Raw genomic sequence first — 57,671 nt, forward strand, 5'->3', positions numbered from 1 at the left:
CTCATTAAGCACTGTCAGGCCATGGCGGTGCTGCATCCAGAGTTTGCGCCGCTGTTGAAATCCCTGGCCAAAGCCGCTCGCTCTGGCGCTGATGCCGATGTGCGCATCAGAAACCTCATGCGCCGTCCTAGCGCCGGCGAGTTAGTTTGGATCGATCCGCTGTTCGGTGCTTCTTATCTGCCAGATGAGCAAAGCCTCGAAAGATTGATGTCAATTCGCCGGTCTCTTGGCATGATCCAAACCGAGCATTGAACAATCAGGTCTTGAACAAAGGGAAGTGTTCCGATGAATACCAATGTACCTGCAATCAACCCCTTCAAGGCCTGGCTAAGCGAGCTACTGCTCAATCGCGAACTCTTCAAGGGGCCGAACGGTAGGCCGCTATACAGCTATCAGCTCACCGAGAGTGAATACGCCTCGTTGCGTGATTTGCTTAAGCTACATTTGCAGCGCAGCGACAACCCTGCGCATTTGCAGCATTTGAGCGCCTGCTTTTGCCTATTTGTCAGTGAGCAGTATCGGCGCAACTACAACCGCTCTTGGTCTTGGGCTGGCGCCGAGGCAGAGCTTGGAGTCCTGCTCAGTCCAGCCGACCACGCCACGCTGACCCAAAAAGGCCTCGACTATTGGCAGCGTCCCGTTCGGCGGCGGGAAAATGGGCGCGACTGGCTGGGTACCCTGTTTGCCGAAGGCGGGCTGCCCTGGCCGCTGGTGCAGGATGACAAGCACGGCTTTGGCCGAGCGGTTAAGCGCGGAATCAAGCACTTCTTCCGTACTGAAGGTAACCGCCGAACCACCTCGGACTTGATGGCGGACTTCGAGGAGGATCTACCGCTAGCGTTCCGCACCCTGGAAACACGTCAGCTGTTGGCTGGGATCGTCGACCAACTGATGTACCTGGTTGAGCACTATCCACTGAAGGACCAACAGGACCCGGCCAGCTATCTGGATATGGTCGCTCCCTATTGGTCCGGAGAGTTCCCTATCCCGCTCGACGAAACTAACGCACGCAGCCTGATCAACGACTGGCTGCGTGATGCAGGGCAGAAACGTCAGGAACGCAAGGAGGTCCTCGAAAGGGCGCGTGAGTTTACCTGTGAACATGTACTGCAAGGCGTGCTTCCCGCGTGGGCGATTCGCACCGAACTGATCTTGCCACATCACGCCACATTCAAAATCGACCTTACCCAGCTCAGTAGCACTCGGTTGGATATCGCCTATTACGAAGGCGAGCACATACTGGCCCGAGGGGGTGCCGTTTACGGACAACTAAGCGGCGATAATCTGCAGGTTCGCTTCAGCAATACGCAGGTCACCCTGGAGCGCCGCCACGTGTCGGAGCCAGTGACGCTACGCCTGCTCGACAATGGGCGAGTGGTCCACCGCTTCCAGTTCGAGGACAGCGCGCTAGACTTCCAGTACTCGCCGCTGGTTTTCGAGCGCCGCGCAGAGCGTTGGCAGCTGGCAGGCACATCCTCTTGCAGTCTGTCAGGCAACAAGGCGCTGATTCGCTTGCCTTCAGGATTTGAGCTGAACGCCGAACTGGACTCACCAACCGATATTGGCCTCGACAGGGACGCCGGTCATTGGGTCGAAGTGACTGCAGATATTTCGTTGCACTTCAAGGATGACGTCTATCGTATCGAACTCAATCAGGCGCAGGAGGAGGCGCTGAAACCAGCACTTATTGGCAATCAGGCTCAGTACGACAGCAATCCCTCGACCATTTTCCTCGGCTGGCCCAGTCTCGACTTGCCGGAAGGCTTTACTTACGGCCGCGACGAGTTGGTCGAGTTTGCCAATGGCCAGCCATTGGACGCGCTAAGACGTTCGGGCTTTTATGGCCTGGTTCGTTACAGTCTGCGTTGCAAGAGCGGGAAAACCCTGCTGCAACGTCGATTTGCTGTGCTTCCCAGGGAGTTCAGCCTGGGATTATCTCCCGGCATTCAAGGGCAACCGGCACGGATCACGCTCAAGAGCGCGCAGCAGCTGGACTGCCGAATCGTTAGTGACAGCCTGAAATGCCAGCGGCTGTCCGATGTGCAAGAAAAGGTTTTTTTTCTGCAGCACGACAGCCAGAGGCCACCCGCTAGCTTTGTTCTGGAGCTTGGCACTGGAGGTAATCAGCAGACTATACAGTTGCGTCTGCAATACCCCTACCAGGGGGTCCGCCTGCTAGATGCCGATCTACAGCCTACCAGCAGCCGTGAGCTCAGCCTAAGTGAGCTGCTCGGCCATCGTGTTGCTCTGGCCTCAGGCCAGCCGCAGGGTCAGAGCTTTTTTCTGGTACTGGAGCTGGTAAGCGAATCAGCGTTGCGCCCTCAGCGGGTGTATGAGGTTAGGGTCGGTCAAGATCCCGTCCAGCTGAGTCTTTACAGCTATCAAAACGACATCCTACAGATGCTGGGGGCGGTGGACGAACAGGACGCCTTCATCAAACTCCATGTGGAAACCGAGCAACGCCTGCTCACCCTGAACATCCGGCGCTACAACGGGCGCCTAGCCTGGCAAGGGCGGGATATCTTTGCCATCTGCGATATCGGCTCCTCCAATGTACTCGACGCTGCGCAAGTCGAGGCCATGCTGATGTCCGACCCCAAGCAAGCTCCGCTGGTACTGGTGGAGAGGACAAGCCAGGACGTTGGCACGGGCTTGTTTGAGATACCAAATGCCTTGCAGCGCAGGGGCCCCTGGCTGATTTATCCAGCCCAGGACAGCAGCGTTCAGTTCCGCCCGGCGCTATACGTATCGAATACTCAGGATATCGACATGGCGGGTGAGGTCTGCTCGCTGCATCGGGCGACAGAGGTGTTCCATCCCGAGCGCAACCCGGAAGTGATTAATCAGCAGATCGCTGCGATGGCCGAAGACTTCGGTCACAGTGGCTGGCAGTACCTGGCCGACCTGAAACAGCACTTCGCGCATCTACCCTTGTCGTCGTTCGAAAGCTGGAAGGCGCTTTCACGTCATCCACGTGCCATGGCCTTGGCTGTGCTGCGCCTGGAAATGGACGAGGCATTCTGCAATCGGGTGCGCGATGAGCTGGCGGTGATCTGGGAGGCAACGTCATTGCGCCTCTGGGCGGAGGTGTATCAGTACTTCCTGCGCAGCCTTCATGACTTGGGCTTGCCGCAGGTATTGATCCGCAACCTTGAGGAGAATCGGGCTTCTGTGCTGCGTGCAGTCGTATCCGGTTTTGACCATGTCGACGACTATCTGCATACCGGTAAGTGCGCTTCGCTGACCAAGGTGCCGCCTGAAGCAGCTCTACCCATCTGGTGCGGGCAACTGCGCCAGGTGCATGGCTCAAACAGGCGCTGGCCGACGGAGCTGAGCTCCGAGCTCGGCACCTGGATCTCTCGGCAGGAGCTGCCGGCGCAGCTTAAGACGCTCTCGGCAGTGGGTTATGCCAATGCGGTGATCTATTTACCGATCTTCATGGCCTTTGTGACGGCTGAAAAGGCCAGGCTGAACGATCTGGGCGTGCCATTGCCCTATCTGAAATTTGCCGTCCGCCTGCTCGCCGACTTTGACAGGCAAAACTGGTTCAATCCGGCTCATGCACTGATGGTGTCCTATCTACTGGCCACGCAGAGCGAGGCATAAGGGTTTTCAATGCGTTACTTCAGAGACTTGATCGAGCAGAGCCTCAACCGTACGCGTGAGGCAACACTGGGTGTGCTGGGCATCAACCATGCGGGACTGCGTCACCACCTTAGCGAGAGCATGGTGGATGAGTTGGGGGCTGACGGCTGCTTTCTGGCGCCACCAGTGTTTGAGCACACTTTTGGCTGGCAAGAGTCCGACAAACGCTTGCAGGATTTATCGCCCAGCCTGCTCTCTGAGAGTCTGCTGGGCACCCTGCAGAATGCCCACGCCTATCAATTCCCGAAAAGCGCGAAGCCCTACGTCCACCAGCTTCATGCCTGGAGCATGCTTCTAGCTGACAAACCGAGATCGGTGGTGATTACTAGCGGCACCGGCTCGGGCAAGACGGAATGCTTCATGGTGCCGATCCTCGAGGATCTCATTCGTGAGCGTGAGCGGAACAAGGCGCCTTTGGTTGGGGTAAGGGCACTATTCCTCTATCCATTGAATGCGCTAATCAATTCCCAGCAAGAGCGCTTGGATGCCTGGACGCGGGCTTATGGCCAGGACATTCGATTCTGTCTCTATAACGGCAAGACCGAAGAGACGGAGGGCTTTGTACGTAAAGAGCAGGCCCTGAAGCCTAACCAGATCCTTTCCCGCCAACTGCTGCGCAAGGAGCCTGCCCCCATCCTGATGACCAATGCCACCATGCTGGAGTACATGCTGGTACGTCAGGTGGACAATCCAATCTTGGAAATTTCCAGACAACAGCAATCTCTCCGCTGGATCGTCCTCGATGAGGCGCACACATACATCGGCTCACAGGCTGCTGAGATGTCGCTGTTACTGCGGCGCGTGGTTCAGGCATTCGGCAAGCATCCCGAACAGATTCGCTTTGTGGCCACGTCCGCCACTATTGCGGGCGCCGATGCCGAAGAGCGCTTGAAGCATTATCTGGCCAATCTCGCAGGCGTAAGGCTTGAACAGGTCGAAGTCATCAGTGGCTCGCGAGTCTGGCCCGATCTGCAGTTTCACAAACCGCAGTACACACTCACCTTGGAAGATATCCAGGCTGTTGAGTCTGATACTGAGGCATCCATTGCTCGCTTTGAAGCACTGTGTCAGCACCCCATCGCCCAAACTCTCCGCCACACCGTTGTCAGCTCACCCAAGCCGCTGGATCTCAACGACCTGATTCGTTCCGTCAGTGACCTGTTGCAGGGCAACACCATACTGGCCCGACAGCAGGAGGTTCTGGACTGGCTAGATGTACTCACCGGCACTCGGCCGGCCCCCTCGGAGCCTCCTTTCTTGAAGCTGCGTGCCCACTTCTTCCAGCGCATGCTGAATGGTCTATGGGCCTGCGTTGATCCGAATTGCAGCGTGAAGTCCCAGCACCTGTTGGACTGGCCATTTGGCAATGTCTACGTCAATCAACGCGCCCGCTGTGAATGCCAGGCCCCAGTCTACGAGTTGGGTTTCTGTGATGACTGCAAGACGCCACATTTGATTGCGGAAGATCGCAGTGGCGAGCTGCACCAGCTCAGCCCCTACACCGGCGATGAGTTCTCCCTGAGCTACGAGCACGGAGAAGAGGATTCACCTTCAGGTAGTGCAGTTACGGGCCCCAGCCACAAGACGCCCGTTCAACGCCTTGTCATTGCCGGCTTACCTGCGGCTCATGAACCCTATCAATCTGATCGGATCGATCTTGAAACCCTGAAGGTCGGCAGTCTGGTGGGGCAGAAGCCTCTTCATATTGTTTTTGCTGAAGAAAAACGGGCCTGCTGCAGTGAATGCGAGCATGCGTTTCCAGATGGCCGAAGCTTCCTGAGAAAAGCCTATTTGGGGGCGCCATTTTACGTGGCGAATGCGGTTCCAACCGTATTGGAATTCTGCCCTGATCCCGATAAGGAAGACTGTGATGGCCGATCCCCAGAGGAGCTACCAGGACGCGGACGCAAGCTGATCACCTTTACCGATAGCCGCCAGGGTACTGCGCGCATGGCTGTACGCATGCAGCAGGAAGCAGAGCGCTCTCGTCTTCGTGGTTTGGTATTCGAGACGCTGCGTAATGCACAGGCCAAAATCGATAGCCAGCCGCAGGATGTGCCTACTGGCGATTACGATGCACTTATTATCCAGGCGGCCAACCTGGAGAAGCTCGGTATGGCGAGTATGGCGAGCGATCTTCGTACCCAAGCAGAAGCTATGCGCTCAGGAAGCCTGGCGCAGGATCGTGTTGCCGCAGTTGACTGGGAGCAAATGGTTCGAGAGCTGGCAGCCACGAAGGATATTGAGCAATCCATCCTTGAGTACAACCGCTATGCCAATCCGGCCCTGTTCGATGGCAGTCAAGGCGGCACAACCATGGCGCGGTTGTTGTTGGCCAGGGAGTTTGCCCGTCGCCCGAAGAGCCAGAACAGCACGGAAACGCTGGGTCTGGTTCGTGTTAGCTACAAAGGCTTGGAAACGATCAACAGTTGCCCATCGCTCTGGGAGCAGACCACTGCGATATCATCGACAGGCGACCCCGGCAGCAAATCTAAGCTGACGCTCCAGGACTGGCAGGACTTTCTAAAGGTTGCACTGGACTTTTATGTGCGGGAAAACACCTTCGTACGCTTGAGCCGAGACATGCAGCTTTGGATGGGCAGTCGATTTACGCCTAAGTCTCTTTTCCCGCCGAAGAGTGACATTGACGAAAGCCACGTGATCAAGAAGTGGCCACAAGTCAGAACTGGCAATCCCACGAGGCTGGTGAAACTCCTCGAGATGGCCACGGGTCTGAACCGAACTCAGAGCACCGATGCCGATAAAATCAACGGCTGGCTCGATGCCGCTTGGCACGCGCTGGTAAAGGCCACCATTCTGGAATCTACGGATGCTGGCCATAACCTCAGGCTAGAGTCCCTAACGTTTTCGTTGCCGGTCACAGGCTGGGTATGCCCCCTCACGCACCGCATTTTTGAGACAACGTTTAGAGGCCTTACGCCTTATCTCCCTATCAAGCAGCTACCGCGAGACTATCGGTGTCAACCAGTTCAGCTAGCACCTCTTAGTCGCCTGCAAGTGGATGGAAGTGCGACCGCTAAGCTAACTCAGATCAGAGCGCGTGTCGGTCAGGATCCGGTAATTGAAAAACTGCGATATGAAAGCCTCTGGTCAAATCTGAGCGACAGAACGGTTGAAGGTGGTTTCTATTATCGAACCGCAGAGCATTCTGCTCAGCAGTCTGCTCAAAAACTGGATACCTACGTAGAGCTGTTCAAAAAGGGCAGGATCAATGTACTGAACTGCTCCACCACTATGGAGATGGGCGTCGACATCGGCGGTATTTCTGCCGTGGTGATGAACAACGTACCACCACACCCAGCTAACTATCTTCAGCGCGCCGGGCGGGCAGGCCGCCGGAGTGAGGCTCGCGCCATTGCCTACACCCTGTGCAAGGCCGATCCGCACAATCAAAGGGCATTCGCTCAGCCCAAGTGGCCATTCATCACCGCCATTCCCGCACCGAGCATCACTCTGAGTTCGGACAGGATTGTGCAGCGACATGTGAATTCGCTGCTGCTTGCCATATTCCTGCGCACTCAGACTCAAAGCGATGGTGACCGCACCAAGCTGACCTTGCACTGGTTCTTTGGCGCGGATGAATCTCCCTGCCGGCAGTTCATCAGTTGGTTGGGCAGTTGCCCAGACGAGTATGCCGAACCGGTGCGCATGCTGGTTTCCGGAACGTGTCTGCAGGGGCGAGTAGTTCTGTCCATCACCGCGGATACCCGAGACGCCATTCAGGAAATTGAGAGCTGCTGGCTGGAGGAGTTGCGCAAGCTCAATCACAAGCAGCTGACTGCCAAGGACGAGCCTTACAAGAAAGCTCTCGAACTGGAAAAGAAACGGCACTGTGATGAGTACCTGCTCCGAGACCTTGCCGCCCGCGCCTTCTTGCCGGGGTATGGCTTTCCCACCGATGTGGTGACACTTAATACCTACAATATCGAGGACTTCAAGCATAAGCGCGAGCGGAAGAGCAGTCGTGAAGACAGCGTCTTCAACAACAAGGAGCTGCCGTCACGCGGGCTGAACATCGCCATTCGTGAGTATGCTCCAGGATCGCAGGTGGTCATCGATGGTCGGGTCTATCGGTCGGCTGGCGTGAGCCTGCAGTGGCATGCCTCTGGGCAGGTGAACGAGGCGCAAAAATTTGATATTGCCTGGCGTTGCTCACACTGTGGAGCCGCAGGCGTAAAAGAAAACGCCTATACGAACAGCGCGGAGTTGACCTGTACGCATTGTGCATCCCACATTCCGTTCTCCGAGCAGCGCAAGGTCCTGCGCCCAGGTGGGTTTGTCACTGACTTCTATGAGTCAACAAGTAACGATATCTCGTCGCAAAAATTTATCCGGGTCGAGCGCCCGCGTATCCAGGTGGCCGGTTCCAACATTGCTCTACCCGACCCTAGCTGCGGTTTCGTACGCTTTGGCCATGGAGGCAGCGTTTTCCATCATTCCTCCGGTGAGCATGAAAAAGGCTATGCCGTTTGCATGATCTGTGGCCGCGCTGAGTCGATGCTGGCATCAGGTGATATTCCGAAAACACTTCTTCCGGATCAATCGCATCGCCCGGTGGGCGGTATTACGGGTAGTCACAAGGAGCACGATTGCCCAGGCTCATCCGTACAAACCAGTATTTTTCTTGGCTACCAGATTCACACTGACGTGTTGGAAGTGTTCTTGAGAAGCCCTCTCACAGGCCACTGGCTGGGAGCCAGCACTAAAGAGCAAGCTATCGCCATGACACTGGCAGTCGCTATGCGTGATGTGATTGCGGATCAGCTCGGTATAGCTACTACAGAGATGGGGTTTGGTTTCCGCCTGGACAAGGATCTGGAAAGCGGCCAGGCCCGCAGTGTGATTCAGTTGTTCGACGAAGTCAGTGGCGGTGCTGGTTTCGTCCTGTCTGGATTAGAAGATCTGTCGAGTTTGCTGGAGAAAGCCCGAGCGAAGCTCGAGTGCCCTGTTAGCTGCGAGAATGTCTGTTCTCATTGCTTGGCAGGGCAAGACAGCCGGGTTGAGCGGGAGGAACTGGACCGCAGAATGACGCTGAAGTGGATCCAGCAATCCGGTTTGATTGAGCATCTGAAACTGCCAGGCGATCTTTCAAGGGTTCCTGGGGCGCGTTACTGTTCAGTTGGACCGCTGCGCTACCTGAACGCTGCTATCAACAAAATCGACCGGAGTGTTGGTGGCAACTCGATAACAGTGCTATTGCAGGGCGAAGCAGATGATTGGGAGATCGATCACCCTGAATTCCGCGAGCGTCTCTTAACCTGGCAGCTCGCAGACAAATTGCCAGTCAGAATTGCACTACCTGCAGGCGTCGCACTCAGTAGCGAGCTGAAGAACAGCCTGTCGGTACTGGCTCACCTAGGGGTGACGGTGCTCGAGGTCATCAGAGGGGTTCTTCCCGACGGCCTCTTCCTGGCGACTCAAATCACCTCTGGAGATATTTGCAAAAGTTTGCTTTGTAACGATCCGGCTCCAGTCATGCCCGGTGCTCAATGGCTGGAGGGTAACGGCAGTGCTGTCTGGGTCAGTACACAGCAATTACCCGGCCTCGAGGGCAAGGCCATCGACACGAGTGGCTGGCGTCGGCAAGAGCAGGACGCCAGGGTCATCCAGGTCACCACTGAGCTGAATGGGCCTGTGCGAGATCTGGGTAAACGGCTGCAAGCACTGATCGGTAAGCAGGCTCCAGAGGTTGCTGAACTGCTAGCGAATGACAGAGCTGTAAGCCTTAGCTATTCAGATCGATACCTGAAGTCGCCTTGGTCGTTGATGCTCCTCAGCGGTTTCCTAGATATATTCAAAAATCCTGAGCTCAAGAACCTTAGCATCCAGACACTCGCTGCCAGCCCTGGGCAGATGAGCTCGCTGACATCGCATGACTGGTTAGATGCAGCGGATCAAGAGGCCGTGCTTAGCCTATGGCTGGGTAGCCAATTCTCCCTGGAGCCTAAGATCGACATCAAAGAGCACGCCCGGGATCTACAGCACAGCAGGGAGATTTCCGTGATTTGGGCCTCAGGAAAGCGCTGCAAGATATTTCTTGATCAAGGAATGGGCTATTGGCGTGGCCGCATGCCTCAGCGTGATCAAATGGGCTTCGACTTCTACAGCGATTGCAAGGGGCAGGCGATGCAGATGCTGGCGAAGTACAAAGATGCCAGCATGGTCTCAGGAGGGGAGTGGCCGACTTGTATTAGTGTTCTTGTGGGCTGACCCATTGCAGGAGAGGACGCACAGTTGGTGATGCCTCAGGCGAAGGTGTTGTGCGAGGCCGGATGTAGGGCTGCGCCTACTTAGATAGCTGTTTGGTTTTAGAGCTAGCCATGCATGGCATCGAAAGACCAGCCAGCCATTCACCTGCAGCGAATGAAACAAGCTGATTTTTGACAACAAAGCCTGTCGCTGCGCGATGGCAGTTGGGCATTTTTCCACTCCGCTCGGCTTGCTTCACATTCGTTTCGCAAACCATGGCTACGTGGAAAAACACCCAACTGCCCCATACTTGAAGGCTTCAAGTATGGGGGGAGGGGACGTACTTGAAGATGCGCCTGGACGGCTGCCTCAAGTACGCCCCCTCCCTAACGTTTGTTGTCAAAGCTTAGCCAGCCCGGCATGCCGGGCTGAAAAGGCGGCGTTGCCGGTGGTGCGGTGTATTAGCTGCTCATGCCGTTTGCGATCAAGTTCAAAAAGTAGCCAGCGCACGAGGCGCTGAAGTGACGAACTCGGCGCCAGTAAACGTGTCATGGCCCATGCAGAAAAGCTGCATTCAAAAATGCTAGCCATGCGGTGGCGATTTGGTTATGAAAAAAGTCACCGAAGTCAGTGTTTACAAGGGTTGCAGCGATAATATAACCAAAAAAAGGAGTGCCAGTTTTGGCACGTTTCGCGCCACTTGAGACCAGTGCGGTGTCATTTTCGGCTTCCTCCAGTGCCACTACAGGCACTCAAACTGCCTCTAGTGGCACGATCCAGGTGTCGCAAACCGCGTGTGCGGCACGCATGGTGTATCGCAATAACTTAGTGCGATATGGTTGGAGTGTCGCAATGCGAGCGTGCGACAGACCGAGAGTGTCGTATTGATGTTCTGCGATACACCCTGAATATCGCAGGCCAGACCGTGCGACACGAAGGTTGTGTCGCAAATCTGCGATCACACTGCGGATGCTGCTTGAAGCACCGTATGGGGGGCGTAAACCGCATGTGCGATATGCTGGGTGTGTCGCAGACCGTTCATGCGACAAGGGGAGCGTATCGCAGCGTGAGAGTGCGACAGCCCAGGTGTGTCGCATCAAGGTGTCTCTGATACACAGTAAGTCCCGGTATGCCGGCACATGTAGTGGCCTGTTGCTAGTCTAAAGCTGGGGTCGTAGCCGTATGTGATGACCCAGTGCCGGTGGCATTTTGGTCGCATCAGCGCTCTGCGGCAGGTTAGTAATATCGCTGATGCCTAGATGCTTTCTAATAATGCAAAAAGGCCGCACTTACGGCGGCCCTTATTGATCCCTCATCGCATCATCTCCAGCTGATAATGGTTCCCTTCTTTAAGAAGGGGCTAGTGCAACGTCTTCCTCGCTCTCCGGCCACGTTTGCTGCGTCCTGCCTGGCTGCTCATCAAATGCTTGAAATGCTCCCAGTTTATGTCGCCTAAGGGCAGGTTGTAGCTTAGGTGGCGCTCCAGAGTATCCAGCAAAAGCACGGATTGCGGCTTGTCTAGGTAGTGCTCTTGGGTGACTTCGAGCTTGCCGTCAGAATGGCCCAGCAGATGTGCAATGGTAGTTGCCGGTACATTCGACTTCTCAAGCCGGACTGCAAACGTGCGGCGGAAGCTTTTAAAATTAAAGCCGCCATCCAATGCCACGGGGCAATGCTGACCTATAAATCCGGCGCCTGTTTCGGGACCGCAGAAGAAGCGGCTCGCGGCGCGCGAGTAGAGGTGTTTCTCGTCAAAGCGCAGCTCTGAAAAAAGTAGAGCATCCGGACCTTCGGCCTGACGGCGCTCCGTCACGAAGTCGAGAAAGCCCATTGTGATCAGCTTCGAGGAAATTGGGATCTCGCGTCTCGATTGCTCATTTTTCAGCGACTTATTGAAGCCGTTGTCGTTGATGCTGATCAGGGGCACGCCATGGGCGTCTTCGATCACATCGTGGGCGCGTAGCTGGCAGAGCTCGTTGAGTCTGGCTCCAGTGAAGAGTCCAAGCGGCATCAGCCAAAAACAATAGCTCTGCGCATCTTGGAGAACTGGCGCTGCAGGTGTGCTCGAATCGTATGCCTGATAGGGCCAGCTATTGAAGAGGCTTACTAGGTTTGAGTCGAGGAACGACTTGGTGATCTTCGATTTGGTGGTCTGGCAGCCTTTGATCTTGAGGTCTTCATCAATCCAGTGATCATTGGTTGCTTGATCCAGCATGCGATTAAACAGCCGGTAGTAGGCTTGTAAGGTATCGCCCTGGTTGCTCGATGCGTTGTTCTGCCTGAGCAGCTTTGGGAGCTCATCCTTCAGCGTTTGGATATCGCGATTGCTTAGGCTGGCTACTCGGCGCAAGGGATCATCTTGAGTAAGCACGGTCTTGATTTTGGCCATTCTGGCGCTGAGTTGGTATGCCGACTTTGCGTTGCGAGGGTTCTCTCGAAGGAAGCGACTCAGCACGTTATCCATGAACTCGGCCAGCAGCGGCGAGTTGTGGTGACGATAAATCGATTCAGAAATCTTGGCGAGGTGTGGCATCGCCAGTTCCAAGATTTTCGGATCATGCCCAGCCGCAAATGCTAACGATAGGCCGTGGTTGATTGGGACGGAGATGTGGGATTGGTTCAGCGCATTCATAAGTGCCTCTCTGGTTAATTGAGGCACAACAATATCACTGGATGTAAAACCAGTAAATAAAGTATTGGCAAATTATTCTGATTATTTCCAGGTATTGACAGTTTGTCAATAGGTTTTTGGTGCGGGGAAGGCGATTTCCCCGCACCGCCTCAACTATCGGGTGATGCGGGATTGCCAGTGCCGTTTTTCAGTCCAGCTGGTGGTTTTAGCCTTGTCGACGCCAGCCGGGCGGCCAATGCGAAAGACACCTTGCTCGGCTTGCAGCGCCCTGTAGTGGCTGTAGTGGATGTGCGCAGTCGAGGCCTCAAAGTCGATCTTGTCGAGCTCCTCTTTCAGCACATAGCTCGGGTAGCAATCGCCATAGCCGCCGGTGGTGCTGCGGTCGGCGTGGCCGACCAGGGCCTTGCCAATCAGCATGTCCAACTTCTGTCGGCGGAACTGCTGAATGAACGTGTGCCGCAGGCCGTGGAAGGTCAGCTCGTCATCGCCGAGTCCGCACTGTCCCAGGTAGCCTTTGTCATCTTTGTCTGAGCCTCGGTACCAGCGGCTGGCTGTGTGCCCGGGCGAAAGGTCGCCGTACACGCGGAGATTTTCAAAAAGCGGCGCCGACAGATCACCACCATGCGCCTTCAAGCGCTGCTGATGATACGCCAGGAGCCCGGCTTCAAGAATGACCTTATGCAGCGGCACGAGGCGCTCCGAGTCGACCGTTTTCAGCTGTCGCGCTCCAGAGCTGCTGATGCTGATTACCCAAATGCCAAGCTCTTCACGAATATCTCCAAGCTGAAGCTGGCAAAGCTCGCTCAAGCGAGCGCCGGTATACAGGCCGAGCAGTGGCAGCCAAAAGCGGTAGTCGTCCAAGCGCCAGCGCGGCGGTGCTTTGAGTGTGTAGACTGGGCCTTGCAGCAGTTGCTCGATCTGCCTGGGGTTATAGGTGCGCTTGCGTGGCGAGGGGGCGCCTTTGGTGCTGAACGTCAGGCCTGCGGCCAGATTCTCTTTCAAATATCCTTGGTCGTGCGCATAGCCGATGAGTGCGCGTGCCAGCTCGAAAAACTTCTTCGCCGTCCTAGCATTCAAGGGCTCGTACTTGCCGCTCTGGATAATCTGACTCAGGGGCTGATGGCGAGTCGCGCGCAAGCGATGCCGGTTCTTGGGGTAGCTGCGCAACTGGTCGCGCAAGGCATTAAAGTCAGCCCGGGTCAGGGTGGCGAGTGGGCGATGTCCGCCGATCAGTTCGGCCAGTCCCTCCAAGCGCGCATGCATGGTGATGCGGGTGCGTGGATTCTTCCACGCACCTTCGCGTACCTGGCGCTCTTCGAACTCACGGGTGAGGGCACCGAAGTGCCGGCAGTTCTCATGAGTGAGTGGTGGCTGGATCAGCAGGTCGTTTGAGGTGGGCGTCTCAAACAAGGCTTGTAGCTTGGCGTTCTGAGCAGGTGATAAAACGCTGCCGAGGGCATTCAGCAGTGCGAGCGTGCCAGCGTCCTGGGGCGCTGTGGCTGCGTCGTTGGCCGCGCTCATGTCCGGCAGAGTGTACATGGGCTCGGCTGGCGGTACTGGGCCAAGCATGCGCCGGATCAGGTCCTGAATTTCTTGCAGGGCGCGCTCATAGGCATCAGCTGAGGGAGCTTCAATAAAACTTTTCACCAGAATTTTGTCGATTTGACCCAGGCTGAAGTGCAAGAGGATCGACGCCAGGATCGGCGAACTAGTCAGCAGCTCGACTCGCATTTCATCGGGATGACGAGGCGCACCGGTGAGTCGTGCGCCGGTCAGCGGAATAAGGAGTGTATAGAGCCCGCTTTCCTCCTGAAGAATCTGAAAATTTTGGCAGAGTGTCAGGCGGTCGAGGTGTCCCGAGATCCGGCTGAGGTGAAACATGACGCTATGTGCGGAACGTGGCAGGCCCGGTGGAATATGCAGCAGATGGCGGCCTTGGTCGGGGCGTGCAAAACACAGGTACTCGTAGAGCGACAGCATCGTGATAAGCGGATGCCCGGTTTTGAAGACGTTCCTGGCCATTGGGGTAGTTTCCAGCACTGTGATGGCGCTGTAGATGTAAGCCGCAGCCGCGTTGGCGGTGACGTGGTCGTTGGTGCCGAGCGGCCAGTCGAAACGGGTGAAACCGAATTTGAGGGCTTGGCGCAGGGCTTCGCTCGGATACAAGGCGAAGTGGATTTCACCGCCCGGCTCGTTGCAATAAAGCACGGTGTGCTCTTGGCACTCTTTCAGCAGGCGCTCATGCCCGGCGCTCAGGTCAGAGTTGGCCAGTACGGCAGGTGCAGGGCGGAGCGCCCAGATTTTCAGGTGGCTTTCGGTAAAACGGCTGATTTCAGCGTGAACAGTGGCCAGGTTTAACAGAAAGCCATCAGGGTGCAGCTCAATCGTGGCGGCGCTGCTGCGCCTAAGCAGATCTTCGAAGCGCGGGTTGAGATATTGGGCGAGATCGCGTGCGAGCGCTTCATCATGGCCGAGTGACCAGCGGATTTGTGCCGGCAGCTGCGGGTGATTGCCGATATAGCTCGGGAAGGTGAAGTAGTACTGGAAGCCGGTTTTGGCTTGATAGACCAGGTGCTGAACACCGGTTTTGCTTTGACGCTTGGACATGATGGCGTACCTATTTGGATTCACAGTTGGACTGTGTGAAATCCAGTGCCATCAAATCGTGCCTGAAACCCGCGTTTTAGACGGGTTTCAGGGCTTATTTGGTGGGCCGGGGTAATCTGAAATGATTCTCTATCTTTATGATTTTAAAGAAAAAGTCTCGGTTAAAATTGTTCGTGGAATACATTTTGGAATACCAAGCTTAGCCCTTTGGGTTCCAGCAGCAGGCACTGAGGTCTTAGGTCGGGATGACAGTGCTTGCCCTCGAGACAAAAGCCCCGCATCGCCTCATTCGACGCGGGGCTTCATTTGAGGTTAAGGGCTCAGTCCTCCGAAGGTTACTCTTTCCCGAACTCTTTCTCGTGGGCTTCAGAGATCAACCTATCCAGCGCTATGCACTCCGGTACTGCCCAGTGCTCTGCCAGCTTTTTAAGTCGCGGGTGATTCTCGAGCAAAATATCGAGGTTCTTAGCCTTCCTGCCCTTGTTGGCAGTTTTCAGCTTGGACTCTTTCCCCTTTAGGCTCTTGATGAAGTCTCGTTTCGAGACGCCCTCCTCAGCGAGTTGGTCAAAGATCTCCAGAAAATCTTGATGCTTGCTGGGAGCACGCACAACGTTAAAGCGGTCTGGGTATTTGTCACAAAGAGCAGCCCATGCCAGTTCCCGGCGCTCTTTGCCGTGCACCTTATCATCAAGCCACTTAAGGTGGTGATCCGTTTTAAGGTTCTGGTCCCACTGTGTTTTGAGCTCCTCCAAGTGCGCAATCTTTGCACTGAGATCAGCGTCCATAAAGTCGAATATCGCTTGGGTGAGTTGCGGGCCAGAAATATTAGGGAGTCGCTTTATCTGGTAGCGATCAAAAGGCGTGATCTTGTTCTTAATCCACCTGGACGTGCGCGGTCCAATGGCCCAGGTCAATTTTTCTGGATGAACTGCTCGGCGGTTAAACTCACGCAATATTTCTTCTGCAAGGGCACTCGCGATTTTATGGCTGGTGAGAACATCCAGCATGAAGCTCTCGATGTCGTCGAGAGTGCTTTCTTTTTTTCCGAAATTAAATTCTTCAAATTTTGCGTCTTCTTTAAATTGCAAGAAGAGCCAGGCGAAGTTGAAAAGGCGCATGTTGCTAGTGCGTGCCTTAAACAAATCTTCAAGATAGTTATCTTGGCGGTTGGCGGCGAGCTCGTATTCTTCGTTATCGAAGACTATTCCTTTTCCAGCCTGCTTCAGAGAATCTTCCTTATTCCTGGAAAGAATATCTGCAAGCTTTTTTGCTGCTTTATTTTCTGAGTTGTCATGGTTCATAGGGTAAACCTCGTTAGCATCTACGTTAAACCTAGGACGAACCTAGGTAGCTTCTAGGGGGTAGCCAGAAAAGCTTTTCAGCCTGAGACCCACGCGAAAACGCAGGAAAAAGGCCTAACGCAGCAGTCGATCAGGCTTTTGGAGGCTCATGCAGTGGCTGCGGAGCTCAAGCGCTATCGATTTGCACATGCCTTCCCTTCGGCAAAGAGGGAAAGGCATGGAATGCCTGAGGTACGGGGATGGTGGTCTTGTTTTCTGCGAAAACTGCACCAGCGCTACGAAGCGTAGTTGCTGGTGTGACGTTCCAGGCCCAACTCTGAGTGGCGGGTGCCGCACGCTGAGACTCAGATGTGCGGCGCGACAGAATATAAGCCAGCCGGCGACGGCTGTCTAGCTGGCTGCTCTGGGCTCGGGCGCCAGTACTTTTTTACAACGCTTGGTAATCCTCTGAACGTATTACAGGAGACCGTTCATGAGGATCATCCGTCTGAAAGAAGTCACCCACCTAACTGGCCTTGCTAGGTCGACCGTCTATAAATATCTCGCAGAAGGGAAGTTCCCAAAATCTGTTTCGCTAGGCCATAGGTCAATCGGATTTCTCGAGAGCGAAATTCAAGAGTGGATTATGGCCCGTATCAAAGAGCGAGATATGGCGGGCTAGTGTTTCGAGCTTGTGGCATAAAGGCTGCGACCTATAAATGGTCGCAGCCTTTATGCCGATGAAGAAGGTTGCCTCAGGTAACTCCCTTGACTTTGGTTTTGAGAAATCTCTTGGCGCTCGGGGAGGTTTTTATTCTGGGCTCCCTGCTTCTCGGTGCGTTGCTGATCTGTTGTATGCTTGTTCCAGTTATATATCAATCAACTAGAACCAAATACGCTATTACAGGTAATCGTCGTAAATAACTACTGCAGCACGGAGAGATGCTGTTGCTGATCACACAGCAACAGCCCAGCAAGCGTTAAACGGTAAAAAAAGACAGACATGGCACCTGTTATGTAAACACAACACAGGTGACAAGCCATGAGCCATCCACACGCATCAAAAACCCTCTCGCAATCCGATATCGCACTCCAGATCGAAGACCTAGTTGAAGCTTTGGAACACAGCGATGGGCCCGTGCAGTCGCTTACTGCTAATGGCACGGTCAAACGTACCAAGCTCACTCGTTACTTCGAGAACATCGGTCAGATGCTTGAGTTGGTCAGCCACAGCGATGATTACCACTACGGACCTTACCTGCGACTGTTTCAACGGGCGTGTTACGACGTCGGCGTGGAACATAGTCCGTTGGCAGGGATCATTTCCTTTGATGAAGCAACGTCACAGTACCGTGACTACAGCGATACGCTAAACCGCCTTGCTGACCGTATCCGTCAACTGACTCGTGAGCGCATTTACCGTCGTCGTAGGGATGACGCAAGGTATCAGGAACGCCAGCAGTCCCATGAAGTAGCTGAGTACGTTGACCAGGTATTGGATCGCTACGCCACTACTCTGGTGATCAGGGTCGATTTGTACTATCGCTCTGCAGCTCAGGCCCGGCTGCGGGTTGAGCATGTATTTGCGGATCTGCAGCGGCTGATCCGGGCACGTGAACGCAATCCGATCTTCGAGCATGAGACAGGCTACATCTGCCGTGTCGAGCAAGGAGAGCGCCGTGGTTACCACATCCATGCTGCCTTCTTCTTCAATGGCGCCATGCTGCGGGGGGACATCTACAAGGCGCAGCAGATTGGTGCTCTGTGGGAGCAGATCACCCGTGGTAAAGGTAGCTACCACAACTGCAATCAGGACAAAGCCCAGTACGGTGATGAATGCGGTATCGGGATGATCCACCGTCGTGACGAACAGGCTCGTGACAATGTCCATCATGCGATGAGCTATCTGGTCAAGCGGTTTCAGCGGCTGAGCTTGCGTCCGAAGGGAGCGAAGTGCCTGCGTAAGGGGCAACCTGTACTCCGGTAGCTTGGTATTGGTACGCTGCTAGCACTATTCCCTGGGAAGGTGTGCTCGGTGGTGTGGAGAGACGGTTGAGGCGGGCGTCAGCGTTTGACCGGAATAGGCTCCTCGAAGGGGCTGCTCCCTTGGTCTACTTAGCCGCTCGCCTGCTCGCCCTTCGAGTTCATCAATTTAGCGCTGCTGACTCAGCGACCCGATAATCCGGCATTCCTCGATTACCCCACCATGGCAGCAGGACAGCAAGCGCTGCAGTTCGTTCTCCAGCCCCTGTAGGTCGCGGATGCGCAATCTCACCTGCTCCAACTGCTCGGCCACCTTGGCATCCACCGAGGCGCATGACGCTTGGCGGTGGTCGGAAAAAAACCAGCAACTGACGGATGTCGTTAAGACTTGAAGCCCAAGGCGCGGCTGCGACGAATGAACAGCAGCCGATCACGTTCCTCCGCTGTGTACTGGCGGTAGCCGGAATCGTTGCGCGAAACCATGGGCAGCAGGCCCAATTGCTCGTAGTAGCGAATGGTTACCGCCTTGGTATCGGTTAGGCGCGCCAGTTGGCCCACAGTGAAGTTCGTCGTACTCATGGCACTTGACCTTATAGTAGCTATAACCCTCATTCTAACGACAAGATCGAGCGAACGAGGTACGGATCATGGACAGCTGCTGCGAAAACAAGGCCGGCGAACTGGCCCAACTGCGCGCTAAACAGAGCCGATTGCTCTATATCGTCCTGGCCGTCAACGCCGTCATGTTCCTGGTGGAGTTCATCGCCGGTTGGATCGCCAACTCAACGGCGCTGCTCGGTGACTCGCTGGACATGTTCGGCGACGCGTCGGTGTATGCCCTTACGCTGTTCGTCCTGCACCGCAGTATTCGAGCCCGAGCCGGAGCCGCGCTGTTCAAAGGCGGGTTCATGCTGTTGTTCGGCGTGCTGGTGGTAGCCGATGCTCTGCGCAAACTGATACTGCAAGAAGTGCCGTCTGCCGATTTGATGGGTGTCATCGGCACACTCGCACTGATCGCCAATGGCTACTGCTTCGCGCTGCTCTACAGCCATCGCTCCGATGACCTGAACATGCGTTCGACCTGGCTCTGCTCGCGTAACGACTTGCTGGCCAACAGCAGCGTGATTATCGCAGCAGGCATGGTCGCGCTGACAGGCAGCTTGTGGCCGGACATCCTCGTCGGCCTGGCCATCGCCGCATTGTTCCTGCACTCCGCCGGGCAGATCATCCGCGAGGCTTGGATAGAGTGGCGAGCCAGCGCGCCTGAGCCGCAGCAATGCCCACAGCCGTTGCTGGGTATCACCGAACCGACCGCTACGCCAGTCCAGTTTGAGCCGGCCAAGAGTTGCTGCGCGGGTGAGGCTCAGGCGCTGGCTTTAGCGCCAATGGATACCCTCTTCTGCCCCTGTTTGTGTAAAAGCAACGGTATCGACCTTGCTGTGATTTGATGACTTCAAATCTGCTATTAGCAGGGAAGCGTTTATCCAAGGGCGAGGCGAGACCAGCCTACTTTGCTTGCCGAGCGTCAAGATGGCTGATTGGCGGACTTAAATCCGGTGTGGTCGCGACGTTTTCATCGACGAAGCCGAGCATACCAAACTGAGTTAATGAGAACTTGCGTGGGCTTTATGCAATACCCCCTTGAAAAGGGGGCTGGCTGTCAGCGTTGATTGCGACACTCGCCATAACTTCGATAGCGGATGCTGCGTAGTTCATCGTTCGAGTCCTCGAATACCATGATCATCGGTACTGCGCCGCAGTACTCAATGTTCGGGCTCTGATAAATGACTTTGGCTACGTTCAGTTTCATGCTGTAGCTATAGTCTTGAACTTCAGGCACTGGCTTGCCGGTGCGCTCGGCATATTTCTGAGCGATCTCGACACTCTTCTGTTCGATCTGCCTGACCTTGTCCTCTGGAAAGGACTGTGCGTAAGTGCAGCCAGCAGCCAGCAGAAGAGTGATCGGAAGGAGGCGTTTGAGCAGTTTCATGAGTAGGCCCGTTGGCTAGTGTTTACAGGGCAAACATTAGCGATTCGTCCCTTACCCAGGCATTGCGCCAAAATTACAATCGCGAAAGGGGGCTGGCAGGTGAGGGCACCTGCCAGCGACTGACTCAGAAAGCGTACTGCAAGCGCATGACGACGCCGTCGCCGCTATCATCACCGACCGAGTTACTAACTTTGTCGGTGCTGGCCTTGATGTAGTTGGCACTGATCTTTACCGCGTCGTTGGCGTACCAGTTGACGCCCAAGGTGTGAGCCTTGCCGCTTGCATCGCCGACTTGTCGCGTCGCGCTACTGCTGGTCACGTTGTCATCTTCTATGGTGATCGAGTCGAATCGGTAGAACAACTCCCATGCGCCCAACTGTTTGTTGGCAGGTTTGATGGTGTCGAACTTGGCTCCATCGAGTTTATAGAGGCGCGGCTCACCTGTGAGCGTATAGGCCATCTGCACATAGTAGCCCTTGGCGTCTATATCGCTGCTAGCCTGATCGGCCTTGAGTGTGCGGCTAAGGTATTCGCCCTGAATCGAAAAGGCATTCAGTGCCCATGCACCTTCTACGCCCCAAACGGCATCGTCTTCCCAGAGGTCGGCAGTGGCCGCGCTACCACCGAACAGCGCACGGTTGCCGTTGGCGCCGGCACTGTTGCCACCGTTGGTATCGACGCCGCGCATCCCCATACGCGAGCGAATGCGAGTATCCACTGCACTGCCACTGAGGTCGCGATAGGCGTACTGCAGGCCTACATGCAGAACGTTACCCGGTTGGTTCAACGGCGCAAAAACGCCGCGAGCGTTGTAGCGTTTGACGCTGTCGCCGTCGGTATCGTTATTGTTCTCGCTGAAAACGCTGCCTGACAGGAACACGCTGTCAGCGAGTACGCTGCTGGCCTGTACGCCCATGCCCGAGTTGTCATTTGTCCATTCGGCCAGGTCGTATGAAAGGTTGCGTTCCAGGGCTGTCGTCCATTTGGAACTGGTAGCCTTTTCCAAGCCGAAGTCGGTGTAGAAACGCCCGAGCTTGATGTTCAGGGGGCTGAAACCAGTGTAGGTCACGCTGGCTTCATCGAAATAACCTGCGCTGTCGTTACCGGTGTTTCGTGACAGGTCATAGTTGACCTGGTACTTCCAGTCTTTGTAAGCAGTGCCACCCAATTCCAGATAGGCGCGACGGAAGTATGCCGCATCGGCAGCGTTGCCATTACGGGTGTAGTAGTCGTCGAACATCGCATAGTCGGCCTGTAGACGCCCACCGATCTTGAAGCTGAATGCCTTGTCGGTCGTCGCGACCTCCAGGCCACCTTTGGTCTTGATAACGATGTCAGCACCATCGGTGGTGACCGTGCCGGCCATTACCGAGAAGGCCGGCAGGCTTAGCAGAATGCCGAGTGCTAGTGGGGAGAGTTGGGTGCTTTTGATCAACATGCATGGCTCCTTATCGCCGAGTGCTGGGTGTTGGCGACGCGATGCTTTGCAGTTCGGGTGACGGTTATTGGTCTGTTTTGTGACGTTTTGATTGCGGGGTGTAGGCTGGTTCTGCCAGCCCAGAGTTGGCGGGTGTTGGGGCTTTTCGGTAATCGTCCGTGGGTGGTTTCACTTCAATTACCGTTTGGTGAAACCGCAGGCTGTGATGACCCCTACGCCGAAGGTAAGGGCGATCCAGCTAGACCAGCCGAAGTTTGAGTGCTCGGTGAGGGTCACGTTCCCGCATTACAGATAAGTAATTTTCCAGCAAGGCTGGTGATAGGTGGTGGTGAGTAGGCTTGCTTGCACGCAATCACTTCTCATCTGCCTTACATGATGCTTCTGGGTCACACATCGAATCGAATACCGGACGGCGCTTATGGGGGCTGCCGTGGCTGAGGTCGAACGGCAGGTGGCCAGAAGCTTCCTGACGACTGCGCGCTGTGCCAGTTTTAAGCAGGCTGCTCGCAGTCTGAACCTGCCTCCCATGGTGCTACGCAGGCAGTTGCAGCGGCTCGAGAAAACTGTTGGAGAGGCGCTCTTCGTGTATCAGGAGCGCGCCCTTGCTCTAACGGTACGCGGTCGTTCTTTGCAGGCAGAGCTGGCTGCCCAGTATCAAGATTTGCGGCCAGAGGCCGCGTTGCTTGAAAAACCCAAGCTTCGTTTGGCGTTACCCGACAGGGTGCTCAACGATATTCTGGGACGGCATCTGGTGGCCTTTCTGCGTAGGGATGCTGGTGTGCACCTGGAACTGATCCGCCAGGAACGTGGCCCGTTAATGCAGAGTGAGGTCATGATCTGGTTGGCCGATCCGAATCAGACTCGACCCGACCCAGGTTTCGCCATGACGCGACCGCAGCGTCTGGCCTGCATCGACTTTCAGGCGTGCATAGCCAAGCGCTATGCGCGTGAGCGGCGCCTCCCCGCCAGCCTCGAAGATCTGAATGACTACATGCTGGTTCAGCAGGCCGATATCCCGACATCGGCCCTGTTCTCACCGTGGAATGCTCTGGTGGACTCAAGGCGCAGCGCAGTGACGCGAGTGCATTCTCAGCAGTGGGCGATGGAACTGGTCAAGCATGCCGCCTGCGTTGGTCTGATGCCGAACTACATCACTCATCTCGATGCGAACCTGCAATCGCTACCCACCCTCTTCACGCAGCCCATGAGGCAATCGATCTGGCTGTCCTGCGCACCATTGTCCGCGCAGCGCGAGGACGTCGTTGGGCTGGTGGCGTTGATCCAGGCTGCGTTCGAGGAGCGGTGGCAGTGGTTTCTGCCTGATGACGGTCAGTGAAGCTACATGGCGAACTCGACAACATGGTTACAAGAACAACGATGCCTCACCCATGACAATTAGAGAATAAAGCATGAAACGATCCACCCTGGCACTGGCCATCACGGCGGCGGCACTCAGTCAGGCTGCTTCCGCCGATTTTCTCGGAGACAGCAAGGCGACGCTCGATATGCGCAACCTCTACTTCAATGAGGATGTGCGTGATCGCGACATTCCATCTACTCAGGAGTGGGGGCAGGGATTCATCCTCAACTATCAGTCTGGCTTCACCGAAGGGACGGTCGGCCTGGGGATTGATGCCATTGGCCTGCTGGGGGTACGCCTCGATGGCGGTGGCCGGTCGGGCAAGGCAGGTATTGATCGTAACCCTGGCGCCCTGTTCCCGCTGGATAGCGATGGTTCTGCGGTCAGTGACTATAGCAAGGCCGGTGTAACGGCCAAGGCACGTCTTTCCAAGACCGAGTTGCGCCTAGGCACTCTGCAGCCGAAGTTGCCGGTGGTGACTTTCAACGATGGTCGCCTGTTGCCGCAGTTGTTCGAAGGTGGTCAGATCGTCTCCAACGAGATCGAAGGGCTGACCTTGACAGCCGGTCAGTTGGAGCACGCAAAAGGTCGGAGCTCGACTGACTCACGTGGCTTGTCCATCGCCGGATCCAACAATGCAACCACTGGACAGTTCGTCAATACGTTCTATTTCGCGGGTGGCGACTACAAGGTCACCAAGGATCTCACCGCTCAGTATTACTTCGGCAATCTGGAAGATTTCTACAAGCAACATTTCCTGGGATTGATCCACAACTACGCACTGGGCGGTGGCAATCTCAAGACCGACCTGCGTTACTTCTACAGCACCTCCGATGGCAAGAACAGCAGTGAGAGCGGCCGGGCTGAGGGCTATCGCAGCAACGGTTACTGGACGGTCGGTGACAGCAAGCGTGGTGAGGTAGATAACCGTACCTGGAGTGCCTTGTTCACCTACAGCCATAGCGGTCATGAGCTGAGCGCGGGTTATCAGCAGGTGTCCGGCGATAGCGCCTTCCCGTACCTGAATGCTGGCGACGGGGCAACCAGTTACCTGATCACCGATCGGCAGATCGGTCGTGGTGGTAAATTCCTCAGTGCTGGCGAGCGCACTTGGTTGGCCGGCTATGCCTATGATTTTGGCAAGCTGGGTATCTCGGGGCTAAAAGCCTCGGTGATGTATTTGTCGGGTGATAACGTCGACAGCGCACAGGGTGAGCGTAACGAATGGGAGCGTGACCTGCGCCTCGATTACGTTCTGCAGGAAGGATCACTGAAGGGACTCGGCTTCTCTCTGCGCAATGCCAGTCTGCGTGGCAATGTTGGGGCAGACGTCGATGAGAATCGGCTTTATGTGACGTACAGCTTGCCACTGCTTTAAACCATGGAAAGTTGCCTCTTCTGTTCTGTGCAGAAGGGGCAACATGATTCACTTCAATTCGTTTTTTTCAGCGGTTGATAAAGACGAACCGCTACCGTGGCTGCTCAACTGGAGTACGATGCCACAGTATGCCATTTTTTCACTTCCTCCCTTGCAGCGCCCGAGCAATTCGCGCAACTGCGCATGCAGTGCCTGCAAATTCTGAATGCGTGCCTCGACATGAGCGATGTGTTCTTTCACCAATGTACTAATGAGTGCGCAACTCGCATGCGGCCGATCATGCATTGCCAATAAGCGACCTATTTCTTCCAATGTCATATCGAGTACACGACAATTGCGGATGAATGTCAGGCGCTCGAAGTGCAGCTGACTATATAAACGATAGTTACTGTTGTTGCGTGAGGGGCTGGGTAGTAATCCCTGATGCTCGTAGTAACGAATGGTCTCCACTGGGCAGCCAGTTCGCTTAGCAAGTTCACCAATTTTCATAATGATGCTTCCAGAGTACGCCAGCATGAGGGGCTGATAAAGCCGTTAGAGCGGCTTGCCATCATCTAGATTGATGGCTTCGTGACAGCCTGGAAATGAAGAGGTTCTTTGATTACGAAATTGTAATGCAGCGCTCATCTTCGAGTTATCTGGAGGTTGCAAGGATAGAGGGGCCAAATCCACAAGAAGAAATCGGCCTATGACAATCCCAGAACTGCCGGTAAGCATCAGGAGCAATGCATGAAAAAAAGTCCTCTAACCATGGCGATCATCTCCGCGTTGGCATTCGGTGCAAGCGCGATGGCTCAGGCATCCGAGTCTCAGGTTGCCGAAGGCTTCATCGAAGGAAGTAGCCTGAATATTCTTAACCGAAACATGTATTTCAACCGGGACTTTCGCAAAGGGGAGGCCAGGGTACTACCCAGCGGTGAGCGCAGCAGCTACACCGAGGCTTGGGGGCACGGCATCATGGCTAACTTCGAGTCCGGTTTCACTCAGGGAACCGTTGGTTTCGGCATTGACGCCTATGCCGGACTGGGCCTGAAGCTTGATACCGGTGATGGACGTTATGGTCCCGGTGGTAGTGTCAACATGTTCCCGGTCGACAGCGATGATCGTGCCGAGGACTCGTATTCGAAAGTGGGGGCCGCGGTAAAGGCGCGCTTCGCTGATACGGTCGTCAAGGCCGGTGACGTATTCCCAACCACGCCCGTCGTGCACTACGGGGACTCTCGTCTGCTGCCGCAGAGCTTCAAAGGTGTGACGGTCGTCAACGAAAGCATAGAGGGCCTGACCCTGCAAGGCGGTCGTCTACATGCCATGAGCCAACCGCAGGAGAGCACTTCACGCGGTGATTTCGCGACCTTCTATGCTGGGCAGGTGGACTCTCCCTGGGTCGGCTACTTTGGTGGTGACTACGAGCTCAACGACAACCTGGGCTTCAGCCTTTACAGCAGCCGTTTGAAGGATGCCTGGGATCAGTACTACGCTGGCATGTGGTGGACTTACCCACTTTCCGAGGATCTGTCGTTGTTTGGTGGTCTGAATTACTACAACGCCACCGACGAAGGTAAGAAGCAGCTGGGTGATTTCAGTAACAACATCTATAGCGGTAGCATCGGTGTCAAGTACGGCGCTCACCGTGTAGCGCTCTCTCACCAGCGTAACAACGGCGATGACGACTTTGACTACCTGCGTCAGTCCGACTCGATCTTCCTCGACAACTCCCTTCAGTACAGCGACTTCAACTCGCCCAAGGAACGCTCCTGGATGGTGCGCTACGATCTGGACATGGCTGACTTTGGTGTGCCAGGGCTGAGCTTCATGGCGCGTTACGCGCTGGGACGTGATGCGGATTACTCCAATGCCAACAGCATTTACATGCGCACGGATGGTGCCGGTAACCCGCTGACCGATCAGAAGCGCTGGGAGCGCAACCTTGAGGTCAAATACGTGTTCCTCGAGGGTTCTCTGAAGGATCTGTCCGTGCGTGTACGTCAGATGACCACTCGCGCTACTGCTTACGAAAGCGACCTCGATGAAGTGCGTGTAATCGTCGAGTATCCGCTTCAGGTGCTGTAACGACATTCAGGGGCGGCATAGCCGCCCCTCTCTGACAAGATTGTAATTTGAACCTCATGCTCATGTTAGGTGCCGATCCGTAACATGGGACTGTCTTCGAAGCATTCGTTTCCATATTTGCTCAGTCAGTCCGAGGTGCATATGAAAGTTTTTTCCCAGTTTCTGTTTATCGTGTTTCTGGGGGCAGCCAGCATGGTTGCCTCTGCAGAAGATGGCTCTGAGCGCTCTCTCAATGCCGTCAAGCAATTCCGTGAGAATCAACAGCGTATCCATGGTGACAACGCCGTTGAGCAGCAGAAGTCCCAAAGTGCTCAGAGTGAGCAAGACGATTGAGCGCATGAACTAACGCAGCCGTCCTGCTCGCTCTCTCCAGTCCATCTCTTGGTAGCTCCCGCTCCTTTGGTGAGAGATGGTTCCTTGGCGCCCCTTTGGGGGCGCTTTTTTTTGTTCGTCAAAGAATTGGGTTGGAACTGCTTAGTCTTGTGGGCGCGATATCTATCCACTTGAGTTTGCTCTATCCCAAGTTGAGTGGGCACTGATTGATAGTGGATAGTGTCTGCCGTAATAAGTGTCCATGATCCATACCAGGCGACGTTTTCCGAATAATTCAAAAGAGAGACGGTAGAGCAGTGCTTACTGGCACGACGCTTCGTCATATGTTCGAGAGACGCTTGGTATCGCTGAAAGTCTGTTGGGCAAGTGGAAGTGCTAGAACGAACAGCAGTGTGAGTTGTGAAAGTGTGAAGCTGCGCCAGCGGCTGGCTCAGGTCAACAGTAATGCGATGCTCTAAAGACGCTCGCCATCTCCTCACAGCCCACGGAGTCAAGTTTAGCGCTGTCGAGGCATTGGTCGGTCTCTATCCCGTAGCACTGATGTGCCGGCTGCTGTGGGTATTAAGCAACGGTTTCTATGCCTGGCAGCAGCGGTCGCCCTCGGTGTGAAAGATGGCGAGTCGGCGTCTGAGCAAGGAGAACCACACCATCTACCATGAGATGAATGTCTGTAGGGGACGAAGTGGGCGGCTGAAACTGAGAAAATGTGTCGTCTGGTGAGGGGCTTGTATTCGACGTAGATGGGGCAAAAAGGGGGCGCCATCCCTGGCGCAATTCGATTAAGCAGTCTTTTCCGTTGAGCTTTGGCGGGCCTGCTCGATCAAGGGCTTTGGTAAAGGGAAGTACAGCGTAAAAACTGTGGTCTGATCTGCGATGCTGCTCACGCCCACGTGGCCATGGTGCAGGCTCATGATCGAACGCACGATGGCCAGGCCCAGCCCGGTGCCGCCATCAGCACGTGACCGCCCACGATCCACGCGATAGAAACGCTCGAACAGTTTGGGTAGGTGCTCGGGAGGAATGCCTGCACCTGGGTTGCTCACTGCCAGGGTGGCGTTCGTCGCGTTAGTGATGAGGTCAATATCGATTTTCGAGCCTTCCGGGCTATGGCGGATGGCGTTGGATAGCAGGTTAGAGATAGCTCTCTGTACCATCAAACGATCGCCATTAATTGTTGCGTACCCTGATACGTTGAGTTTGATGTCCTTTTCTTCGGCCGTGAGGCTGAAAAGCTCCACTACTTTCTCTGCCTCTTCGTGCAGTGCAATTGCCTCGAAGGGGATAAGTGCTGCCGGATGGCTGACGTGGGCGAGAAACAGCATGTCCGATACGATCCGCGTGACCCGGCCGAGCTCCTCAGTGCAGTTCTCCAGCACCAGTTTGTATTCTTCTGGCGGGCGTTCCCGTGAGAGCGTCACCTGCGCTTTGCCGATCAGATTGGTGATGGGGGAGCGTAATTCATGTGCCAGGTCGTCAGAGAATTGCGAAAGCTGTTGTACGCCACCGTCCAGGCGATGAAGCATGAAGTTGATGCTGTTAGCCAATTCGCGAAGCTCCTGCGGTAGGTTATCCAGTGGCAGGCGATGGCTCAGATCCTGGGTCGAGACGAGTTCTGCAACCTTGCGGAACTGATTCAGGGAGCTCAGGCCGCGATGAGCGATCCACCAGGCTCCGGCCGCGATCAGAGCCAGTACGAAGGGCAGGGCAATCAAGGTGGATTCGACATAGGCGTGTAGCAGTGCTTGGTCAGCGGAGCGCTCCAGTGTAAGGACGGCGCGTATTCGTGATCCGTCCTTACGCAGAATAAGCTGCGAGGCGGTCAAGAGCTGCTTGTCCTGCGCATCTCGCCAATGTTCGAAGGCGATGGTCTCGCTGGCGTTTTCTATAAAGGAAGGTAGGGCCTCCTGTGTCTGGCCCACGCTCATGATTTCCTTGGGAGACGAGCTGTCGTCATAAAGAGCGAGCGAGAGGCTGTCGTGGCCTTTGATCAAATCTCTGATGTTGTGGGCCTGGTCACCGACTTCCGGGCGAGTGTTGATTTCTCTCATGCCATGGCGGATTTGCTGAAGCTTGTCCTCGAGGCTTTGCTCTGCAATGTAGTTGAGCTGCCGGCTTAACGAGAAATAAGCCAGCGCACTCAGCAGTGCAACCAGTATCAGGCCCAGTATTGCGACCGACAGGCTGAGTTGGCTTGAGAGTCTGGCAGGCCTCATTGACGAGCCTCCAGTACATAGCCGACGCCGCGCAAGGTGTGGATCAGTTTGTTCTCGAAAGGGTCGTCGATCTTGGCGCGCAAGCGCCGGATGGAAACTTCGACGACGTTGGTATCACAGTCGAAGTTCATGTCCCAGACCAGCGAGATGATCTGGGTGCGCGAGAGTACTTCGCCGCTGCGTCGCATCAGCAGGTGCAGCAGAGCGAACTCCTTGGTGGTCAGATCGATTCGTTGACCATTGCGATAGGCGCGGTGGCGGGCTGGATCCAGCTCAAGGTCGTCGACCTTGAGCACGTCTGGCGCGCTGACCTGTTCACCTCTTCGTAGCAGCGAGCGAACTCTGGCCAGAAGCTCGGGGAACTCGAATGGCTTCACCAGATAGTCGTCGGCACCGGAGTCGAAACCTTTGAGCTTGTCGGCCAGGCGCCCGCGTGCCGTCAGCATCATCACAGGGGTGCGACTATTACGGCGAATGCTGGCCAGTACGCCCCAGCCATCGATCTCTGGTAAGTCGACATCAAGGATGATCAATTCGTAGGACGCTTGGGCCGCCATGTGCAAGCCGTCGACACCATTGGTGGCAATATCGACGACATAGCCGCTCTCGGTAAGTCCCTGGTGGAGATATTCGGCAGTTTTAAGCTCGTCCTCAACAATCAGGATTCGCATGTAGTAGTTGACCTTGGTGGGGGAGAGAAATTTTTATCGAGTCGCGATGATTGTTGGACTTGGTAGCGATCGGCATTTGCGTGGCGGATGATGATCCCTGTAGTTACTACAGGGTCAAGCGGGAGCCACCTGATTTAGAGGGTACAGCCCCGTCCGTGTACGCCGCTGCTTGCTTTTATGATGCTTTTTATATGTCCAGTTGTAACTTTATGACTCGAATGATTGTTGCATTCGCGGCATGTTAATACAGAGTTATATGGCGTGGTTGGGCATTACGTATTTGTAATTTTGCAGTCACCTCGACGATAGGTGAGGCTCCCTAAATTCTGCACCGAATGAAGGTCTCGGAGATTTCATACATGTCTCCGAATTTATACAGGTGTGGAGGAAAGGCCCTTGTCGAGGCGTTATTCGAGAGTTGCTGAGGCACTTTGCCTGGCTGTTGCCTGCTCAGTTGTAGTGAATCATGCCGTGGCATCAACGCCGATCACCCTGGGCGACGCATGGGGGCAGGCACTGCAGACCAACCCGTCGCTGATGGCAGGTGATCGTAATGTCGGCATCGCAGAAGGTGAGCGTCGCCAAGCCGGTGTGATTCCCAATCCGGAGCTGTCTTGGGAGGTTGAGGACACCCGCAGTGCTACGAGGACCACGACGGTACAGATCAGCCAACCTATCGAGCTGGGCGGCAAGCGCGGCGCCCGGATAGAAATGGCCGAACGCGGTATCGACAGTGCTGCGGTCGGTCAGGAGCAGCTGCGCAATGAGCTGCGTGCCGAGGTGGTCGGGGCTTTTCAAGGAGCCTTGTTGGCGAAGATGCGCCAAGAGTTGGCTGAGCAGTCACAACGCCTGAGCGAACGCGGCGTGGCGGTCGTTGATGCGCGCGTCAAGGCTGGCAAGGCCTCTGCCCTGGAGGCATCGCGCGCCCGGCTGCAGTACGAAGAGGTTCGACTGGAGGCCGCGCGGGCTCGAGATCAGTACATCAACGCCATGAATCAGTTGCTGGCCTTGATTGGGGGGGCATCCGCCAGTGGTGAGCCTAGCCTCAGTGGCGATGTTACCGATATGCCCGCAATACCCTCTGAAGTCGCACTTCTGAGCCGTCTGGACAAAGTTCCGCAGATGCGTCTTGCCAGGGTCGAGATCGACCGGCAAGAGGCCGGAATCGCCGTTGAGAAAAGCCGGCGGATTCCCGATCTGACGGTCAGCCTCGGCAGCCAATACAGCAGTGAGGATCGTGAGCGCGTCAACCTTGTTGGTTTGTCCATGCCTCTGCCTCTGTTCGATCGCAACCAGGGAAATGTTCTGGCCGCCTCGCGGCGGGCTGATCAGGCGCGCGACTTGCGAAATGCTGCCGAGTTGCGCCTGCGCAGTGAGGTGCAGCAGGCCTATCAGCAATGGCGAACGGCGCAGGGAGCGATTAGCGGTTTCGAGGGGGGCCTGCTTGCGTCCGCGGACACAGCTTTGGAAAGCACGACGCGTGGATTTCAGATGGGCAAGTTCGGCTTTATCGATGTTCTCGATGCCCAGCGCACATTGATTGACGTTCGCTCCCGTTACCTGCAGGCACTCGGCGAAGCGCTCGATGCCTGGGTTCGCCTTGAGCGCATCTACGGCGACCTATCTGCCCAAGCCGATAACTACTGATTTCCTGTCACGACGATCGGCGCGATGCCGGTTACTGATCATCTTTTGGGGTTGTTCATGCAGAAGAAACTTGGTGTTGCCATCGCGGCGGCCCTGACCTTGGGGTTCGTCGGTGGTGCGTTGTTTTATAACAGCGGGCGCTTTGCCGCAGAAATCGGGCACATGCTTGCCAGTAGCGACAGCGTTGTTGCAGTCAGGGCTGGGCAGGTCAGTGAGGCCGGGGACGATCATGCCGATGATGATCATGGCGAGGCTGGCGATGATCACGGTGAGTCCGCGGGTGGGCATGCCGAAGAGGGGGGGCTGGTGCTGAGTGAGGCGCAAATAGCCGCTGCGGGCATTGAACTCGTCGACGTACAAGCGCGCGCCATGAGCACATACATCTCTCTACCTGGCGAGGTGAATTTCGACGAGGAGCGCACGGCTCATGTCGTGCCGCCCAGCGCTGGCGTTGTCGAGCGCGTGCTGGTCGGGCTGGGGCAGAAGGTGGCTGCTGGGGATGGCCTGGCGACTATCGTCAGTCAGCAGGTTTCCGAGTTGCGTAGTGAAATGGCGGCTGCCGCTCGACGCGTTGAGCTGGCCCGCACGACCTTCGAGCGTGAACGCCAATTGTGGAAGGACGGTATTTCGGCCGAGCAGGATTATCTCCAGGCCCGGCAAACGCTGCAGGAGGCCGAGATCGCTCTGGCCAATGCCCGACAGAAGGGCAAGACGATCAGCCCTCAGGGCGAGGCTGGCGATGGCAGCCGTTACAACCTGCGTGCACCTTTTTCCGGTGTGGTGGTGGAGAAGCACCTGGTACCTGGCGAAGTCGTCAGTGAGACCAGTAATGCCTTCACGGTGGCTGATCTGAGTCGCGTCTGGGTCACCTTCAGCGTTTCCCCGCGTGATCTGGAACAGGTGAAAGTCGGGCAGTCAGTACGTGTCAGTGCGCCAGAGTTGGGGCGCGAAGCTACGGGTAAGGTGGCTTACATCAGCCGCCTGCTGGGTGAGCAGACGCGGACGGCGACAGGCCGCATCGACCTGGATAACGCCGACGGCATTTGGCGTCCCGGCCTGTTCGTCTCGGTTGCCTTGGCGACTGAAAGCCATGAGGCCGGGGCCGTGGTGCCGGCTTCATCGATTCAGGATGTCGAGGACAAGACCAGTGTCTTCGTGCGTACCGCTGAAGGCTTCGAAGTGCGTCCGGTGACATTGGGCACCCGCAGCGATGGCTTCGTCGAGGTACGCGAAGGCCTGAAGTCAGGCGAACGTGTAGCTGCCACAGGCAGTTTCATCCTCAAGTCCGAACTGGGCAAAGGCAGCGCCGAACACGCGCACTGATCCTCACCGACGAGTACTTTTCATGTTTGAGCGCATCATTCAATTCGCCATAGAACAGCGTTTTCTGGTGCTGTTGGCCGTTTTGGCGATGGCCGGTGTGGGCGTGGCCAGCTATCAGAAGCTGCCGATCGACGCCGTTCCCGACATCACTAACGTCCAGGTACAGATCAGTACCGCTGCCGAGGGCTTTTCGCCGCTGGAAACCGAGCAGCGCATCACTTTCCCGATCGAAACGGCCATGGCCGGCCTGCCGCATTTGAAACAGACCCGCTCGCTGTCACGCTCGGGGCTATCGCAGGTTACCGTGATTTTTGAGGATGGCACGGATCTGTATTTCGCCCGCCAGTTGGTCAACGAGCGACTGCAAAGCGCCAAGGAGCAATTGCCCGAGGGTGTCGAGGCCTCCATGGGGCCGATTTCCACCGGCCTAGGTGAAATCTTTCTATGGACGGTCGAGGCCGAGGAGGGGGCACTCAAGGAGGACGGTACGCCTTACACACCAACCGATCTGCGGGTGATCCAGGACTGGATCATCAAACCGCAGTTGCGCACGGTGCCTGGCGTTGCCGAAATCAACACCATTGGTGGCTTCGCCAAGGAGTTCCAGGTCGCTCCAGATCCCAAGCGCTTGGCGGCCTACAAGCTGACGCTGGGTGACCTGCTGCTGGCGCTGGAGCGCAACAATGCCAACGTCGGTGCTGGCTATATCGAGCGCAATGGCGAGCAACTACTGATTCGGGCACCTGGGCAACTGAGCACGCTGGACGATATCGCCAATATCGTCGTGGCCAATGTGGACGGCACGCCCATTCGGGTTAGTCATGTGGCGCAGGTGATGTTGGGCCGTGAACTACGTTCTGGTGCTGCGACCGAGAATGGTCGCGAGGTCGTGCTGGGAACAGTGTTTATGCTGATCGGCGAGAACAGCCGCAGTGTGTCGCAGGCCGTGGCCGCACGTCTGGAGGAGATCAACCGTTCGCTGCCTGAAGGGGTGGTTGCGGTGACCGTCTATGACCGCACCAATCTGGTGGACAAGGCCATCGCCACGGTCAAGAAGAACCTGATCGAAGGGGCTATCCTGGTCATCGTCATCCTCTTCCTGTTCCTCGGTAACATCCGTGCGGCGCTGATCACAGCCATGGTCATTCCGCTGTCGATGCTGTTCACCTTCACCGGCATGTTCAGCAACAAGGTCAGCGCCAACTTGATGAGTCTGGGGGCACTCGACTTCGGCATCATCGTCGATGGTGCCGTGGTCATCGTCGAGAACGCTATTCGCCGTCTGGCTCATGCGCAGCACAAGCTTGGCCGCGAGCTGACCCGTAGTGAGCGTCTGCATGAGGTCTTCGCGGCATCCAAGGAAGCGCGTCGTGCGCTGATTTTCGGTCAGTTGATCATCATGGTGGTGTACCTGCCGATCTTCGCCCTGACCGGGGTCGAGGGCAAAATGTTCCACCCAATGGCCTTCACCGTGGTGACCGCCCTGTTCGGGGCCATGATCCTTTCGGTGACCTTCGTCCCGGCGGCTATCGCGCTATTCGTCACTGGTAAGGTGAAAGAAGAGGAAAACGCGCTGATGCGTGTTGCCCGGCGCACCTACGAGCCAGTGCTGGCCTGGGTCATGCGACGGCGTACGTTGGCCTTCAGTGCGGCCGTGGCGCTGGTTCTGTTCTCCGGTCTGCTGGCATCACGTATGGGCAGCGAGTTCGTGCCTAGCCTCAGTGAGGGGGACTTCGCGCTGCAGGCGCTGCGTGTACCGGGTACCAGCCTGACGCAGTCGGTGGAGATGCAGATGCGCCTGGAGGAGACCATTCTGGCCAAGGTGCCGGAAGTGGAGCGAGTATTCGCGCGTACCGGTACGGCGGAAATCGCCTCCGACCCGATGCCGCCGAACATTTCTGACAGCTACGTGATGCTCAAACCGCGCGATCAATGGCCCGATCCGAAAAAGTCGCGTGATGCTCTGATCGCCGAGCTGCAGGCCGCTGCCGAGTTGGTTCCGGGCAGTAACTACGAGCTGTCGCAGCCTATTCAGTTGCGTTTCAACGAATTGATATCGGGTGTGCGCAGCGATGTCGCGGTGAAGATATTCGGCGACGATATGGACGTTCTCAATAGCACGGCAGCCGAAGTGGCCGAAACCCTAGGCGGTATTGATGGGGCGTCCGAGGTGAAGGCCGAGCAGACAACGGGTCTTCCGGTGCTGACCGTGGCCATCGACCGAGACAAGGCGGCTCGCTATGGTCTGAATGTCGGTGACATTCAGGAAACTGTCGCCGTGGCTGTTGGTGGGCGCCGGGCGGGAACGCTGTTCGAGGGGGATCGCCGTTTCGATCTGGTAGTACGTCTACCGGAGAACCTGCGTACCGATATCGAGGGGCTTTCGCGACTGCTGATACCCGTTCCAGCAACGGGGGCAGCCACCAGCGTCGGCTTTATCGCGCTCTCCGAAGTGGCCAGTCTGCAACTGGCGCCAGGGCCAAACCAGGTCAGCCGCGAGAATGGCAAGCGCCTGGTTGTGGTGAGTGCCAACGTGCGAGGGCGTGACATCGGATCCTTTGTGCAAGAAGCCGAAGAGAGGATTCGCAGCGATGTGAAGCTGCCAGCCGGTTATTGGACGACCTGGGGCGGACAGTTCGAGCAGCTGCAATCGGCAGCCAAACGCCTGCAAGTGGTGGTGCCGGTCGCCCTGCTGCTGGTCTTCATGCTGCTGTTCATGATGTTCAACAACGTGCGTGATGGCTTGCTGGTGTTTACCGGTATTCCTTTTGCGTTGACCGGTGGCGTGATGGCGCTGTGGTTGCGTGACATACCGCTTTCGATCTCCGCCGGGGTGGGCTTTATTGCTCTTTCCGGGGTGGCGGTTCTCAATGGTCTGGTGATGATTTCCTTCATTCGTAATCTGCGCGAGGAGGGAATGGGGTTGCAGCAGGCCGTCACCGAAGGTGCCCTGCAACGTCTGCGCCCGGTATTGATGACTGCTCTCGTTGCATCGCTTGGCTTCGTGCCCATGGCTCTGGCGACTGGGACTGGGGCTGAAGTACAGCGCCCTCTGGCGACTGTGGTGATCGGTGGGATTCTGTCCTCTACCGCACTTACGCTGCTGGTGTTGCCAGCGCTCTATCGTTGGGCCTATCGGCGTGAGGAGGAGGCTGAGCTGAAAGACTGAGAGCGAGTATATCGCGGCGCTGGTGCGGAATTATTACGAACCGGCGAAGTGGCAATGGCTCAATGGGTTGGTAACGGATGGCGCGTAAGGCCTAGTTACCCGGCCCATTTCTCAACAGAGTCTGTCGAAAGCAGCCATTTGAAGAGTGATGGCTTCGATACTGTAATCGCAAAAAATAAAGTGATCCCGCACCGGTTGGTGCGAGATCTAAGCTGATGCTAGCGTTCGCTTACTGAAGCGGCAGGCCGCATTCTTCGCGAATCTGAAGCTCTAGATAGTAGTCTTCGTTCGGCACGCCGAATCTGCGTTCGAGCTCATCTAGCGCATCTTCATAGCAGGCTTCCTTTCCATAGTTCTTCGGGCGTGGCTTCGAGCTACCGAACGGGGCTTGATTTTTCTTGGGGCCGACATCGTTGCGATAGGCCACGGTATTGCCTTGAGCGTCATAGTCCAGATACCAGCCATTTTCGATGAGGTAATTCCCCTGGCGTCCCTGTCCAAGCAGCGCACCGGGAGTGTATCCGTCGACCTCATTTTGAAGGGCGCATCCGTGTTCTCCACACTGCAGGGTTAAAGTCCCTGCGGTGTGTTTTACAAAGCGCTCCCCCGTTTCCCGGTTGATGAATGCCATCTGCTTTTGGCTGGGTGTGTTCTTGCCCGCCGGCCGACAGTCGTAGACGGTTCGGGTCGGCAATGAGCCATCGGCCCTTCTCAGACCCAGAGTAGGGATCTCCATCTTGGTGTCACAGGACATAACGTTCATGGCGGGCGTGTAATCGAAGAATTCCGCTTGTTCTGCGAAGGCAGGGAGGCTGCTGATCAGCCCCAGAGCTACGAGCGACTTCCTGAATATGGTCATGAGGACTCCTTTTCATTTATTTGGCCCATGCAGGTAGAAGCTGCATGGAGGCCATGTGGCGTAGGTGATTGCTGAAGAGTTAGGTCGGGGAGGGTTACTTCTTCTTTTTCTTGTAGCGAACGACGATCCGGTTGTAGGTCGGATACTTCTCGATCACGTAGTCAGGACTGAGTGTCAGCAGGTTGTGCATGGCAATGCCGGTGGCCGTGAGCAACCCCAATGCGCCTGTGATACCTCCTGCGAAGCTGCCTGCTGCCAGGCCAATTCGTCCGGCTGTGTAAACGCGGCAAGTCAGTCCAGTGACCTCAATCTTGCTTTCGACCAGGCGAACAGCTTCGAGCAACTTGCCGCCGAGGCCTACGACCTCGAAAGACTCCTTGCTGCTGATGAGTTGAGGAAGTTTGGCGGTGGCTAGGTCATGAAAAGTTAGCTTCATCATTTCAGTACTCCCTGTGTGATCAAAGAAATGGGTCGTAAATACCGTGGTCGTTTTGGCAGCATAACGAAACGATTCGCGTCATGCCAAGAATCTCCGCGACTCAAGATCAAGACCAAAGCCTGATGCGTCTGGGAAAGGCTGTTCGTGCCCGCAGAGCGCAGCAGGCTCTCTCCCAGGAAGCACTTGCTGATGCGGCTGGGATTGACCGCTCCCATATGGGGAAAATTGAGCGTGGGGAACGCAATGTGACCTTTCTGAACATTGCGCGAATCGCTTCTGCGCTTGGATGTAAACCATCTGACTTACTGCTGGACGCTGATCTGTAGCGTCTCGCCCAACGGCGCCTGCCATCTGTTAAAGCAAGCCCTGTTCAGCCAGCGACACGATGCCTTCTGACCCCACGATGAAGTGGTCCAGCGTGGTGGTGCCAACCATGACCAAGGCGTTTTTGAGTGTCTGCGTCAGGCGTATATCTGCCTGGCTGGGCGAGGGATCGCCCGAAGGGTGGTTGTGCACCAGGATCACGGCAGCGGCGTTGTGAGCGAGCACTGTCTTGACCACTTCGCGCGGATACACGCTGGCCGCATCGAGGGTGCCGCGAAACAACTCCTCGAAACTGATCACCCGGTGTTTGCTGTCGAGCAGCAGCACCGCGAAGATTTCGTGTGGTAGATCCTGCAGCAGCACCTGCAGGTGTTCTCTGACTTTGTGTGGATCAGTCAGCGCGCGTCCCTTACTAAGTCGCTGAGTGGCCAACTGCTGGGCCATGCGCAGGATGTCGGTTTCGCTGACAGGCGAGTCCACCAGGTAATTGCCGGCGACTTCACCGGCCCTGAGTTTGTGAAATTTCATGGTGTGTCTCCGGATGGCGAGCCGATTCGGCCCGCCTATGGTTAGGCTGACGGTTCGAGCTGTTGGGATTGGGCTTCGAGTTTCTCGGCGAGTGACTGGGTGTGAACGGTGCTGTCGGGCTTCGATGCGGCAGGCTGGCCGTCCGGAAAGAACTCTTCAGCAATGGCGCTGCTGTCCTCACCGTCGTCTTCGAAGATGCCGTTGCTCAGGCCGAGTCGCGCGGTGGCATCCAACGCTGCCTGATCAAAGCCAGCCGCCAGACGCGCCTCATCCAGCTCCCGTGCAGTGAGCAACGCTTGCTCCACGGTCATGCCGCTACGTAGCGTCAGATCGACGTAGAAGATCGGTGTGCCATAGCTCTGCCGCGTGGATTTGCCACGCAGACGCAGTTCCAGCGGCAGGCAGGCCAGGCGATCACCGGATATGGCCCGGAAGTATTGCAGCCGGGCTATCAGCGTGCGGATGCTATTGAAGCCCGTGGTGCGAAACACGAAGCTGCCCAGGGCGTCCTCATCGCCAATCACCACGTTCATCCGCCCGTAGGGCTTGCAGGCGTTGCCCTTGGCTAGAGGGCAGGCATCGGGTGACGGGCAGGGCAGCGATTGGACGCCATCCTTACCGATACGCTTGCAGGTTTCACCGTTGCCGACACACATCGGTCGACCGTTCTGCCGATCAAACAGGGTGTAATCAGCGCGGAAGTTCAGCTCAGGTTCGTTGAACAGCAAGCGCACCGGGATGCTGCGCAGCTTGTCGTCCTTGCCCTGACGTAACTCATCATTGAGTGGATGCAGCAACCAGCCGTCTTTGCCCTGCACCTGGGAGGTGATGGTGAATTGATCGTCTTTCTCCGGCAGGCGCTTGCCGTTCTTCTCGACGACCTTGCCGATCGAGATGCGCCCGAGTACGGGCGGGGTAATTGCCAGGCCTTTGAGCATGATGGCGCTCCTTGTAAGCAAAAAAGGCCAGCCAGCAGCGCGAACTGCATGGACTGGCCAAGGGGAGGGATGGAGTAGAAGAGGGCGATCAGCCGATCAGAAAGCGCCGACTACCTTCCTTGAGCTTCGGATAACGGGCCTGCAGGTAAGGCTTTTCCTGGAGCAGGCGCTCGACATCGAGCACGGTGCTGTCTTTGGCTTTGCGCCAGCTCACGTAGCCGCTGGAGAACTCAGCACGGGTCGATTCACCCATGGCTTGCTGCAGCATTTGCTTGAGCTCGGCCTCGCGCTTTTCTTTCTCGGAGATCGATTGACGCACAGCCTTCAGCTCCAGGAAGGCAGCCGCCAGACCGGCATTGCTGCTGAAGTCGACCACCTGGCCATTGTCCTGCGGATACAGGCAACGCAGCGCCAGCTCGGCCGATGCACTGCCATCGGCAGGTGGTGGTGTATCCGTTTCAACGTACTGCCAGAAGCGGCGCTCCAGTTCGATCAGGCGAGCGATCATCTGCTCATCCCGCTCGATGCGATGGATCTCCAGCGTCTGACCACCGAGCAACACCGCCACATCAGCCGCCTGCTTGCCGGTTACGGCGAGCTGGTGCATCACCTGCAACTGCACATATTCGGGGACGCCTTCTTTCCAGAGGCGTGCCCCGTTTATGCCGGCTGTCTTGCATTCGAGGATCTGCACTTCGTCTGTACCAATCACCTCGCGATCAATGTTAGCCAGCATCCAGGGCAAATCCGGATTGGGATGCTGCAGTACGGCGTTGATGCGACGTACCTTGTGCTTCGTGCGCTTGCTGTAATGCCAGGCCACGATGGGCTCCAGCACGTTGCCCCAGTATGCCGGGCTTTCCTCGTCGTGCGGATCGGTTTTCGGCAGGTTGCTGTCGCGGCCGGTTTTCTCCAGCCACAACTCCAACTGGGATTTGTAGGGACTGAGACCGACCGCCGCCGCTGCATCCGAACTGCCGATGCCTTGTTTGCGGATCTGCAGCCAGTCCTCGCGCGGCAGCTCCTTGGTGCTGACCAGGCGCAGGGCAGGGCGTTTCTTGCTGGTGCTGCCATTCAATGACGTTGCTTTCATGGTGTTCACCTCGCGGACACAAAACCGCCCGGTCAGCGCTGAACTGACCGGGCGTTATGGAGTGGATGAAGTAGAAAAGGGGAAGATCAGGCGACCATTTGCAGGGCCGCATTCAGAGCGCGTTGCTTGACCTGTGCACCTTGGCCAAACCAGGCCGAGTCGAGTCGGTACTCAGTGCTGCGAGCGCGACGCTCATGGTCAACGTACTCGGTCACCGCGTTGAGCAGACCCCAGGCAGTGCCGCGAGCCGACTCCAGATCCGAACCACGCCCGCGTCCTTCGTAGAGCTCCTGCACGCGGCGCAAAGCGCGTTCGTTGGGCAACTGCTCGGGCAGTTGGCCGGTCGGACTGACCTCGCACAGCACGTTCATGAAGTAGCCCAGTGCCTCATGCCACTGCACCTTGCGCTCAGCCAGCGCGCGCATGCGGTACATGAAGTCGTCCCATTGCGAGACGGCGATGCCAAGTTGCTTCTTCACCGCCTTCGGATCGAAGCGGGTGTTGTGCGGCACCTTGATCGCACGGCTGGTGCCATCCAGGGCGACCGTCAGGGTGTTGTTGCACACCACGCGAACGGTGGTCGGTGTCGCCGTGGTGGCCAGGGTGCCGTCACAGGAAGTCGCCAGCAGCAGGTAGCCGTTGACCTGATCGTTGCCCTTGATCGACGTGCCTTGTCCGGTACGCGCCAGCGCCCAGAACTTGCGACCTCCCTTGAGCACGCCCGCAGTTTCCAGCTCATAGCCGGACACTTCGGTCAGATCGCGATAGAACTCCAGCACCTCGCGCGGTTGCACGGTGTGATAGCGGTTGGAGACTACCGATAACGGAGCCTTGGTATCGGAGCGGTAGAGCACCTTCTGTTCAGGAAAGGAATGGATCGTGCCCAGATGACCGACAGCATCCGATTTGAAATGTACCGGCGACTCCTGGATTTGCCAGTCCATACCAGCTTGACGTTGCCAGACCTCGATAGGTTGCTTGCGAGGCAGGTTGTTGCCCAGGCCGTGCCAGGGAGTGGTGCCGACGTAAGCCATTTGTTCGACTTGATGAGCCATGATGAATTTCCTTTGAGCAATAGCCGGCATAAAGCGCTGCGCATGGCGCAGCACCGGCATTTAGGGATGAATGAAAGAGAAGGGCGGCCGGATCAGACCGTTTGATTGAAGCGGTGACCGCAGCTCAGACAGTGGTTGTGGGCCAGCACATGACGGTCAAGTTTTTCACCAAGCTGAGCGCCCATCGCACAACCACCAGCAGCACCAACCAGTCCGTTGAGAATGGCCGATGACAGGGCATTGAGGTTGACGTTGGGAGGTTTGGCTAGGCCGCTGCTGGCAATGGCCGGACCAGTGAGCAGGATGGTACCGGCACCACGCAGCGCACCGCCCAGCATGCCGATGAAGGCAGCAATCCGCATGGCGGAGAGGTGCGTGGAGACCTGAGGAGAGCCGCAGCTCGGGCAGTGCAATGACATGGTTGAAGACTCCATGGTGGGGATGTCATTGCGGTGATGTGTGACTGAAAAAAAATGGATTCAACGCGGCAGGAAAGGTCATCGTTGATTGACAATTGCTTTTACTTGCTCAGATTACGAAACTGTCGCTCCGCAGCCTCAGAGCTGCTGCTAAGAAGGATGCAAGAAATGAGCGACCGTTTTGAAGACGATGAAGAGGAAAATACCCTCGATTTCGATCACGAAGCAGCTGAAAAAGCAGGCTATTCCGGTGTTCCTATTGAGGAGCTGGACGAAATAGCTCTTCGTGAAATAGAGCGGGTTAGCAAAGGCGAATAGCCTGCCAGCTTGATCAAGCCTTGATGCTTATCTGGCGCCCGTTTCTACTTGGGTCATGGCATGCGGTTAGTTTGTCTTGGTAGCTGCATGCTGTGAGCCACGATTTGCGGCCCGCACAGCGCTAACACGATAATCCAGGTGTCAAGGATCGTCGCCCAAATGCAGATAGCGGACTCCCTCAGAACTCTCAGGCAGTGCCTGTTGCATCGTTTTTTAGACATGGATGAGAGCCGCGCATGATTTGGCAAACCCTATATCAGTCGGCAGATGGCTGCGTCTCCTGGCAAGGTAACTGTGCGCAGGCTGGAGATTTGTTCAATGGCTTTCTGCAAGGTCCCGTGTCTGCACGCCTGAACGATAGTGAAGGCAGCATTGCATTGAGCCAGCATCTTCGAGGTCTTAGCCTAACTGGTATGGGGCAGGATGCCTTGCAGGCTGTGCTCGACGCAGAGCTGCCAGAAACTCGCGATTGGGCTGCGGGTGAGGCACTGGCAGAGGTAGTGCTGCAGGAGCAGCATGACGTGGTGTTGCCCTGGAACAATGAGCGCGACAAGCGTAATCCTTTTGCATCTTTGCCAGGTGCTGACATTGTTGGCTTCCAGCGCGATGGTGAATCACATCGTCTGGCATTGGGTGAAGTCAAATGCTCATCCGAGGATAAATGGCCGCCTCAGGTTATGACTGGGCGTAGTGGCATGATCCATCAGCTAGAGACGCTTGCTGGAAACCTCGGCACCTTGTGCCAGTTGCTCAAATGGTTACTGCCTAGAGTCAAGAATACTGAATATCAGGCAGCCTTTGATTCCGCTTGCAGGCGATATTTCGAGTCTGGAAATCGTGATCTAGCGCTATTTGGCGTTTTAATACGCGATCAGGCAGCCAGCGAGATGGATTTGAAAAATCGCGGCAAGGCTCTTGTAAAGAGCGTGCATGCCCCGACACGTTGCCACCTACTTGCCTTGTATCTGCCTTGGCCGATTGAACAACTGCCTGCTGTTATTACGCAGGGATGTGGAACATGAATCACTGGCTGCTGGAAGCGATTGCAGAACGGCGTGCACAAGCGCTGCGTGATGCTGACCGGGTGCAGTTCTACCGTGAAATGACGCCGCAAGAGCCTGATTTAGATGCTCAGACCATTCATGAGGTAGTGGCTGCGCTGGAACTGGCCGTGCTGGATATGGAACTGGACCGCTTTGGGGATGAGAAGGATCGCCAGGCGGTACTGCACAGTGCAGCAGCAGATGCTTTCCGACTTTTGCGGGTACTGCCCTTACCTGAAACTCCGATGGCAGCGGCTACGCACATGCTGCGGGCATCCATATTGGCGGTGATTGGTGACCGGGGAGCAGATGCTGCGCGCTGGCTCCGTGCGCTTGATGATAAAAAAGCTTGGCCCGTGCTACCCCTGAACTCGTCAGATTGGGGGGAGCGCTGTCGTGCCACTCTTACCGATGTATGGTTGCGCCTGGTTCGCAAGCAAGGCTGGAACGACCGTGACACCGTACTTGAGCGGGTGGCTGCTCTGCGCACCAGCCAGCAGGAGTTTGAGCGAGAGTACCTGGGGTCTTTCGATCCGCTGCAAGCAAAGCGCTCGGCGCTAGAGCTTATCGCCATCTACCATTTGGCCAAAGCAGCTGACGTGCTAGCCCACTTCATCACCGATGGCGTGGTGGAGGATAGTTTTCAGATTCAGCCGATGCTGGACTCGCACTTTGACCGTGCCATTGCGGCCTGTGATACCGCTCAGTTGCTTGAGCTGGGGCCGCTAACGCGTCTGTTGGCAAGGGCAGCCGCTCAGATGGAGGCGAATTCGCTGTGGACGGTCACTCGTGCGGTGAACTCAAGGGTGACGAAATTTGTGCGCGAGTTGGTCAGTCGTGGCCGTGGTGATCGTGCCCTGTTCGATGTGCTGCCACCTCAGCGCCGCACGCTTGCTGAGCGGGGCTTGCTGGGATCTAGCCGCCGTGCCGTGGTGGTTAGTCTGCCGACTTCCAGTGGTAAGACGCTGATTGCCCAGTTTCGCATGCTGCAGGCGCTGAATCAGTTTGATGACCGCAAGGGGTGGGTTGCTTATCTTGCACCCAGTCGGGCACTGGTGAATCAGGTTACGCGACAGCTACGGCGCGATTTCCAGCCGCTAGGCGTGGTAGTGGAGCGGGTCAGTCCAGCTATGGAGGTCAACGGCATCGAGGCGGGGGTGTTGGCCGAGCAACAGAGTGATGCTCAGTTTCGTGTTCTTGTAGCCACGCCCGAAAAGTTCGATTTGATGCTACGCCAGGGGTGGGAGGAAAAAATTGGTCGTCCGCTCACACTAGTTGTGGTGGATGAAGCTCACACGATTCAGGACAGTGAGCGCGGACTGCGGCTTGAGTTGCTGCTAGCAACTATTAACCGTGAGTGCCGCGAGGCGCAGTTCCTACTGTTGACGCCTTTCATCCAGAACGCCCGGGAAGTTGCGCGCTGGTTGGGTGGTCTGAACTCTGAAGACATAAGCCTTGGGGTGGACTGGCAGCCGAATGACAGGGCTATCGGTATTGTCAGCGCGGTAGATGCGGGTGCCAAGAAGGGGCGAAGTCGCGATTATCAGGTGAACTTCGAGACAGTTCACACTTCTCGACCCAGTATTATCCTGGATGACGTGTTCCCTCTGGGCAGAGAACAGAGCCTGGCTACCTCGCTGACGGAGGTCAAGGCTGTGGGTACGCTAGCTGCGATCGCTGCGCGCAAGCTGGCTGCCCGTGGGCCGGTTATTGCCATGCACAACACTCCGGATAATGTCTGGAGATTGGCACATAAGCTGAAGTCTGGACGAAGCATAGAACTGTCGGCTGATTTGCGGTTTGTGCAGGACTATGTGGCGGCAGAGATGGGCGAGCAGTTCCCGTTGGTGGATTTGTTGTCCCATCGTGTGGGGGTGCACCATGGCGGGCTGCCGGAAGAAGTCCGGATGCTGATGGAGTGGCTGTTCGAGAAAGGTCATCTGGATGTCCTGGCAGCCACTACTACCCTTGCCCAGGGGGTGAACTTTCCTGTGAGCGGTGTGGTGATGGCGTCTACTCATTACCCGCAAGGAAAGAGCTCTGTTCCCATGCCGCCGGAGGACTTCTGGAATATTGCTGGTCGGGCGGGGCGTGTTTCTCAAGGGCAGTTGGGTGTGGTCGCGCTGGTGGCCAAAGACGCAGCTGACGTGGAAAAACGTCGTGACTTCATCAACCGCAACACCGGAGATCTGAACTCCGCACTGATTCAGTTGGCTCAAGCTGCAGCCGGTGAACTGACTGACCTTGGATTGATTGTTTACCACCATCCCGAGTGGTCTAGCTTTCTGCAGTATCTAGCCCATACCTACCGCCAGATGGGGCAGCCGTCCAACTTTGCCGATCAGATCGAGCAGGTCTTGCGTGGCACCTTCGGCTTTGAACGGCTTCGCACGTCAAACAGTCAGCTTGCTCGCAGTTTGCTTACAGGTATCCGCAGTTACGTTTCTTACATGGCTAGCCCTGCACAACCGCTAGGGCTGGTAGACAGTACGGGCTTCTCGCTGCAGAGCATCAAAACGGTCATGACCCATCGCGGTAACATCGGGCCAGATTCATGGGATCGGGACAGGCTGTTCAAGGCTGGTGACGGCACTCTGCAGACCATGATGGGGGTGCTGCTCCGTGTGCCGGAGTTGCGCGATAACCTGAAGGCAGTTTTAGGTGGAAAAACGCCAGATGGCGACAAACTTGCGCTCATTTTGAAGGACTGGGTGAATGGTGAAGAGCTGGTCACCATTGCCGAGCGGCACTTCAGCCAGGAAGGCACGGATACAGTTACTGCCTTGACCAAGTGCGGTCAGAACCTCTTCGGTAAGCTGGCTCATACCTCTTCTTGGGGGTTGAATGCACTGCTTGCTATTACAGGATCAGAGCTTGAAGACGGCGAGCGTAGCCTATTAGCCAATCTACCCTCGCAGGTGTATTACGGTGTATCGACAGATGAAGCAGTTTCGCTGCGCCTTCTAGGTGTACCTCGCCGAGCCGCACCAGCTTTGGCTCGGGCGATGCAATTGAAACCAGGTGACTCCTTGCCTTTGATCCGGCAACGCCTTGAGGCCTTGCCGGAACAGGGGTGGAGTGCTGCACTGGGCGCTGATGGACAGGTTTATCGCAAAGCTTGGCTGATCATGGACGGAGTGGAGTAGGCGAGGGCTCGAAAACAACCATCGATCTTCGAAAATCAGCTGATAATTTCTGGCTGCTTAGCGGCGTATTGGAATGATTTTTCGATCACCAAGTTGATTGATAGCTGCAGCCGAAAGATTGCCGGTAGCAGCCTTTTGAATATGCTCACTCCACCAAGCCATCATAGGGCGCCTGCGATCGATATAGTCCGCACGGTTGTAGGCACTGCGCACTTCGTCCTTATCCACATGCGCCAGCGCTACTTCGATCAGCTCAGGCTCCCAGCCGTGCTCGTTGAGCGTTGTACTGGCCATTGATCGCATTCCGTGGCTTACCAAGCGTCCCTCAAAGCCCATGCGTTTCAAGGCCATGTTGGCTGTTTGGCTATTGCAGTGAGTACGCGGATTGCGGTCAGCAGGGAACACGTATTCACGGTGCCCGCTGTAGGGTTTGATTGCTTCCAGAATGGCCAATGCTTGATCTGTAAGCGGCACCGTATGCGGGCGACGTTTCTTCATGCGTTCAGCCGGGATCGTCCAGATCCTTTTCTCGAAGTCGATATCGGCCCAGCGGGTAGTGGCAGCCTCAACGGGGCGAGTCATCGTGTGCAGTTGCCACTCGATCAGGCATCGAGTGGTTCTTTTTATGCTGGCGTTCGCGATTGCAACCATGAGCTCTTTGAGCTCATCGGGATGTAAGGCCGGCATGTTCTTTTTCTTCGGCTTCTTGAACACGCTACCAATCCCGGTAAGTGGGTTGGCGGGTATCAGGCCTGAGTTGACCCCGTAGGTCATGATTTCGTTGAGTCGCTGCGTAAGGCGTTTGACGGTTTCCAGGCTGCCTTTAGTTTCGAGCGGCTTGAGAAGGCTGATGACTTTCGGAGCTGTTATGGATGCGATCGGCGTAACGCCCAAGTCGGGGAAGACGTGCAACGTAAGCGAGCGCCAAATGTCTTCAGCGTAGGCGGGGGTTACTGCATCTTTCTTGAGTTCATACCAGGACGTCGCTACGTTCTGCAGCGTGTGCTCGGTTGCGGCCTTTTTGGCCTGTCGATCTGCGTCGCGTCTCTCTTTGGGATCAATGCCCTGTGCTACGAGCTCACGCGCTTCAATGGTCAGTTTGCGGGCTTGAGCAAGGCTTACTTCCGGGAAGGTGCCAAGCCCCATATTCAGTCGCTTCTTGGTGATGGGGTGGATGTAGTTGAAATTCCACAATCTCGATCCATTGATTCTCACTCGCATCTGAAGGCCGTTGCCGTCAGTCAAGGTGTAGTCCTTTTCTTTGGGCTTTGCTGCTTTGACCTTCAGGTCTGAAAGGCGCGTTGTTGCGGCACCCATGGTGTACTCCAGTGCGATTTGTGTATTCCAAAAAATACTGGCTTAGGGCTTGGAATACAATTTGGAATACACGAAGGCATGGATGCAGTCAGACGTCTTTGTACGTCTATGACGCTGAAGGTCCCGTATTTGCTGGGTTTCAGACACAAAAAAAGACGTCCGTGGACGTCTTTAGATGTTGTAATGGTGGAGCCGGGGGGATTTGAACCCCCGTCCGCCAGCTCTCCGCTATCGGTTCTACATGCTTAGCCATCTCTACTGAGTTAACTCCGCGCCGCCCGAGTGGCAGGGTGCTTGGAGCGAGCTGCATGAGTTTTAGCCGTTACGTCTGCAGCGAACTTGGCGGCGATCCTGTTCTATATGACTGACCAGATCTTCGGGTTTACAGGCATCCCCTAGGGTCAGCTGGCGCCCTTAGGCGGCCAGAGCGTAGTTGTCGTCGTTGGCAACTATGAAGTTGTGGCAGCGGATTTACGAGAACTGTCACCTACTCGGCATGCCCCTCAAGTTTCGTTACCGGCGTCGAATCCTAATCGGCCCCAAAACCTTCGTGGTTACAGCTAGGACGCGAAGTGTACGGCAAAGGTTCCTCAGCGTCGACTGCGGATTCCGTCGCGGACGGCTATGATGGCGCATCGCGCTTCGCTGCGCGCCTCATGGAAAGGAGTCGTCATGCCGAGTTCCAGCCGCTTTCCCCTGCGTCAGTGGATCTGGCGAGCGTTCGTGCAGAGCGCGCTGATCCCGTTGATTCTGGTGGAGTCGGTACTGATCGCGGTGTATCTGCTGAGCAATCAGGCGATTCGCGATACGCAGATCGGCCATCTGCAGGAGGCCGCGGTCAAGGATCTGGCCAGCGCGGCGTTACGCGAGGGGCAGATCATCGATGGGCGTTTGCGCTCGATCGAGTCGCTGGTGCAGGTCTATCGTGATGCAACCCTGCAGGCGCTGCTCGACGATCGTTTCCAGGCCGACGAGCTGGAACACCGGCGCCACGCCAGCACCGACAGCGGCGTGTTCTATACCCGCAGCGACGATGGGCGCGCGGCTTCCTTCTATGCCAACAGCACGCCGCGAGAGCAGCAGGACCACGCCAAGGTCATGCGCCTGTCGCAGGTCGATCCGCTGATGCGTTCGATCAAGCAGGCCAACCCTCTGGTGGCGGCGCTGTATTTCAACAGCTGGGACAGCTACAACCGCATCTACCCCTGGTTCGATACGCCGGCCCAGTACCCTCACGACATGGTGATCCCGGATTACAACTTCTATTACCTCGCCGATGCCAAGCACAACCCGGAGCGCAAGGTGATGTGGACCGAGGTCTACCTCGATCCGGCGGGCCTGGGCTGGATGATGTCAGCCATCGCCCCGGTCTACCGCGGCGATTTCCTGGAAGGGGTGGTGGGGCTGGATATCACGGTGGATCAGGTCCTGGGCGAGATCGCGGAGCTCAACGTGCCCTGGCAGGGTTACGCCATGCTGGTCAGCCATGACCACAACATCATGGCGCTGCCGGCGGCCGGCGAGCTGGATTTCGGTCTGCGCGAGCTGACCCACTATTCCTACGAGGAGGCAGTACGCCGCGAGGTGCTCAAGCCCGAGGACTTCAATCTGACCAAGCGCGAGGGCATGGCGCCACTGCTGCGGGCGATGAACGAGGGGCGCGGCAATGTCCAGGAGGTACTGCTCGGCGGGCGCAAGCAACTGGTGGCCTGGAGCGAGATCCCGCAGACCGGCTGGCGTCTGCTGCTGGTGGTGGACGAGGAGCAGATCTTCCACGAGACCAATCAGCTGGCCGAACGCTACATGCAGATCGGCTACCTGCTGATCGCCGGTCTGCTGGCCTTCTACCTGCTGTTCTTCGCCCTGATGTGGCTGCGTTCGCGGCATCTCAGCAACCAGCTGGCCCGTCCCATCGCCGGTATCGTGGAGATGGCCGGCAGCCTGGGGCAGGGCAACTATCTGCCGGCTTCACCGGACAGTCGCATCGCCGAAGTCAGCCGCCTGGCCGAGGCGGTTCAGCAGGCGGGCAAGCAGTTGCAGGCCAGCGAGCTGGAGCGTCAGGAGGCGCAGAACAGTCTACAGCTGGTGCTGGAGAGCACCACCGAAAGTCTGTGGCACATCAATACGCAGGACCTGACCATCGAGCTCAGCGAGCGCTTCGTGCGTCGCTTCGGCCTGGGTGGCCGTCACCTGAGCCTCAGCGAATTCAACCAGCGCGTGCATCCCGACGATCTGGAGCGGCTGCGCCATCTGCGCAAGCATTTCGCCGAGAGCGGCGACGAGCATTTCGATGCCGAGTACCGCTACCTCGACGCCAAGGGGGACTATCTGTGGCTGCTCAGCCGCGGCAAGGTGCTGACGCGGGACGACAATGGCTGGCCGCTGCGTATCGCCGGCACCCACGTCGATATCACCAGGCTCAAGCAGGTGCAGGAAGAGCTGCGCCACGCCAGCCTCGAAGCGCTCGCCGCCAGCCAGGCCAAGAGCCGTTTTCTGTCGAGCATGAGCCATGAGCTGCGCACGCCGCTCAACGCCATCCACGGCTTCGCCCAGCTGATCGAGATGGAAACCCAGGACAAGGCCGATGCTGGTCCGGAGAGCGACTACGCGCGCGAGATCGTCAATGCCAGCCGACATCTCACCTCCCTGGTGGACGATATCCTCGATCTGTCGAGCATCGAGAGTCGTCGTCAGCAATTGCAGCTGCAGCCGATCGAGATCGGCGGTCTGCTCAACGGCTGTGCCGAGCTGGTGCTGCCCGAAGTGCAGCAGAGGCAGTTGCAGCTACAGGTGATGGAGCCTGCCCAGCCGCCGCTGTTCGTGCAGGGTGACCCGCGCCGGGTGCGGCAGATTCTGCTCAATCTGCTTTCCAACGCGATCAAGTACAACAGCCCGCGCGGGATGATCCGCATGGGGTATGAAGTGCGTGCCGACTGTGTGCGCCTGTGGGTCGATGACACCGGGCCTGGGCTTTCCACCGAGCAGCAGGCGCAGCTGTTCCAGCCGTTTCAGCGTCTTGGTCGGGAGAGTTCCAACATCCCCGGCACCGGCATCGGCCTGGTGCTGTGCCGGGAACTGGCCAGCCTGATGGAGGGCGAGATCGGTCTGCGCAGCGAGCCGGGAGTGGGCAGCCGCTTCTGGCTCGATCTGCCCAGTGCCGCCAGCCCGGAGGGCGAGACCAGCGATGCCGCAGACGAGCCCGCCCAGCCGCGTCAGCGCCTGGTGCAGGTGCTGTGCGTGGAGGACCATCCGGCTTGCATGAAAATCCTGCAGGCTTCCCTGCGCGAGTTCGCCGAAGTGCGCGGCGTGAGCTCGTGCCAGCGAGCCCTGGCCGAACTGCAGAGCAGCGAGCCGGCCCTGGTCTTGCTGGATATCGATCTGCCCGACGGCAGCGGACTGGAGGTGCTGGACAGCATGCGTGCCGATCCCCGGCTACGCGAGATACCGGTGTTGGTGATCAGTGCTGTGGCCGACGCCCGTCTGTTCGAGGACGCCCGCGCGCGCGGCGCTTCGGCCTGTCTGAGCAAACCGGTGGATCTGCAGGAGGTGCGTCAGGTCGCGCTGGGCTTGCTGTACAGCGGCTATTGAGCGAGCCCAGCGTGATTCACTCGCTGGCGGCCAGCAGATCGAGCGCTTCGCCCAGCACCTTGACCGACTCGGCGTGGTCGCCGGCCTTGTGCAGGGCTTCGCCTTCGGCGCGCAGCTCCTGAACCTTGGCCAGCACCGCCGGGTCGGCAGGCGGATCGCTTTGCAGCAGGGCATCGATCTTGGCCATGTCCTGCGGGCAGTGCATGGCCCAGAGTGGCAGGCTGATCAATGTAGCGGCGAGAAACATGAGCGTGCGACGCATGATGACTCTCCTGGAACGGGCTTGGGGAAATTCAGTATAGGAGAGCCCTGAGCAGTCGGCGGTTTTCAGCCTTGGCGTGCACATTGCTCTGGCCGAAGCTGCTGAAAAGTGCTCGCAGGCGATTTCCAGCAGCAACACGTTGCCCGTGCCGATCCGCTTGTCCAGCCATAGGCCTTTCAACGCCAGCTGCGGCCATCCGTGCATCAGTAGTAGTACCAGCGCAGCTCCAGCTTCACCTCGTTGACCGGGCTGGCCAGTTGGCTGAATTCACGCTGCGCGCTCAGGCGCAGGCCCAGATCGGTGGAAACTTCCCACTGCTGGTTGAGCGACAGGCGGCGGCGCACTTCGCCGTTGTGGAAGTAGTCGCCGGCCACTTCCAGGGTCAGGTTGCCCAGCGGGTTGCGCCACAGCATCCCGCCATTGAAGCCCAGCGCAGGGGAGAGCACGGCGGCAAAGTCCTCGTTGTATTCCAGGCGTGCGGTGCCCAGGGCGAAGCCCAGCAGCCCGTCGTGCAGCTGCCAGGTGGCGCCGGCACCGCCGCTGATATGACCGACCAACGGGGTATCGCCGTCCTCGCCGAGCACGCGTTCCAGGCCACCCCCGACCTGCCAGGACAGCGGCTGCAGCAGGGCGTTGCGCGGCGTCAGCGAGCGGATGTTGGCCAGGTCCAGGCGCTGCAGTTGCCAGTGGTTGCCCTCGTACTGGCGCAGCTTGAGCTGGAGAATCTCGATCTGCGCGCCGAGCGGGAAGCCGTCGAGGTTGTCGTTCAGGTCGTGGTAGGCCATACGCAGGCCGTATTCGGCAAAGGCGCGCTCGTCGCGGCTGCCGCCGGCCAGCTGCCAGGTGCGCGACTGGTGGCCCGCCTCCGGCAGTGGCGGGCGCTTCAGCTGCAAGCTGGGTGGCGGGTTGCGGTTGATGGCGCTGAGCAGCTGGAAGCTGCGCTGGGCATTGGCGCTGCGTTCCTCGTTGCTGGCGTGATAGCGCACCAGGCGGAAGGCAGCATCCTGAATCAGCGCGCGGCGCTCGGCGGGCAGGGCGAGGTAGTCGGCATCCTCAAGTCGCGCCGGATCCTGGCTCAGGCGCAAGACCCAGACCTCTTCGTCGGCCTGCAGCGGCTCCGCGCGGGCCAGCAGCTCGCGCTCGCGCGAGGGGCGATAGTCGATGCGTTCGATCAGCCCGGCGTCCTTCACCGCCCTGACCGTGTCGGTGGGGATCGCGGTGATGGGGAAGCGCTCGGTCAGTTCGATGCCCGGGCGGGCGATCTCCAGCAGTTCCAGCAGGCGGTAGGAGCAGTTCTCGTCGAAGAAGAAGTAGTCGAAGCGGATCTGCTTGAGTTCCCACACGTGCTCGACCATGCGCCCGGTTTCCTCGGGTGTCAGGTTGAGGCGGTATTCCCACAGGTCGCGGTTTTCCAGGCGGCTGTATTCGCTGAGCTTCTCGCGATAGGGCACCAGGGCGAACAGGCCGGGGTAGCCGCCCATCAGGCCGCGCCAGGCGTAGAGAATGCTGTTGTCGTCGCCTTCGATGAAGGCGCCGAAGTTCAGCGCGTAGCTCAGCAGGGCGGTGTTGTGGCTGTCGATGTCGGGCTGGTCGATGCGCAGCAGGGTGTGGCCGAACATCGATGACGGGCTGTTGAGGTAGGCGGCGGGAAAGACCAGCACCGTGCTGTGTGGATTGACGTCCTTGAACCAGGCACGGAATTCGGCGCAGTCCGGGCTGGGCAGGTCGGCCAGCGCCAGGCGTTCCCTGAGCCAGCGGGTACGCGCCGGGTAGACGCACTGTGGATGGCGGTCGCCGAGTTCGGCCGGCTGGTACAGCGCCTGCACTGTGGCGACCAGTTCGGCTCCGGGATTGCTGGCGCCATCTGCGGCGAGAAAGAACGCCTCGTCATCGACATAGCTGCGCCAGCCGCCGAGCTTGCCGGTTTCGTAGTGGCCGAGGGCGATCCAGTAGGGATCGTCGGCAAGTTGCTCTGGCGTGGCGGCGTGCAGGGGAAGGCTGGCGCTGAGGGCGAGGACGGCGAATGTCCGTTTCAAGGTCGCTGTTCTTCTGGTCATGGCGATGGCCGAGCTTTGGTCAGGCGCAGTGCAGGTGTCAAGGCAGCAGAGAAGAGGATTTTGCGCAAGTAATGATCGATATCAGCGTCTGGCCATGATGCCGGTGTCACACTGAAAACTCGCAGCCATCGAGGAGACGGGTCATGAACCGGCGTGAGGCATTGCTGGGCCTGCAGCATGAATATCGTGTCCGTGCCGAGGCCATCCGGCGCGACCTGGGGCGTAGCCATTCGCCGGACTTCGCCGAGCAGGCGCAGCAGCGGCAGAACGACGAAGTCCTGGAAGCCCTGCTGGCCGAGGCCGAGCTGGGCCTGGCCCTGGTCAATCAGGCCTTGGCGCGCGTCGCCGATGGCAGCTACGGGCTGTGCCTGAAATGCGGCGAGCCGATCAGCGAGGCGCGCCTGAACGCCATCCCGGCTGCGGAGTACTGCCTGGGCTGCGCCTCGGTCAGGTAAGGGGCTGGCCGACCTCTTCCAGCAGGCGCCTGGCGGCCGAGTCGGCTGCATCTATGTAAGGCTGTAGCACGCTGGCCGCACCGGCGCGGGTGAAGGCTTCCAGATCGCCCTCGCGGAAGGCGCTGAGCGTGACCTGGCCGCGAAAGCCGGTGCTGCGCGCCGCGCGCAGGAGGATGGCGTTGACCTCGCGCTGTGGAATGGTGCTGACCAGTGCGCGCGCCTGCTGCAGCGGCAGGTGGGTGATGAAGTCGTGATCCTCGGCGTCGCCATAGCACACCGTCAGGCCGCTGCGCCGCGCACTGGCCAGGGCTTCGGGGTTGAAATCGACGCCGAGCACGCGCAGCCCGGCGTCCTCCAGGCGGTGCGCCAGCTGGCGACCGTAGCGGCCCAGGCCATAGACGATGACCTCCGGTTGCTCCTCCTCCGCGCTGCTGTCGGCGGCGTTCTCCCGGTGCGCCACGCGTCGTTCGAACAGCCTCAGCCAGGGCGACAGGCGTTCGAACAGCGGCTGCGAGTAGAGAATCATGTAGGTGGACAGGGTGATGGTGATCACCCCTACCAGGGTGGTCAGCCCCAGGGCTTCGCCGCCGACATGGCCAAGGCCGATGCCCATGGCGACGAAGATGATGGAGAACTCGCTGATCTGTGCCACGGTCAGTCCGGCCATGAAACCGGTGCGCTTGCGGTAGCCCATCGCGCCCATGATGGCCATGACGATCAGCGGATTGCCGATCAGCACGAACACCGATAGCAGCAGGGCGCTGCCCAGTTGGCCCTGAAGGTAGGTGAAATCCAGCTGGATGCCCAGATGCAGGAAGAAGAACAGCAGGAGGAAGTCGCGCAGGCTGGTCAGGCGGCTGGCGATCGCCTCGCGCAAGGGCGTCGACGCCAGGCAGAAGCCGGCGATGAAGGCGCCGATCTCCTTGGACAGGCCCAGCGCCTCGGCGCCACCGGCGAGCAGGGTGCCCCAGGCGATGGCCACCAACATCAGCAGCTCCGGCGAGCGGGCCATGGCGCCGAGCAGCCGCGGCAACACGTGGCGTATCAGCAGATAGAGCAGAACCAGGCTGCACAGCAGGACCGTGATCAGGGCCAGCGGCGACAGCCCCTGATGCTCGCCGCTGGCCGGCTGGTACAGGTTGATCGCCAGCATGGCCAGGACCACGGCGATGTCCTGCACGATGAGAAAACCCATGGCGATGCGCCCGTGCAGCGAGTCGATCTCGCCTTTGTCCGAGAGCAGCTTGACGATGATGATGGTGCTGGAGAAGGTCAGCGCCACCGCCACGTAGGTCGCGGTCAGCCAGTCCAGCCCCAGCAACCGGCACAGCAGCAGGCCGAACAGGATGGTGAAGGTGAGCTGCCCCAGCCCGGTGGCCAGGGCTACCGGGCCGAGGGTGCGCACCAGGCGCATGTCCAGCTTCAGGCCGACCACGAACAGCAGCACGGTAATCCCGATTTCGGCCAAAAGACCGAGCGAGGTATGGTCGCCCGACAGGTTCATCACCGCCGGGCCGGCCAGGATGCCGACCAGGATGTAGGCGATGATCAGGGGCTGACGCAGGTGGACGGCGATCACCCCGAACAGGGCGGACAGGGCGAGCAGGGCGGCGATTTCCTGAAACAGGCTCATGCAGGTATCCAGTGGCAACGGGCGCGTTACTTTAATCGGCAGCGGGCGACGAGGGCTGTCCTGGATCAAGCTTAGCGCTTGTCCGGGGGCGCGGATCGGGCCATGATTTCCCTGGCTTTTGCCTTCCGTCTAAGGATTTACGATGCCTGACTCCGTTGCTGCCAGTCTGCGGCTAGCCCCCGACTTCCTGACCCGCCCCTTCGCCCCCGAACAGTTCAACTTCAGCAGTACCGATGATCTGGAACCCTTCCGCGGCGTGCTCGGCCAGGCCCGTGCGGTGGAGGCCCTGCAGTTCGGCGTGGCCATGCCGCGCGCCGGCTACAACGTGTTCGTCATGGGTGAGCCGGGTACCGGGCGTTTCTCCTTCGTGCAGCGCTACCTCAAGGCCGAGGCCAAGCGCATGGAGACTCCGGCAGACCGCGTCTACGTCAACAATTTCGACGAGCCGCGCGAGCCGCGTGCGCTGGAATTGCCGGCCGGCACCGCGAGCGCCTTCATCGCCGACATCAATCAGCTGATCGACAACCTGCTGGCCACCTTCCCGGCAGTGTTCGAAACGCCGACCTACCAGCAGAAGAAGAGCGCCATCGACCGCTCCTTCAACAAGCGCTACGACCAGGCGCTGGACGTGATCGAGAAGCTCTCGCTGGAGAAGGGCGTGGCCCTGTACCGCGACAGCACCAATATCGCCTTCACCCCGATGGCAGACGGCAAGGCGCTGGACGAGGCCGAGTTCGCCCAGCTGCCGGAGGCCGATCGCGAGCGTTTCCATGCCGATATCGCCCTGCTCGAGGAGCGCCTGAACGAGGAGCTGGCCAGCCTGCCGCAGTGGAAGCGCGAGTCGAGCAACCTGCTGCGTCAGCTCAACGAAGAGACCATCACCGTCGCCCTGCAGCCGCTGCTGGCGCCGCTGTCGGAGAAGTACGCCGAGAACGCCGGCGTCTGCGCCTATCTGCAGGCCATGCAGATCAACCTGCTGAAGACCGCGGTGGAACAGCTGGTGGATGTGGACAAGGCCGACCCGCAGCTGCGCAAGCTGCTGGAGGAAATGTACTGCCCGAGCCTGGTGGTCGGTCATCACGCCCAGGGCGGCGCCCCGGTGGTGTTCGAGTCGCACCCGACCTACGACAACCTGTTCGGCCGTATCGAGTACAGCTCCGATCAGGGCGCCCTGTACACCAGCTATCGCCAGCTGCGCCCGGGGGCGCTGCACCGTGCCAACGGCGGCTATCTGGTGGTCGAGGCGGAGAAGTTGCTCGGTGAGCCCTTCGTCTGGGAGGCGCTCAAGCGCGCCCTGCATTCGCGCCAGCTGAAAATGGAATCGCCGCTGGGCGATTTGGGACGCATCGCCACCGTGACCCTCAATCCGCAGATGATTCCCTTGCAGCTCAAGGTGGTGATCATCGGCTCGCGCCAGCTCTACTACGCGCTGCAGGATCACGATCCGGACTTCCAGGAGATGTTCCGCGTGCTGGTCGATTTCGACGAGGACATTCCCCTGGCCGAAGACAGCCTGGAGCAGTTCGCTCAGCTGATGAAGACGCGCACCTCGGAAGAGGGCATGGCGCCGCTGACCGGCGCCGCCGTGGCGCGTCTGGCCACCTACAGCGCGCGTCTGGCCGAGCACCAGGGGCGTCTGTCGGCGCGCATCGGCGACCTCTTCCAGCTGGTCAGCGAGGCCGATTTCATCCGCCATCTGGCCGGTGAAAGCATCACCGACGTCGGTCATATCGAGCGTGCGCTGAAGGCCAAGGCCACCCGCACCGGGCGCGTTTCGGCGCGCATCATCGACGACATGCTGGCCGGCATCATCCTTATCGACACCAGCGGCGCTGCCGTCGGCAAGTGCAATGGCCTGACCGTGCTGGAAGTGGGCGACTCGGCCTTCGGCGTGCCGGCGCGGATTTCCGCCACCGTCTACCCGGGCGGCAGCGGCATCGTCGACATCGAGCGCGAGGTCAGCCTGGGGCAGCCGATCCACTCCAAGGGCGTGATGATCCTCACCGGTTTCCTCGGCAGCCGCTACGCCCAGGAGTTCCCCCTGGAGATCTCCGCCAGCATCGCCCTGGAGCAGTCCTACGGCTACGTCGATGGCGACAGCGCCTCGCTGGGCGAGGTGTGCACGCTGATTTCGGCGCTGTCGCGCACGCCGCTCAAACAGTGCTTCGCCATCACCGGTTCGATCAACCAGTTCGGCGAAGTGCAGGCGGTCGGCGGGGTCAACGAGAAGATCGAAGGCTTCTTCCGG

Annotated in this window: 42 protein-coding genes and 1 other RNA gene (1 of these 43 running past the window's edge); 20 read left to right on the forward strand and 23 right to left on the reverse strand. The window is 57.8% G+C overall.

Annotation, left to right across the window (positions count from 1 at the left end; all coding sequences use genetic code 11):
- From N7333_RS09535 to N7333_RS09545, 3 genes are all read left to right on the forward strand, one after another.
- The coding region (locus N7333_RS09535; RefSeq protein ID WP_279858746.1) for a hypothetical protein at positions 1 to 252 on the forward strand (252 nt) is incomplete at its 5' end.
- Positions 253 to 285: 33 nt separating this feature from the next.
- Positions 286 to 3,606 carry an STY4851/ECs_5259 family protein gene (locus N7333_RS09540; protein ID WP_275546975.1) on the forward strand — a complete coding sequence of 1,107 codons (3,321 nt, stop codon included), beginning with the start codon at positions 286 to 288 and terminating at the stop codon, positions 3,604 to 3,606.
- A 9-nt stretch (positions 3,607 to 3,615) separates the two neighbouring features.
- Complete coding sequence (locus tag N7333_RS09545) at positions 3,616 to 9,876, forward strand: DEAD/DEAH box helicase (RefSeq protein WP_279858747.1); 6,261 nt, start codon at positions 3,616 to 3,618, stop codon at positions 9,874 to 9,876.
- Positions 9,877 to 10,403: 527 nt separating this feature from the next.
- On the opposite strand, the gene N7333_RS09550 is transcribed toward N7333_RS09545, so the two are convergent.
- The 4 genes from N7333_RS09550 to N7333_RS09565 form a co-directional block, all read right to left on the reverse strand.
- The gene (locus N7333_RS09550) at positions 10,404 to 10,598 is read right to left on the reverse strand and encodes a hypothetical protein (protein WP_129484185.1); all 195 of its coding nucleotides are present in this window, start codon (positions 10,596 to 10,598) and stop codon (positions 10,404 to 10,406) included.
- 617 nt (positions 10,599 to 11,215) lie between these two features.
- Complete coding sequence (locus tag N7333_RS09555; protein WP_129484184.1) at positions 11,216 to 12,487, reverse strand: tyrosine-type recombinase/integrase; 1,272 nt, start codon at positions 12,485 to 12,487, stop codon at positions 11,216 to 11,218.
- 153 nt (positions 12,488 to 12,640) lie between these two features.
- On the reverse strand, positions 12,641 to 15,094 hold the full coding sequence (locus N7333_RS09560; protein ID WP_129484183.1) for a site-specific integrase: 2,454 nt from the start codon (positions 15,092 to 15,094) through the stop codon (positions 12,641 to 12,643).
- Between the two features lie 335 nt (positions 15,095 to 15,429).
- Complete coding sequence (locus N7333_RS09565; RefSeq protein WP_003241471.1) at positions 15,430 to 16,395, reverse strand: hypothetical protein; 966 nt, start codon at positions 16,393 to 16,395, stop codon at positions 15,430 to 15,432.
- A gap of 472 nt (positions 16,396 to 16,867) precedes the next feature.
- Between N7333_RS09565 and N7333_RS09570 the strand changes: the two genes are divergently transcribed.
- Both N7333_RS09570 and N7333_RS09575 read left to right on the forward strand, forming a co-directional pair.
- Entirely contained in the window at positions 16,868 to 17,056 is a 189-nt protein-coding gene (locus N7333_RS09570; protein WP_003241473.1) for an AlpA family transcriptional regulator, read from the forward strand.
- A 360-nt stretch (positions 17,057 to 17,416) separates the two neighbouring features.
- A complete protein-coding gene (locus tag N7333_RS09575) occupies positions 17,417 to 18,361 on the forward strand; it encodes an inovirus-type Gp2 protein (protein WP_012017828.1) in 945 nt (314 codons plus the stop codon).
- Positions 18,362 to 18,526: 165 nt separating this feature from the next.
- Here the strand turns inward: N7333_RS09575 and N7333_RS24245 are convergent, their stop codons facing one another.
- Positions 18,527 to 18,670 carry a hypothetical protein gene (locus N7333_RS24245; RefSeq protein ID WP_003241479.1) on the reverse strand — a complete coding sequence of 48 codons (144 nt, stop codon included), beginning with the start codon at positions 18,668 to 18,670 and terminating at the stop codon, positions 18,527 to 18,529.
- A 68-nt stretch (positions 18,671 to 18,738) separates the two neighbouring features.
- Positions 18,739 to 18,936 carry a MerR family DNA-binding transcriptional regulator gene (locus N7333_RS24250; RefSeq protein WP_021488257.1) on the reverse strand — a complete coding sequence of 66 codons (198 nt, stop codon included), beginning with the start codon at positions 18,934 to 18,936 and terminating at the stop codon, positions 18,739 to 18,741.
- A 68-nt stretch (positions 18,937 to 19,004) separates the two neighbouring features.
- On the opposite strand from N7333_RS24250, the gene N7333_RS09585 reads away from it, so the two are divergent.
- Positions 19,005 to 19,805 (forward strand): cation diffusion facilitator family transporter, encoded by an 801-nt coding sequence (locus tag N7333_RS09585; RefSeq protein WP_003241483.1) that lies wholly within the window; start codon positions 19,005 to 19,007, stop codon positions 19,803 to 19,805.
- Positions 19,806 to 20,017: 212 nt separating this feature from the next.
- On the opposite strand, the gene N7333_RS09590 is transcribed toward N7333_RS09585, so the two are convergent.
- Together N7333_RS09590 and N7333_RS09595 are read right to left on the reverse strand one after the other, a co-directional pair.
- Positions 20,018 to 20,347 (reverse strand): DUF2790 domain-containing protein, encoded by a 330-nt coding sequence (locus tag N7333_RS09590; RefSeq protein WP_003241486.1) that lies wholly within the window; start codon positions 20,345 to 20,347, stop codon positions 20,018 to 20,020.
- Positions 20,348 to 20,471: 124 nt separating this feature from the next.
- Positions 20,472 to 21,785, reverse strand: coding sequence for an OprO/OprP family phosphate-selective porin (locus tag N7333_RS09595; RefSeq protein ID WP_012017830.1), 1,314 nt, complete (start codon positions 21,783 to 21,785; stop codon positions 20,472 to 20,474).
- A gap of 430 nt (positions 21,786 to 22,215) precedes the next feature.
- Between N7333_RS09595 and N7333_RS09600 the strand changes: the two genes are divergently transcribed.
- Both N7333_RS09600 and N7333_RS09605 read left to right on the forward strand, forming a co-directional pair.
- Positions 22,216 to 23,121 (forward strand): LysR family transcriptional regulator, encoded by a 906-nt coding sequence (locus N7333_RS09600; protein WP_037020081.1) that lies wholly within the window; start codon positions 22,216 to 22,218, stop codon positions 23,119 to 23,121.
- A gap of 73 nt (positions 23,122 to 23,194) precedes the next feature.
- On the forward strand, positions 23,195 to 24,523 hold the full coding sequence (locus N7333_RS09605; protein ID WP_012017832.1) for an OprD family porin: 1,329 nt from the start codon (positions 23,195 to 23,197) through the stop codon (positions 24,521 to 24,523).
- Positions 24,524 to 24,571: 48 nt separating this feature from the next.
- On the opposite strand, the gene cadR is transcribed toward N7333_RS09605, so the two are convergent.
- The gene (gene cadR / locus N7333_RS09610; protein ID WP_021488258.1) at positions 24,572 to 25,012 is read right to left on the reverse strand and encodes a Cd(II)/Pb(II)-responsive transcriptional regulator; all 441 of its coding nucleotides are present in this window, start codon (positions 25,010 to 25,012) and stop codon (positions 24,572 to 24,574) included.
- Between the two features lie 300 nt (positions 25,013 to 25,312).
- On the opposite strand from cadR, the gene N7333_RS09615 reads away from it, so the two are divergent.
- Complete coding sequence (locus N7333_RS09615) at positions 25,313 to 26,593, forward strand: OprD family porin (RefSeq protein ID WP_230090034.1); 1,281 nt, start codon at positions 25,313 to 25,315, stop codon at positions 26,591 to 26,593.
- Positions 26,594 to 26,734: 141 nt separating this feature from the next.
- Positions 26,735 to 26,926 carry a hypothetical protein gene (locus N7333_RS09620; RefSeq protein WP_021488260.1) on the forward strand — a complete coding sequence of 64 codons (192 nt, stop codon included), beginning with the start codon at positions 26,735 to 26,737 and terminating at the stop codon, positions 26,924 to 26,926.
- Between the two features lie 779 nt (positions 26,927 to 27,705).
- Here N7333_RS09620 and N7333_RS09625 read toward each other — a convergent pair.
- Together N7333_RS09625 and N7333_RS09630 are read right to left on the reverse strand one after the other, a co-directional pair.
- Positions 27,706 to 29,139 carry a heavy metal sensor histidine kinase gene (locus N7333_RS09625; RefSeq protein WP_012017834.1) on the reverse strand — a complete coding sequence of 478 codons (1,434 nt, stop codon included), beginning with the start codon at positions 29,137 to 29,139 and terminating at the stop codon, positions 27,706 to 27,708.
- Positions 29,136 to 29,810 carry a heavy metal response regulator transcription factor gene (locus tag N7333_RS09630; RefSeq protein WP_003464910.1) on the reverse strand — a complete coding sequence of 225 codons (675 nt, stop codon included), beginning with the start codon at positions 29,808 to 29,810 and terminating at the stop codon, positions 29,136 to 29,138. Before N7333_RS09630 ends, N7333_RS09625 begins: the two co-directional genes overlap by 4 nt.
- Positions 29,811 to 30,206: 396 nt before the next feature.
- Between N7333_RS09630 and N7333_RS09635 the strand changes: the two genes are divergently transcribed.
- The 3 genes from N7333_RS09635 to N7333_RS09645 are packed head-to-tail and all read left to right on the forward strand — an operon-like array spanning position 30,207 to position 35,949.
- On the forward strand, positions 30,207 to 31,457 hold the full coding sequence (locus tag N7333_RS09635) for a TolC family protein (RefSeq protein ID WP_003464906.1): 1,251 nt from the start codon (positions 30,207 to 30,209) through the stop codon (positions 31,455 to 31,457).
- 57 nt (positions 31,458 to 31,514) lie between these two features.
- Positions 31,515 to 32,780, forward strand: a complete 1,266-nt coding sequence (locus tag N7333_RS09640) for an efflux RND transporter periplasmic adaptor subunit (RefSeq protein ID WP_012017835.1) — start codon at positions 31,515 to 31,517, stop codon at positions 32,778 to 32,780.
- A 22-nt stretch (positions 32,781 to 32,802) separates the two neighbouring features.
- A complete protein-coding gene (locus N7333_RS09645; protein WP_012017836.1) occupies positions 32,803 to 35,949 on the forward strand; it encodes a CusA/CzcA family heavy metal efflux RND transporter in 3,147 nt (1,048 codons plus the stop codon).
- A 229-nt stretch (positions 35,950 to 36,178) separates the two neighbouring features.
- Here N7333_RS09645 and N7333_RS09650 read toward each other — a convergent pair whose 3' ends face one another.
- Both N7333_RS09650 and N7333_RS09655 read right to left on the reverse strand, forming a co-directional pair.
- A complete protein-coding gene (locus tag N7333_RS09650; protein WP_003241504.1) occupies positions 36,179 to 36,808 on the reverse strand; it encodes a hypothetical protein in 630 nt (209 codons plus the stop codon).
- 94 nt (positions 36,809 to 36,902) lie between these two features.
- Positions 36,903 to 37,247, reverse strand: coding sequence for a hypothetical protein (locus N7333_RS09655; protein ID WP_012017837.1), 345 nt, complete (start codon positions 37,245 to 37,247; stop codon positions 36,903 to 36,905).
- Between the two features lie 80 nt (positions 37,248 to 37,327).
- Here N7333_RS09655 and N7333_RS09660 point away from each other — a divergent pair, with 80 nt between their 5' ends.
- The gene (locus N7333_RS09660) at positions 37,328 to 37,573 is read left to right on the forward strand and encodes a helix-turn-helix transcriptional regulator (protein WP_003241510.1); all 246 of its coding nucleotides are present in this window, start codon (positions 37,328 to 37,330) and stop codon (positions 37,571 to 37,573) included.
- Positions 37,574 to 37,601: 28 nt separating this feature from the next.
- On the opposite strand, the gene radC is transcribed toward N7333_RS09660, so the two are convergent.
- The 5 genes from radC to N7333_RS09685 form a co-directional block, all read right to left on the reverse strand.
- Positions 37,602 to 38,099, reverse strand: a complete 498-nt coding sequence (radC, locus tag N7333_RS09665) for a DNA repair protein RadC (protein WP_003241511.1) — start codon at positions 38,097 to 38,099, stop codon at positions 37,602 to 37,604.
- A gap of 41 nt (positions 38,100 to 38,140) precedes the next feature.
- Positions 38,141 to 39,037 (reverse strand): hypothetical protein, encoded by an 897-nt coding sequence (locus tag N7333_RS09670; protein WP_012017838.1) that lies wholly within the window; start codon positions 39,035 to 39,037, stop codon positions 38,141 to 38,143.
- An 88-nt stretch (positions 39,038 to 39,125) separates the two neighbouring features.
- Positions 39,126 to 40,130 carry a lambda-exonuclease family protein gene (locus N7333_RS09675; protein WP_012017839.1) on the reverse strand — a complete coding sequence of 335 codons (1,005 nt, stop codon included), beginning with the start codon at positions 40,128 to 40,130 and terminating at the stop codon, positions 39,126 to 39,128.
- A gap of 86 nt (positions 40,131 to 40,216) precedes the next feature.
- Complete coding sequence (locus N7333_RS09680; protein ID WP_012017840.1) at positions 40,217 to 41,185, reverse strand: DUF932 domain-containing protein; 969 nt, start codon at positions 41,183 to 41,185, stop codon at positions 40,217 to 40,219.
- A gap of 92 nt (positions 41,186 to 41,277) precedes the next feature.
- Positions 41,278 to 41,604: a hypothetical protein gene (locus N7333_RS09685; protein ID WP_012017841.1), complete on the reverse strand. Its 327-nt coding sequence runs from the start codon at positions 41,602 to 41,604 to the stop codon at positions 41,278 to 41,280.
- A gap of 168 nt (positions 41,605 to 41,772) precedes the next feature.
- On the opposite strand from N7333_RS09685, the gene N7333_RS09690 reads away from it, so the two are divergent.
- The 3 genes from N7333_RS09690 (at position 41,773) to N7333_RS09700 (ending at position 46,111) form a co-directional block, all read left to right on the forward strand.
- Positions 41,773 to 41,922 (forward strand): hypothetical protein, encoded by a 150-nt coding sequence (locus tag N7333_RS09690; protein ID WP_021488266.1) that lies wholly within the window; start codon positions 41,773 to 41,775, stop codon positions 41,920 to 41,922.
- Between the two features lie 236 nt (positions 41,923 to 42,158).
- Positions 42,159 to 42,944: a hypothetical protein gene (locus tag N7333_RS09695; RefSeq protein WP_012017842.1), complete on the forward strand. Its 786-nt coding sequence runs from the start codon at positions 42,159 to 42,161 to the stop codon at positions 42,942 to 42,944.
- Positions 42,941 to 46,111: a DEAD/DEAH box helicase gene (locus N7333_RS09700; protein WP_012017843.1), complete on the forward strand. Its 3,171-nt coding sequence runs from the start codon at positions 42,941 to 42,943 to the stop codon at positions 46,109 to 46,111. The genes N7333_RS09695 and N7333_RS09700 overlap by 4 nt, the downstream gene beginning before the upstream one ends.
- A gap of 57 nt (positions 46,112 to 46,168) precedes the next feature.
- On the opposite strand, the gene N7333_RS09705 is transcribed toward N7333_RS09700, so the two are convergent.
- Together N7333_RS09705 and ssrA are read right to left on the reverse strand one after the other, a co-directional pair.
- The gene (locus tag N7333_RS09705) at positions 46,169 to 47,428 is read right to left on the reverse strand and encodes an integrase domain-containing protein (RefSeq protein WP_012017844.1); all 1,260 of its coding nucleotides are present in this window, start codon (positions 47,426 to 47,428) and stop codon (positions 46,169 to 46,171) included.
- Between the two features lie 184 nt (positions 47,429 to 47,612).
- Positions 47,613 to 47,969: a transfer-messenger RNA gene (gene ssrA, locus N7333_RS09710) on the reverse strand.
- A 131-nt stretch (positions 47,970 to 48,100) separates the two neighbouring features.
- Between ssrA and N7333_RS09715 the strand changes: the two genes are divergently transcribed.
- Positions 48,101 to 51,016 carry an ATP-binding protein gene (locus tag N7333_RS09715; RefSeq protein WP_279858749.1) on the forward strand — a complete coding sequence of 972 codons (2,916 nt, stop codon included), beginning with the start codon at positions 48,101 to 48,103 and terminating at the stop codon, positions 51,014 to 51,016.
- A 16-nt stretch (positions 51,017 to 51,032) separates the two neighbouring features.
- Here the strand turns inward: N7333_RS09715 and N7333_RS09720 are convergent, their stop codons facing one another.
- Positions 51,033 to 51,278 (reverse strand): hypothetical protein, encoded by a 246-nt coding sequence (locus N7333_RS09720; RefSeq protein ID WP_003241519.1) that lies wholly within the window; start codon positions 51,276 to 51,278, stop codon positions 51,033 to 51,035.
- Between the two features lie 203 nt (positions 51,279 to 51,481).
- Positions 51,482 to 53,335, reverse strand: coding sequence for a DUF4105 domain-containing protein (locus tag N7333_RS09725; protein WP_279858750.1), 1,854 nt, complete (start codon positions 53,333 to 53,335; stop codon positions 51,482 to 51,484).
- 143 nt (positions 53,336 to 53,478) lie between these two features.
- Here N7333_RS09725 and N7333_RS09730 point away from each other — a divergent pair, with 143 nt between their 5' ends.
- Positions 53,479 to 53,790 carry a TraR/DksA family transcriptional regulator gene (locus tag N7333_RS09730; RefSeq protein WP_003241522.1) on the forward strand — a complete coding sequence of 104 codons (312 nt, stop codon included), beginning with the start codon at positions 53,479 to 53,481 and terminating at the stop codon, positions 53,788 to 53,790.
- Here N7333_RS09730 and N7333_RS09735 read toward each other — a convergent pair.
- Positions 53,783 to 55,423 (reverse strand): cation:proton antiporter family protein, encoded by a 1,641-nt coding sequence (locus tag N7333_RS09735; protein ID WP_279858751.1) that lies wholly within the window; start codon positions 55,421 to 55,423, stop codon positions 53,783 to 53,785. The genes N7333_RS09730 and N7333_RS09735 overlap by 8 nt on opposite strands.
- Positions 55,424 to 55,565: 142 nt before the next feature.
- Between N7333_RS09735 and N7333_RS09740 the strand changes: the two genes are divergently transcribed.
- Positions 55,566 to 57,671, forward strand: the 5' portion of a protein-coding gene (locus N7333_RS09740) for an ATP-binding protein (RefSeq protein WP_279858752.1). 384 nt of this gene lie beyond the right edge of the window; only the first 2,106 of its 2,490 coding nucleotides appear in the window; it begins with the start codon at positions 55,566 to 55,568; its stop codon lies beyond the right edge, outside the window.

The organism is Pseudomonas sp. GD04158 (genome assembly GCF_029834875.1).
GTDB classification, from domain to species: domain Bacteria; phylum Pseudomonadota; class Gammaproteobacteria; order Pseudomonadales; family Pseudomonadaceae; genus Aquipseudomonas; species Aquipseudomonas hydrolytica.

Bases quoted from the DNA above. Each gene is read 5' to 3' on its own strand.
- N7333_RS09645 (WP_012017836.1), top strand. From the start codon at position 32,803: ATGTTTGAGCGCATCATTCAATTCGCCATAGAACAGCGTTTTCTGGTG.
- N7333_RS09715 (WP_279858749.1), top strand. From the start codon at position 48,101: ATGCCGAGTTCCAGCCGCTTTCCCCTGCGTCAGTGGATCTGGCGAGCG.
- N7333_RS09625 (WP_012017834.1), bottom strand. From the start codon at position 29,139: ATGAGGCCTGCCAGACTCTCAAGCCAACTCAGCCTGTCGGTCGCAATA.
- N7333_RS09565 (WP_003241471.1), bottom strand. From the start codon at position 16,395: ATGAACCATGACAACTCAGAAAATAAAGCAGCAAAAAAGCTTGCAGAT.
- N7333_RS09690 (WP_021488266.1), top strand. From the start codon at position 41,773: ATGAGCGACCGTTTTGAAGACGATGAAGAGGAAAATACCCTCGATTTC.
- N7333_RS09590 (WP_003241486.1), bottom strand. From the start codon at position 20,347: ATGAAACTGCTCAAACGCCTCCTTCCGATCACTCTTCTGCTGGCTGCT.
- N7333_RS09685 (WP_012017841.1), bottom strand. From the start codon at position 41,604: ATGTCATTGCACTGCCCGAGCTGCGGCTCTCCTCAGGTCTCCACGCAC.
- N7333_RS09560 (WP_129484183.1), bottom strand. From the start codon at position 15,094: ATGTCCAAGCGTCAAAGCAAAACCGGTGTTCAGCACCTGGTCTATCAA.
- N7333_RS09735 (WP_279858751.1), bottom strand. From the start codon at position 55,423: ATGAGCCTGTTTCAGGAAATCGCCGCCCTGCTCGCCCTGTCCGCCCTG.
- N7333_RS09615 (WP_230090034.1), top strand. From the start codon at position 25,313: ATGGCTCAGGCATCCGAGTCTCAGGTTGCCGAAGGCTTCATCGAAGGA.
- N7333_RS09570 (WP_003241473.1), top strand. From the start codon at position 16,868: ATGAGGATCATCCGTCTGAAAGAAGTCACCCACCTAACTGGCCTTGCT.
- N7333_RS09640 (WP_012017835.1), top strand. From the start codon at position 31,515: ATGCAGAAGAAACTTGGTGTTGCCATCGCGGCGGCCCTGACCTTGGGG.
- N7333_RS09630 (WP_003464910.1), bottom strand. From the start codon at position 29,810: ATGCGAATCCTGATTGTTGAGGACGAGCTTAAAACTGCCGAATATCTC.
- N7333_RS09650 (WP_003241504.1), bottom strand. From the start codon at position 36,808: ATGACCATATTCAGGAAGTCGCTCGTAGCTCTGGGGCTGATCAGCAGC.
- N7333_RS09555 (WP_129484184.1), bottom strand. From the start codon at position 12,487: ATGAATGCGCTGAACCAATCCCACATCTCCGTCCCAATCAACCACGGC.
- cadR (WP_021488258.1), bottom strand. From the start codon at position 25,012: ATGAAAATTGGTGAACTTGCTAAGCGAACTGGCTGCCCAGTGGAGACC.
- N7333_RS09695 (WP_012017842.1), top strand. From the start codon at position 42,159: ATGATTTGGCAAACCCTATATCAGTCGGCAGATGGCTGCGTCTCCTGG.
- N7333_RS09705 (WP_012017844.1), bottom strand. From the start codon at position 47,428: ATGGGTGCCGCAACAACGCGCCTTTCAGACCTGAAGGTCAAAGCAGCA.
- N7333_RS09680 (WP_012017840.1), bottom strand. From the start codon at position 41,185: ATGGCTCATCAAGTCGAACAAATGGCTTACGTCGGCACCACTCCCTGG.
- N7333_RS09575 (WP_012017828.1), top strand. From the start codon at position 17,417: ATGAGCCATCCACACGCATCAAAAACCCTCTCGCAATCCGATATCGCA.
- N7333_RS09540 (WP_275546975.1), top strand. From the start codon at position 286: ATGAATACCAATGTACCTGCAATCAACCCCTTCAAGGCCTGGCTAAGC.
- N7333_RS09730 (WP_003241522.1), top strand. From the start codon at position 53,479: ATGAACCGGCGTGAGGCATTGCTGGGCCTGCAGCATGAATATCGTGTC.
- N7333_RS09655 (WP_012017837.1), bottom strand. From the start codon at position 37,247: ATGATGAAGCTAACTTTTCATGACCTAGCCACCGCCAAACTTCCTCAA.
- N7333_RS09605 (WP_012017832.1), top strand. From the start codon at position 23,195: ATGAAACGATCCACCCTGGCACTGGCCATCACGGCGGCGGCACTCAGT.
- N7333_RS09660 (WP_003241510.1), top strand. From the start codon at position 37,328: ATGCCAAGAATCTCCGCGACTCAAGATCAAGACCAAAGCCTGATGCGT.
- N7333_RS09585 (WP_003241483.1), top strand. From the start codon at position 19,005: ATGGACAGCTGCTGCGAAAACAAGGCCGGCGAACTGGCCCAACTGCGC.
- N7333_RS09725 (WP_279858750.1), bottom strand. From the start codon at position 53,335: ATGACCAGAAGAACAGCGACCTTGAAACGGACATTCGCCGTCCTCGCC.
- N7333_RS09595 (WP_012017830.1), bottom strand. From the start codon at position 21,785: ATGTTGATCAAAAGCACCCAACTCTCCCCACTAGCACTCGGCATTCTG.
- N7333_RS24250 (WP_021488257.1), bottom strand. From the start codon at position 18,936: ATGAGTACGACGAACTTCACTGTGGGCCAACTGGCGCGCCTAACCGAT.
- N7333_RS09620 (WP_021488260.1), top strand. From the start codon at position 26,735: ATGAAAGTTTTTTCCCAGTTTCTGTTTATCGTGTTTCTGGGGGCAGCC.
- N7333_RS09675 (WP_012017839.1), bottom strand. From the start codon at position 40,130: ATGAAAGCAACGTCATTGAATGGCAGCACCAGCAAGAAACGCCCTGCC.
- N7333_RS09700 (WP_012017843.1), top strand. From the start codon at position 42,941: ATGAATCACTGGCTGCTGGAAGCGATTGCAGAACGGCGTGCACAAGCG.
- radC (WP_003241511.1), bottom strand. From the start codon at position 38,099: ATGAAATTTCACAAACTCAGGGCCGGTGAAGTCGCCGGCAATTACCTG.
- N7333_RS09670 (WP_012017838.1), bottom strand. From the start codon at position 39,037: ATGCTCAAAGGCCTGGCAATTACCCCGCCCGTACTCGGGCGCATCTCG.
- N7333_RS09720 (WP_003241519.1), bottom strand. From the start codon at position 51,278: ATGCGTCGCACGCTCATGTTTCTCGCCGCTACATTGATCAGCCTGCCA.
- N7333_RS09545 (WP_279858747.1), top strand. From the start codon at position 3,616: ATGCGTTACTTCAGAGACTTGATCGAGCAGAGCCTCAACCGTACGCGT.